Genomic DNA, 56,963 nt, shown 5'->3' with positions numbered 1-56,963 from the left:
CGCTCCGCCGGCGGGCCCTCCCAGATGCTGTTGACCCATACCTCCCCTCCCTGCCGCTGATAGGTGACGACGACCCCGCTCGGCTCCCGTACCGGGGTGGCGCTGACGGGCAGGTCGTCGTTGTCGGCCACGACGGCCACGCTCACCATTGTGGACATCGCGGACACCGTGACCCTGGCCCGCGATCTCGCCCCGTCCAGCGCCCGTACGGGTGCTCTGAGCAGATCCTCCCGTACGCCGTCCGGCAGCGCGGGCATGCGCTCCCCGAACGGCGGCGCCGTCACCAGGACCTGGCGCCGCTCGGCCGCGTCGATGCGCTCGCGCAGCACCGAAACCAGCTCGTCCGGTACGTCCTCCCGCTCCGTGATGAGCCGCCGCAGCCGCATGGCCCCGGCCGTGCAGTCCTCGCGTACGCGGGGATCACCCGGGTCGGCCCCGTCGGCGAGCTGGTCGAGCAGCGACTCCGCCACGTCACGGATAGCGGCGTAGCGGCGGATCCGGTCGGCGTGGATGCGCTGGGCGGACTCCCGCCAGGCGTCGTCGGCGACCAGCCGGCGGGCCAGCAGCGCGGCGTCCTCGGCGCGGACGCGCAGCGTGTGGCAGCCCGCCGCGTAGCCGAGCTGGAGCGTGATGCTCCCCACCATGACCATGAGGTATTTGGCGATGGAGACCCGGTCGTCGGTCCCCGTCACGATCATCGCCGTCAGCATGATCCCGGCGTTGAGCGCGAGGAACGCGATCAGCTCGCGCCGCCAGGCCGGCCGGTTCCACAGGAGCAGGACGCCGACCCAGCCCACCGAACCCCACCCCCAGTCGCTGGGGCCGAGCAGGTCCTCGGGGCGGCAGGACACGATCACCGCGATGTCCGCGGCCAGCACGACGGCGGCCAGCACGCGGGCCCTGGCCGGCCCCTCGAACGCCGTGACCAGCGATCGCGCGGCGATCACGACGACCGCCGTGTAGGCGATCCAGGCCACCGCCACCAGCCACGGCCAGCGGAAGGCCGGCCAGCCCGAGACGGTGACGGTGAGGTCGTAGCCGGTGTGCCAGACCGCGGTGATCACGACCGCGCCGATCGCGGTGTAGCGGGCGTACCGCTGCGCCACCTCTTCGATGTCATCGGTCATGGCCGCCCCCGACGCCGCGAGATGTCGTCGGTCGTGGCCACGCCGCGAGATTCCGCTGGTCGTGGCCGCCACCGCGCCGCAAGATGCCGCCGGTCATGGCCGCCACCACAGGCTCACCCGGGTGCCCTGGTCGCCGGACCGGATGTCGGCGCCCGCGTTCGGGAGCGAGCGCATCGTGTCGAGGATCGACCCGCGCACGCCGAACCGGTCGGACGGCACCCGTTCCATGTCGAAGCCGCCTCCCGCGTCCGCGACCTCCACCCTGATCTCGCCGTCGGACCGGCTGGAGACCAGCTCGGCCTCGCGCACCCCGGCGTGCAGCGCCACGTTCGCCAGCGCCTCGGTGACCGCGCGGGCGAACCGCTCCGCGACCTCCCCCGGCACCGTCTCCGGCGTCAGCCGCCTGCGGACGTCCAGCCCCGTCACCCGGCCGGCCACCTCGTCGAGCAGGGCGTCCAGGGCGATGGGCGCGGACTCGGCGCTCGGCCGGTCGCGCAGCTTCTCCAGCGCCGCCAGGTCGGCCACCGCCTGCCGGCGCAGGGTGGGCGAGGGCTTGTCGTACGTGCCCAGCCCGACCATCGTCAGCGTGTGCAGCGACGTCTCGTGGACGCTGCCGACCTGGCGCAGCTCGTCCTCGCGGCGCAGCCGCTCGACGATGAGCGCGATCTCGGCGCGCGCGCTCTCCCGCAGGAACGCGTCCGCCGAGGCGGCGGAGCGGCGCAGCAGCGTCATCAGCAGCGCGATGCAGAGGATCTGCACGAGGTGGATCCCCAGCGTCCCGGCCACCTCCTGGTCCGGGGCCGCCAGCCGCATCCCGGCCAGGTACGCCCCCGCCACGACGAGCCCGACGGACACGGCCACCCACGGCCGCCACGTGACCCCCGATACGACGATGGTCATCGTCACCAGCCCCGCGATCCAGCTCGACCCGCCCTCGAGCGCGGCCCCGCCGACGAGATGGCCCTGCGCGAGGCAGAGGGCGACGGTGATGACCGCGTCACCGGCCACCAGCCAGGCCGGAAGCCGCCGGCCGCGCCAGGCCACCCACAGGAACAGCCCTGTCCACACCAGGTCGACCACGAGCGCGGGCGCCAGCCAGGCGACGGACACCGGTGGAACGGCGCCGAGGGTCGCGGCGACGATCGCCACGAACCCCACCACACCCCGTGCCCCCGCACCGGTGCGCGCGATGGTCCGCTCCATGTGCCTGGTCGCGGAGTCGTATCTCGTGGAACCGGGGAGAGACATGAGCCGCCCGCTCGCGATGACAGCACAAGACGGGCTTCACAATAACGTAAGAGCGTCTCTGTGGCGCCGGGTGGAGACATGGATCGCATCGTCATTTCCCTCGTGCCGGCTCTGCTCGCGGTGTTGACCGCCTCTCCGCACCCTCGCTCCCCGCGCGTCCCGCGGCACGACGGCTGATCGGCCGTCATTCGCTACGACGGCCGATCAGCCGTCAGTCGCGTCCGCTCGGCAGCGCGTGTACTGGGCTGCGGGTCGCGACGATGCGACGAGAGGGGACCTCATGACCTTGCTGGTGATCTCGATCCTGGTCGGCTGCCTGTCGGTGATGACGGCCCGCGGCCGCCGGGGGAACTGGCCGCCCGGCATGCCGGTGGCCCGGCCGCGCCTGGTGGCGGTGGGGGGCACGTACGAGGGCTCGCGCGGGCGGCCGTCGGACGCGTACGTCATCCAGGAGCGGCTGGTCGCGGCGGCCCGCGGCGCGGCCGGCGGCGGGGCGGCCCACACGGCCGCGGCCCTGGCCCTGGGCGCCGTGGTCGGCGCCAGGCCGAAGTACCAGGAGAACCTGGACGAGTGCGCGCAGGCGGCGCATCGCGCCGTGCGGACCGCGTCCCTGCGCGGCGGCGCGGGGTCCGCCCTGGTCACCAGCCTGGACGTGATCGTCCTCGAACCGGGCGAGAGCCCGCGCCTGCGCTTCGCGCACGTCGGCGACGGCGCGATCTGGCACTGCCCGAAGGGCGGGCGACCCCAGCAGCTCACCACGTCGCACTCCTTCGGCGACGGCCCGCCGTTACGCGGGATCGGCTTACCCTCAGAGCTCAACCCCGAGGTCGGCGCCGTTCCGCTCCGTCCTGGCGACCGCGTCGTGGTCGTCACGAGCGGCGCGATCAGGGCGCTGGGGGCGGCGCGCATGAAGGAGCTGTTCACCGGGGGGATGTCGCCGAGCGCGTGCCTGGACCGGCTGTACGACGAGATGGCCGCGGCCGACCCCAAGGACGACGCCACGGTGATCATCGCCGACTACGCCACCGCCTGAGACGCCCGCGCGGGCCGGGATCCGGCTAGGCAGAGGTCCCGGAGGCTTCTACGCTCCGGTTGTGGCGGACATCAGCTACTTCGACGCGTGGCAGCTGTGGCTCCAGGGCAGGCCCACCATCGGCTCCGACCTGTTCGGCGTCCCAATGCTGTGGTGGGGACGCACAGGAAAGATCCTCTCGTTCGTCGCCGGCACCGTGGTCATCATCGACCTGGTCGGGGTGGAGAAGCTCGCCCGGTACGGTGAACGCCTGGTGGGGTTCATGGCCGCCCGGATCACCGTGCGCCCGTTCGTCGTCGGCCTTTTCGCAGGGATGATCGCGGCGGCGTTCACGGTCATCGTCACCGGGCCGATGGGCAATGACTCCCAGCTGCGGTACGGGCTCGTGCTGGCGGTCGGCAGCGTGAGCGGCGGGCTGGCGGGCGTCATCGGCTACGCGCTTCAGCATCCCAAGTTCGCTCCGGCGGCGCGGTGGATGTCCCTGGGGCTGTTCTTGATCGGTTTCCACTTCGACCTGCTGGCCTCATAGCCGCGCTCATGGGCCGATGATCCTGGTCGGAAGCGCCGGTCTCGCGTCCGTCCAGCCGGACGCGGTCAGGGCCGTCCACGAGGTCAGTGCACGCGCGTCCCGTTCCTCCGCGGCCAGCAGCCGGCCCGAGGTCTCGTCGATGACGATCCGCCGGCCGCTGCCCGACAACTCGATGCCCGTCCCGGCGCGTCCGATCGGGTCGGTGGTCGCCCCGGTGTTCCGCATTCGCGGCACGTCCGCCAGCACGCGGTAGAGCGCGGCCCGCAGCCGGGGAGTCGTCGGAAGTTGCGAGAGCAGGCTGGTGGCCTGCGTGTACAGGGACTCGTCGTCGGCCCGCTGACCACTTCTCCGGGTCCACCCCTGGAGCACCTGCCGGAGCTTCGCCACGTCGGTCGGCAGGTTCATGACCTCCTTCGTGGTGACGTGGGTGGATCCCACCTGGGGATAGGAGACTTCAGGAGCGAGCTCGTCGTCGAGCCGTACGGCGAACGGCGGCGACGGCACCACACCTCCCACGCCGGGAACGCCGGGCCCCTCGCAACCGCCGAGCCGGTACGCTCCCTGCCGCCGCCAGGTCTCCTCGTCGGCCTCGGTGAGCGGCTTCCCTGACTGGGCGGTGACCACGAGCCAGCTGGGATCCCGACCCGACTTCGCCATCCAGACCTCGTGGGTGCACGTGACCCGGTAGTTGACCAATCGAGGCTCCATGCCGGCGGGCGCCTGTCCTTCCGCACCGACAGCCATGCTCTGACCGATGGTGTGCCAGTAGCGGCCGGTCGCCGGGTTCGCGGTCTCGATCCGAGCCGCGGCGGCGAGCAGCACCGTACGGGCGGGCTCCAGGGAAGGCGTAGCGCCCTCGCTCCGGACCAGGACGACGGCCGCGACCGCGACGGCCGTCGCGACGGAGGCGAGCCGGAAGGCGGTCAAGAGGCGCGGCCGCCTGCGGCCGGGCTCTGCCGGCGCCTCGGCGGCCGCCTTGACCAGCAGGTCGTCGGCGGACACGCTCGATCCGCGGTCCAGCGAGGCCGGTCGCGCCATGGTGAGCAGGCGCATCGGGTCGGGCTTACGGCTCATCGGGGTCCCCTCCCTGGAACGGTCACGGGCTTTCGGGATGTGGCGGTGTCCGCGGCGTCGATCGCCGACCGCAGCCGGCGGCGCGCCCGATGCAGCCGGACGAAGAAGGCGGCTCTGGTGCAGCCCAGCACCTGGGCCGCTTCGGCGGTGGACAGGCCGTGCCAGGTGGTCAGGGTCAGGATCTCCTTGTCGTCGTCGGACAGGGTGGCCAGCGCGCGGAGCACGGTGAGCCGCTCGGTGGCGTGTTCGCCCACGTCGGCGACGGCCTCCGTGATCCACGTGCGCAGCTCGGCCTCCAGGGATTCGCGGCGGGCGGCCTGCCGGAAGTTGTCGCGCAGGATGTTGCGGGCGACGCGGAAGAGCCATTGCAGCTGTGCCTGGTCGGGGATGTCGTCGAGACGCCGCCAGGCGACCAGGAAGGTCTCGCTGACCACTTCCTCCGCGAGTTGGTGCCCGGCTCGGCCGGCCGCATAGCCGTACACCCGCGCTTGGTAGGTGTTGTAGAGCACGGTGAAGCGCTCATGTCGGTTGGGCAAGCCCGTTCCTTCGGTCGGGATCACGTCTTTCATGGCGTATGTGGTCCGAAGGAAGGGTTTCTTACATCCCCGGCTCAAGATCGTGAGCGTGACCGTACCGCACGGCATCAACCCCGATGTCCCGCATTCGGCCCGCGACTCCTGGCTGGGCGGCAAGGACGACTTCGAGGCCGACCGCCGGACCTCGGCACGGGCATCCCGACCCAGGGCGACACCCACGAGGTCGCGCAGGCGCAGGCGCCGGACGCCCAGGACGCGCGAGCAGAACGGGGCTCGTGGCGGTCTCGGAGTGGCACCGCACGCCGCTCTTCGCCGACCCGGCGACCTGGAGGTACGCCGGGGTGGGCCACAAGCGCTGACCTCCGCCGACGCCGAACCTGAGAGCGAGCTGTGGACCCGGCGCGAGCCGCCGCAAGGCGGTTTAAGGTTCAAGCAGCGGAACGACGCGCGGACGGGACGGCGGAGTGTGAGCACAACGGTGGAGACCGGGCGGGCCACGGCGGGCGGCTCCCCTGCTCCCGGGAAGCGGCGCAGGCGGTGGCTCGCGTGGACGGTCGTCGCGCTGCTGGCCCTGTGGGCCGTCATCAGGGTCGCCGGCATGGAGGGCGGCTCGTTCGTGACCCAGCTCATGACCGTGACCCCCATCGGGGCCGGGCTGGCGGCGCTGACCGCGATCCTGTCCCTGTTCAGGCGCAACCGCCCGGCCGCGCTCGCCGCGGCGCTCGTCTGCGCGGTGCTGGTGTCGGTCGTGACGCCGCGGGCCTTCAGCGCCGAGCAGCCGCCCGCGAAGGGCGCGCCGCTGCGGGTGCTGTCGGTCAACCTGTTCGGCCGCGGTGACGCGCAGACCGTCGTCGACCTGGTACGCAGGTTCGACGTCGAGGTGTTCAGCGCCCTGGAGCTCACCCCGGCCGAGGTCGAGCGCCTGGACGCGGCCGGGCTGAAGGAGCTCCTGCCTTACCGGGTGCTGCAGGCCGACTTCGGCGCCACCGGCAGCGGCATCTTCTCCAAGCATCCGGTGACGGAGCTGACCGGCCTGTTCACCCCGATCGGCCACAACATGCCCGCCGCCACCGTGGCGCTGCCCGGCGGCGGCAAGGTCGAGTTCGTGGCCATCCACCCCAATCCGCCGCTCGGGCGCATGGAGGCGGAGTGGAAGGCCTCCCTGCGCGCGCTCCCCCCGGCCTCGCCGTCGGCGATCCGGGTGCTGGCCGGCGACTTCAACGCCAGCCTCGACCACCGCGCCTTCCGCGACCTGCTCGACCGCGGTTACGTGGACGCGGCCGACCAGGTGGGCAAGGGCCTGATCCCGACCTGGCCGAACGGCCGGGCCGTGCCGCCCGTCATCTCCATCGACCACGTGCTGGCCGACCGGCGGGTGGCCGTGAACCGGGTCGAGATCGTGGACGTGCCCAGGACCGACCACCGCGGCGTCTTCGCCGAGCTGCGCCTGCCCTAACCGGCTCGGCGGGCCGGCGTCTCGTGGGTGGTGAGCCGCCGTTTCGAGCCGAGCACGACGGTCTCGCCGGTGAGCCGGACGGCGGCCCGCAGCGGCAGGTCCTCGGCGGAGGGCCCGGCGGACAGCACGATCGTCCCAGGCTCGACGATGCGCCGCAGGTCGGGACCGGTGTACGAGAACGCGTCCGCGGGCACGCCGAACGCCACCGCCCGCTCCTCCCCCGGCTCCAGCGCCACCCTCGCGAACCCGATGAGCTGCACGACGGGCCTGGCGACCTGCGCGACCGGGTCGGAGGCGTAGAGCTGCACGACCTCCTCCGCCGGCCTGGCACCGGTGTTGCGCACCTTCACCAGGGCCTCGACCGAGCCGTCGGTGGGGCACTCGGCCGCGTCCGTCGTCATGGCCACGTACTCGACGGCCGAGTACGACAGGCCGTGCCCGAACGCGTACGCCGGAGTGGGGTCCAGCACCGTGATGCCTTCCGCCCTCCTCCCCAGGGGCGGCTGGAGGTAGGTGGACGGGCTGATCGGCGGCGTGCCGGGGATCTGCACCGGCAGCCGCCCCGACGGGTTGACCCGCCCGCTCAGCACGCCCGCCACCGCGGCCGCGCCCTCCACGCCGGGGAAGAACGCCTGGACCAGCGCGACCACCCGATCCTTGTAGGCGCCGAGCGCGTACGGCCGGCCGGAGACCACGACGAGCACGGTCGGCGTGCCGGTCGCGAGGACCGCCTCGACCAGGTCGGGCTGGAGTCCGGGAAGCCGCAGGTCGGCCACGTCGCAGCCCTCGCCCGACGTGCCGCCGCCGAACAGCCCGGCCCGGTCGCCGACGAACACGAGCGCGAGATCCGCCTCGGCCGCGACCTCGGCGGCCCCGGGGATCCCCGACGCGTCGTCGCCCGACACCTCGGCGCCGAGGCAGTGGCGCACCTCGGCGTAGGGGAACTCCAGCGCGAGGCTCTCCCTGATGGACGGGATGGGCAGGCCCATGCCGTGCTCCGGGTAGCGGTCGAGCACGTGGTTGGGGAAGGCGTAGCAGCCCATGAGGGTGCGCGGGTCGTCGGCGCACGGCCCGATGACGGCGAGCCGGGCGGTTGTGCCGGGGCCGATCGGCAGCAGGCCGTCGGGGTTGCTCAGGAGCACGATGGAACGTTCCGCGATCTCGGCGGCTATCCCGCGGTTGCGCGGGCTGTCCAGATCGACGTCGTCCGCGCCGTCCGGGACGAGCGGGCCGCCGTCCAGCAGGCCGAGCTCGATCTTCTGGCGCAGGACCCGGCGTACCGACTCGTCGACCAGCGCCTCCTCGACGTGGCCCGCGCGGACCTTCGCGACCAGGTGCGCGCCGTACGACACCGTCTCGGGCAGCTCCACGTCGACGCCCGCCCGCAGCGCCACCTCCCCGGCCGCGGCGTCGTCCTCGGCCACCCGGTGCGTGGAGGCGAGGAACGGGACGGACCAGTAGTCGGACACCACGGTCCCGTCGAACCCCAGCTCATCCCGCAGCAGCCGCCGCAGCAGGTCCGCGCTCGCCCCGACCGGCACGCCGTCGAGGTCGGTGTAGGAGCACATCACCGAACGCGCGCCGCCCTCGTGCAGCGCGACCTCGAACGGCGGGAGGATCACGTCGGCGAGCTCGCGCGGCCCGATGCTGACGGGGGCGTGGTTGCGGGCCGCCCGCGAGGCCCCGTACCCGGCGAAGTGCTTCAGGGTGGCGATGATCCCGGCGCCTTCGAGGCCGCGCACGTAGGCCGTGCCGATCCGGCCCACCAGGTACGGGTCCTCGCCCAGGGACTCCTCGACCCGCCCCCAGCGGTAGTCGCGTACGACGTCGAGCACCGGCGACAGGCCCTGGTGCACGCCCGCGGCCCGCAGGTCGGCGCCGATGGCCGCGGCCATGCGCTCGACGAGCTCCGGGTCGAACGTGGCCGCCCAGGCCAGCGGGGTCGGGTACGCGGTCGCCCCGAACGTCGCGAACCCGGTCAGGCACTCCTCGTGGGCGATGGCCGGGATGCCGAGCCGGTTCGACGTGACCACCAGCTCCTGGAGCTTGCGCAGCCGGGCCGCGCCTTCGGCGGCGGACAGCGGCGCGGTGCCGTACACGCGGGTGAGGTGCCCGAGCCCGTGGGCCAGCTGCTCGTCCAGCCCTTCGGCCTTGTCGAAGCGGTCCTGCATGGGCGCCACGTTGCCGTGTTCGGGCCCGTTCTGCAGCCAGACGGAGCCGAGCTGCGCGACCTTTTCCTCCAGCGTCATCTCCGCGAGGAGGGACTCGACTCGTTCGCCGACCGTCCGCGCGCTGTCCCGCCAGGGTGCCAGACCCGGCGCGTTCACTGATGTCATGGCCTTCCTTCTGAAACCTTCGAAAGCTCATTCCGATCATTGAATTCGGACTCTAGGTGCCCACCGCAAAAGCCGTCAAGAATATTTCGATGGCTCGCCGAAACTTTCGGACTGCGGCGTTATCAAGGAAAATTGCGAGAAATCCGGCCACGCTCCCGCGCAGGCACACTGGCCAGGTCAGCACCCCAGGACGCGCTCGGAAAAGATCGAGCGGGGGTCACCGCAACGGCAGGCGACTGTCACCGGAAGGCTAGCCCGAAAATGTGTTCGAGCGTGGAATCGTCGTCATGCCCCGGGACACCCCCGGGGCCGCCGACAGCGAGGGGAATGCCTTGCCCGTTCTGAGATCCTTACGCGTGGCCGCGCTCGCGCTGGTGAGCGCCGCCGCGCTCGTCCTGCCCGCCATACCCGCCCAGGCCACGGGTCCCGACGTGGTAGTCCGGTGGAACCAGACGCTGCTCACCGCGGTGCGCGCCGGCACGCTGGGGCCGCCGCTCGTGGCCAGGGCGCTGGCGATCGTGCACACCTGCGCCTACGACGCGTGGGCCGCCTACGACGCGGTCGCCGTCGGCACCCGGCTGGGCGGCTCGCTGCGGCGGCCCGCGGCGGAGCGCACCGATGCGAACAAGGCCAAGGCCGTCAGCTTCGCCGCCCACCTGGCGGCGGTCGACCTCTATCCGGCGCAGCGGGCCACGTTCGACGCGCTGATGACCGACCTGGGCTACGACCCGGCCGACACGTCGAGCGTCCCGGCGCAGACCGGCGTCACCGCGTGCCAGGCGGTGCTCGACTACCGCCACACCGACGGCTCCAACCAGCTCGGCGGCTACGCCGACACCACCGGCTACGCGCCCGTCAACGCCCCCGTGGTGGTGGCCGACCCGCTGACCTCGCTCAACGATCCCGGCCGGTGGGCGCCCCTGACGTTCGTCAACCGGGCCGGGGCGACGGTCACGCCGCCGTTCCTCGCGCCGCACTGGGGCCGGGTGGCCTCCTTCAGCGGCACCGCCCGCGGCCTCGCCGACGCCGTGCCCCCGCCGTACGCCTACGGCTCGTCCGGCTTCCGCACGCAGGCCGCCGAGATCGTGTCCATCACGGCCGCGCTGACCGACCGGCAGAAGTCGATCGCCGAATACTGGGCCGACGGCCCCAGCAGCGAGACGCCGCCCGGCCACTGGAGCCTGTTCGCGCAGCAGATCTCGGCGCGCGACCACTACGGCCTCGACCAGGACGTGAAGCTGTTCTTCGCGCTGGCCAACTCGGTCATGGACGCCGGGATCGCCTCGTGGGAGGTCAAGCGCGACCACGACTCGGGCCGCCCGATCACCGCGATCCGGTTCCTGTACAAGGGGCAGCAGATCCCGACGTGGGGCGGCCGGACGATCGACGGGGCCACGTGGGTGCCGTTCCAGGTGCCGACGTTCCCGACGCCGCCGTTCGCCGAGTACGTCTCGGGGCACAGCACGTTCAGCGGGGCGGCGGCCGAGGTGCTCAAGCGCTTCACCGGCGGCGACGCGTTCGGCGGGCAGGCCGTGGTGGCGAAGGGCTCGTCGCTGGTGGAGCCCGGGGTGACACCGGCGCAGGACGTGACGTTGCGCTGGAACACGTTCACCGACGCGGCCGACGAGGCCGGGATGTCGCGCCGGTACGGCGGTATCCACTTCCGCCTGGGTGACCTGCAGGGCCGCGCGCTCGGCCGCGCGGTCGGGACGGCGGCCTGGGACCGCGCCAAGGCGTACTGGACCGGCCGCGGCTGACGTCCGCCCCATGGCAGGACGCGGCACCACGGAGGCGCCCGCTCCACTGCGCTGAGAGCGGGCGCCTCTTCGTGCGGCGTGGCGTCAGGCCACGTTCTCCTGGGCCAACCGGTTGAGCGTCTCGAGGTCGAACGAGCCCGCCTTGACCGCCGTGGTGAACGACTCCCAGTCGCGGCGCGGTACTTCCAGCACCGCGTCCGGGTTGTCGACGTGAATGAGCTCCACGTGGTCGTTGATCCGCTTGGCCTCGACGCGGCCGGCGACTTGACTCATACGCACTCCTTCCAGTGCCCTGCGGGGATTCCACCCCGGCCACCCGTTCGCAGGAGGACCGGGGCGGATGCGGGAAGCCTTGCACCCCGAGGGGTGACCCGGCCACTGGGCCGGGGACGAGGGAGGTTGGAAAAACCCACTCACAGGAGGCGATCTCTTGACCCGGGACGCAAGATTGCCGACCCTCAGGGCGCACCAGTGGCCAGTGATGGACAAGTGTCTGTTAGAGCCTTTTAAGCGAGAAGTTAGTGGAGGGGCGTAAGTTCTCGATAAATCACAGCACAGCACCACAAAGAGGACACATCATGAACGTGACCCCAGAGCGGCGGACGCGCGTCCCGGAAAGCCGGAGCGTTCGCATCACGTAGAAGTTGATCATCCCGCTTACGGACGTTTCGAGCATTCTCGAAGCATTCCTCCGGAGATGTCTTCCCTGTCTACAGTCCTACCTGTGGGGGCCCAAGTAACACGCACCAAGGTGTGGAGCGAGCTGCGCGTGAGCTCCACTCCTCAGCTCTATATCTCCGTCTCGCCCAACCTGACCGTCCTCGCAATGATCGCCGACGCCCTCGCCGGCCGCCGCCGCGGCCTGCCCGAGCTCTGGCGGCGGGCGATCAGCTCGCGCGTCGGCCCGCTGGGCCACGAGGCCGTACGCCCGCTGGCCGCACCCGGCCACTCCGTCGCGCCGGACATCCTGGTGCCGCACACGCCCATCGGCCAGGACGTCTCCATGCAGGCCCAGATCAGCGCCCTGCACGACACGCCCCCTGACCACCTGATCAGGGACCTCGAGCAGGCGTTCGGCCCGGGGCCGCTGCCCCCGCACTGGCGGGCGGCGGCCGAGCGGCCGGCCCGCTGGCTGCTCGGCTACGCCGGCGCGTTAGCCGACGTCTGGAACACCACCGAGCCCCTGTGGAAGCGCGGCCGCCCGCTGCTGGACAGGGAGATCGAACGGGTGGGCGTCGCCACCGTGCGCGGCGGTCCCGAGCTGCTGCTCGGCGCGCTCAGCGACCGCCTCGTGTACGGCGAGCACGGCCTGCTCGTCCCGGACCTCGAACCCGGCACGTTCGAGCTGGGCGACCGCAAGATCGTCCTGGTGCCGATGCTGGCCGGCAAGGATGCCCTGATCCTCAGCATGGACAGCCCGGAGGCCGTGTGGATCGCCTACCCCGTGCGCGGGGCGGACTCGTTGTGGCGCAAGCCCCTCGCGCCGGCGGTGGACGAGCTGTCGGCGCTCGTGGGGCCGGTCCGCGCGGACCTGCTGTGCGCGCTCGACCAGCCCATGACCATGTCGATGCTGGCCACGGACATGAAGATCGCGCCCAGCGGCCTCACGTACCACTGCGACCGGCTGCGGGCCGGGCGGCTGATCACGCGCGAGCGCCGCGGGCGCGAGGTGTGGATCGCCCGCACCCATCGGGCGGACGAACTGCTGGAGCTGTTCCGGCGTTGACGGGAAGGAGCGGAATGCTCAAGTTCCAGCGCGACGCGCTGGCCACGTGCGCCGAGGCGGCCGGTGCGGCGTCCGGCGCGTTCTCGGGGATCAAGGGCCAGGCGCCGGGCGCGGCGGCGTTCGGGAACGTGTCCGGATCCGCGGCCATGGCCACGGCGGCGGCCGACCTGGCACGGGTCTCCGAGCTGGCGGCGAGGACCCTGGGCGGCCGGCTGGAGGCGGTCGAGCGCACGCTCGACGCCGTCCGGAGCACGGTCATCGAGGCCGATGGCGGCGCGGTTCGAGCATGAGCCCGCTCGACGAGGTCAGAGCCGCGCCGGGTGGCGCGGAGCTGGCCGAGCTGGCCGCCAAGGTGATCGGCGACCCGGGCGGGATCGCCGCGTCGGCGAACGCCTGGCGCACCTCCGCCGGCACCGGCCAGCGGCACACCGAGGCGATCCGCACCGCGACCGCCGGCGTGGGCGGCGCGTGGCAGGGCGGCAGCGCGGAGGCGTTCACCGGCTACATGGGCCAGGTGGTGCGCTGCGGCGACGGGCTGCGGCAGGCGCTGCAGGAGTGCGCGGGCCACCTCGACGCCGCCGCGAGCACCCTGCGCTCGGCAGAGTCGCGGGCGCTGGAGACCTGCCACGCCTACGCCGCCGCCGCGCAGGAGGTGCGGGGCCGCGAGCCGCGGCCCACCGAGGAGCAGGTCACCCAGAGCCTGAAACCCGCGCTCGACCAGGCCCGCGGCACGCTGCAGCAGCTCGTCGCCGACACCGGCACGGTCCTGTCCGACACGGCGGGAAAGATCCAGAAGGCGCTCGGCACGATCCCGGACGTCGCCGCCGAGCTGGGCGAGCCGGACGCGCAACCCTTCGCCCCCCGCGCGGGCAAGCCGCTCGGCTGGTCACCCGCGCAGCAGGGCCCGGGCACGACCGCGCTGGCCGCGACCACGGGCTCCTCGGGCGCCGGGTTCAGCGGGTACGGCCCCAGCGGCCCGCCCCCGCCCGGCGGCGGACCCGCCCCTCCAGCGGAGATCGCCGGCTGGATCAGCCAGGCCATCGAGATCCTCAAGGCCAACGGCTACCCGGTCGAGAAGATGAACGTCAACGACATCTACACGATCATCCGGCACGAGTCCGGCGGCAATCCGAACAGCATCAACACCTGGGACTCCAACGCGGCCAGAGGCACGCCGTCCAAGGGGCTGATGCAGACCATCGACCCCACCTTCCAGCGGTGGAAGCTGCCGGGGCACGACAACGTCTGGAACCCGGTGGACAACATCATCGCGGGCGTCCGGTACGCCATCGAGCGCTACGGCTCGGTCTCGAACGTGCCCGGCGTGGTCGGGATGAAGACCGGCGGCGGCTACCGCGGCTACTGACCCGCGGCCTGCTGCCCCCTCCCTTCGAGCACGGGCTTGGCGGCCCTGGCCGGGTCGAGCACCGGCCCTTCGGGAATGAGCTGGAGCACGTTGGCGGGCACCGGGGTGGCCTGGCCGGGGGCGTAGCCGAGCTTGGCCAGCACGTCGGTGCCGGGCACGGCGTAGCGGCGCCCCTCGGCGGTGACCAGGTAGTAGGACTGGACCGCGTTCAGCTGCCCGTCGCCGGGCAGGACGCCGGCCAGCACCGCCCTGCCGGGCGGCAGGCGTACCAGGTCGGTGGCGTCGCCGCGCGGCTCGGGCAGCTTGGCGCCGGTGGTGAGCCGGACGCGGGTGGATCCGGTGCCCGTGTCGGCGTAGACGACGCAGATGGCACTGGCCGGGTCGTAGGCGGTCATGCGCGGCATGACCGCGGGCAGGCCGTCGGCGGGGACGGCGGTCCGCGAGTGGGGGGCGGCGTTGGCGGAGGCCGCGTCGACGGCGATCTCCCTGACCGCGCCGCCGCCGTAGGCCGCCCTGCTGTCGGGGTCGCTCAGCAGCAGCGTGGCCTGGGTCTGCGTGATGGGGGCCAGTCCGTCGTCCAGCAGCACGTACCAGCGGTCCTCGCCGCCGGCCACGCCGCCCGCGCGGAAGACCTGCCCGACGGCCGCCGTCCTGCCCCCGGGCCCCGCCACCGGCCGGCCGCGCCCGCGGACGTCCGGCGCGGCCAGGTCGGGCCCTTCGGGCAGCGCGTTCAGCCAGGCCACGGGCACGGCGGCGGGGACGGCCGAGGTGAGCCCGCGGGCGATGCCGGTGGAGACGCGCATGCGGGCACCCCGCCAGATCGCCCACCGCTGGCCGCCCACGTCGACGAGCAGCGCGTTCCCCTCCGCGAGCGGCGTGCCGCCGAGGTCGCGCCCGGCGACCAGCGTCACGTACGGCTTGCGCCCGGTCGGTTCGGCGCGCTCCTGGACGCAGGCCGCCCAGGGGCCGCGGGCCAGGTTCGCGGGGCCGGGCAGCGAGTCGGGGGCCTCGGGGATGCCGATGAGTGCGCCGCGCTCGTACTTGGCCAGCGCCTCCCGCGCGACGACGCGCTCCTTGACGTCCTGGGAGGCGAGCACGAGGCGGGCGGAGGCGTAGTTGGCGACGGGGATGAGCCGGCGCTGCTCCTGGCTGTAGACGAACCTGGCGCCGGTCTCGCGCTCGATGATCAGCGTGCCGGGCTCCTCCAGCGCCTTCGTGCCGCCCGGGCGCAGCAGGCCGAAGACCGCGAAGCCGACGCAGAGCAGGACCGCGACCATGATGCCGGCGAGGAAGCCGATGTTCTGGCGGCGGAGCGGCCATTCGGGCTGGTTCGGCTGGGCCCGCAGGAGCGCCAGGCCGATGCGCTGAACGGTGAGGCGGTACGCCTGATAAAGGTCGCGCTGGCTGTGCAACTCCCGCCCCTTGGATCACATGACTCCCCTACTTAACCCAATTTATCGGGATAAATAGGGAGAAGCCGTCTGGTTTCGTAATTGAGAATGATCAATGACCAGTGAATGACGTACCTGTCCCGCGCGCCCGGCACGTTACAGGCTGATGATCGTGAATCCGGATACGCGTTATATCACCCCCGACGCGATCGGCGAGGTCCGGCGGGGCATCAGGGACGACCTCCTGCCGGTTTTCGACGAGGTGCGCCAGATCTTCGAGCAGAACCGGGCGGTCGGCTTCCCCGGCTGGGGGCCGCTGGGCGAGTGGACGGTCGGGGCACTGTACCGGTCGCTGATCGACTCGTTCGTCCGCGACACCGAGACCGCGCTCGCGGTGATGCGGAAGTGGGAGGGCGAGGACCTGGCCTTCGCCGAGCGCAACTGGCGCGCCGCCGAGGACCTGATCGTCCAGCGGGTGAAGAAGCCGTGAGGCCCAGGGTGGCCGGGCGCGCCCGGGACGGCTCTCCCCTGCGCCTGTCGAAGAACCCGGCCGACCCCGAGGCCGTGCAGGGCATCCTGCGCAAGGCGGCCAGGATGGAGCCGTCGGTCGTCGTCGGCATGCTGGCCACCGTTCCCGCGGTCGCGAACGTGCCCGGCATCTGGGAGGCGGCCGCCAACCTCCAGGCGGGCGCGGGCGGCCGGCTCGACAAGGGCGCGAACAACTCGATGACCATGGTGATCAACAACTCGGGGCAGAACTGGGTCGCCGGGGACCAGAAGGAGTTCGCGAGCGCGGCCAACCGGCTGCGGGCCGAGCTCGACGCCTTCCGCACCAACGTGCAGTGGGTGGCCGGGCACGTGGACAGCATCGGTGACGGGTTCATGGTCTATTGGGGGGCTGCGGCCAAGATCGCGCAGGAGACGTACCTGCGGCTGGCCGCGCTGCAGGTCCTCGCGCTGGCGCCGCAGACCAGGCTGGCCGCCAGGATCGCCATGCGCAGGACGGGGGTCCAGGCGAGCGCGTCGCTGGCCGCCTCGACCGGCGCGCTGAAGCGGTTCCTCGGCTCGCTCGGGCTCAAGGACGTGCTGGGCGGCGTCGCGGCGGGCGTCGGCGGGACGGCGGCCGTGCAGCTGGCCTTCATGCGCCCGACCGGCGCCGCGGCGATCGACTTCGGCACGGGGGCCGTCGACCCCGCGAAGGCGGGGACGTTCGCCGCTCCTCCGCAGGGGCAGCCGCTCCCGCCCGGCACGGGGTCCTTCCAGTGGACGGTCAAGGCGCCGGGCGGCGACATGAGCCTCGAGGACGTGGTCAAGAGCCGTAGCTAGCTCACCAGCCCGCGGATGGTCTCGTACAGGTCCATCACGGCCAGCGCCAGCGGGATCAGGGCGATCATCAGCAGGATGTCGAAGATGTCGCCCACCCGGCCCCAGAAGGGGGACGGCCGCGCGGACGTCAGCCACAGCGCCGTCCCCGCCACGGCCAGGGCCAGCACGACCAGCCCGGGGACGATCCCGTAGAGCACCACCCCGTCGGCCGCCGTGACCACCGCGGCCGCGGCGGGCAGGGCCACCCCCAGCAGGGCCGCGGTCAGCAGCCAGGCCCGCTGGCCGCGGCCCTCGAACACGCGGGCCCGCATGAGCAGCGACAGCGACAGCACGGCGCTCATCGCGAACGCGGCCCAGGTGCCCGCCACCGTCAGCAGCACCTGGGCGGCGAGCACGATCACCGCCACGCCGGCGACCAGCCCCGTGCAGAAGCGGTCGGCCACCACGGTCTTGTCGATCACCAGCTCGCCGTCCAGGTCGCCGCTCTCGCGGCGCAGCTCCTCCGCCGTCGTCGGCAGCGCGGGCAGCGGCATGCCCGCCAGCCGGAACGACAGCGAGGGGATCGCCGTGGTCAGCCCCACCGCGAGGGCCGCGAGCACCGCCACCACCCCGGCCGCGGGCAGGTCGAAGGCCATGACCAGCCCGGACGCCAGCAGCCCGGACAGCGCGGCGGCGGCCACGCCGAGGAACGTGGGCAGCCCCTGGGCGACCGCGAACCCGGTCGCCGTGGCCAGCATCAGCACCACGCCGCAGGCCGACAGCAGGGTGTCCGGCTGGACGACGGCCGCCGAGGCCGGTCCGGTCAGGCCCGCGACGAACCCGTACGGCAGGGCCGCGTACCCGATCACCGCGCCCGCCCGCGCGTCGCCGAGGGCCCGCGACAGCGCCACGGCCACCAGCAGCAGGACCAGCGCGACGGCGCCCGCGACGAGGGCCGTGGGCAGCCAGGGCGGGCCGGTCGCCGGCAGCGCGGCGGCGCCCGCGCCGAGCAGGGTGGCGGCGGCGCGCAACCCGTAGGCCCTGGTCGTGGCGGGCTGCCAGCGGCCGGTGCGCTCCAGCACGCCGGTCGCCACCGCGTCGGCGACGTCGTCGAAGACGACCTCAGGCAGCTCGTGGCCGCGCGGCCGCAGGTGCAGCATCTCGCCGTCGTGCACGGCCAGCTCCGACAGGGTCGCGTTCACGTCGAACGGCGGGCCGCCCAGGCGCTGGAGCACCCAGCCGCCGTGGGCCAGGCCCGCCTCCGCGAGCCCTTCGCCGGCGACGCGCAGCAGGGTAGGCAGCAGGTTGCCGAGCGGGATGTCCGGCGGCAGGCCCAGGTCCAGGAACCCACGCGGGGTCACGACGGTGACCCGGCACAGGTCGGTTCCGGTGGCGCTCACCCGGACGAGTGTATGGATCGGACACCGAACGCGACGGGCTTAATACGTACAGGAAATTTGAAATATCGCCTGTTTCGCTACGTCAGCGACTTGTATGGCGTCGTGAGCGGCAGCCTGATCGTGGTCCGCAGGCCCGAGCGGCGCCGGCCACCCGAACCTCCCGGCGGCGAGGTCCTGCTGGAGTCCCCGCCCGAGATCCCCGAGACGGTGACGGGCGGCGGGCTGACCCAGCTCCTGACGTACCTGCCGATGCTGGCGGGCGCGGGCGCGATGGCGCTGATGTTCACCGGCGGGTCCACGAACAACCCGATCATGCTGGTCTCCAGCGGCCTGTTCGCGGTCTCGATGATCGGCATGACCGTGGGCCAGATGATGCGCGGCGCGGGCGAGCGCAAGAGCCAGCTCAACGGCCAGCGCCGCGACTACTACCGCTACCTGGAGCAGGTCAGGAAGCGGGTCCGGGCCGCCGCCGCGCAGCAGCACAAGGTCATGACCTGGAGCCATCCGGACCCGGCCGCCCTGTGGTCGCTGGTGATGACCACCCGGCTGTGGGAGCGGCGGCCCCGCGACGACGACTTCGCCCAGATCAGGATCGCCACCTCGGCGCAGCGGCTGGCGCTGCCGCTGATCCCGCCGGAGACCAAGCCGATCGAGGACCTCGACCCGGTGACGGCGGGAGCGCTGCGGCGGTTCGTGCGCACGCACGCCACCGTTCCCGGGCTGCCGGTGGCGCTGGCGCTGCACTCGTTCGCCAGGATCGTGATCACGGGCGATCCGGCGGCGGCGCGCGGGCTCGTACGGGCCCTGCTGGCCCAGGCGGCGGCGCTGCACTCGCCGGAGGACCTGCGGATCTCGGTCTGCGCGGGCGCCGAGAGGGCCCGCGAGTGGGAGCCGGTCAAGTGGCTGCCGCACGCCCTGCACCCCACCGAGGAGGACGGCGCCGGCCCCGTGCGGCTGGTCTCGGGGGATCTGGGCGAGCTGGACGACCTGCTGGGGTTCGAGCTGAAGGACCGGCCGCGCTTCAGCAAGGGGCTCTCGCCGGACGCGCTGCCGTACCACGTGGTCGTCATGGACGGCGGCACCGTGCCCGCGGGCAGCCAGCTCGGCCTGGACGTCATCGAGGGCGTGACCGTGATCGACGTCGGCGGCAGCACCGCGCAGGTGCCCGCGCAGCTCACGCTGCGGCTGGAGGTCGGCGCGGACGAGGTGGTCCGGGTCGCCGAGGACGAGCTCGGCAAGGAGGTCAGGTCGGGGCTGGGGCGGCCGGACCGGCTCGACCCGCCCGCGTTCGCCGCCCTGGTCAGGCAGCTCGCGCCGATGCGGACCGGCTCGGGGGCGGGCGCGGAGGAGGTACGGGACGTCTTCGCCACGAACACGACGCTCACCGAGCTGCTGCGGATCGGCGACGCGCGGCGGCTCGCGCCCGCCCAGACGTGGCAGCCCCGCCCGGTCAGGAACCGGCTGCGCGTCCCGATCGGCCTGGGCGCCGACGGGCGGCCCGTCGAGCTGGACATCAAGGAGGCCGCCCAGGGCGGCATGGGACCGCACGGGCTCGTGGTCGGCGCGACCGGCTCCGGGAAGTCGGAGCTGCTGCGCACGCTCGTGCTCTCGCTGGCGATCACGCACTCCTCCGAGACCCTGAACTTCGTGCTCGTCGACTTCAAGGGCGGCGCCACCTTCCTCGGGCTGGACACGCTGCCGCACGTCTCGGCGGTCATCACGAACCTGGAGGACGAGCTGCCGCTGGTGGACCGCATGCACGACGCGCTCCACGGCGAGCTGGTACGCCGCCAGGAGCTGCTGCGGGCGGCCGGCAACCACGCCTCGCTGCGGGACTACGAGCAGGCCCGCGAGCAGGGGGCGAACCTGCGGCCGCTGCCGACGCTGTTCATCGTGCTGGACGAGTTCAGCGAGCTGCTGTCGGCCAAGCCGGAGTTCATCGAGCTGTTCGTGATGATCGGGCGGCTCGGCCGGTCGCTGGGCGTGCACCTGCTGCTGGCCTCGCAGCGGCTGGAGTCGGGGCGGCTGCGCGGGCTCGACACGCACCTGTCGTACCGGATCGGCCTGCGGACGTTCTCGGCGGCCGAGAGCCGGGCCGTGCTGGGGGTGGCGGACGCGTACTCGCTGCCGCCCGAGCCGGGCAACGCCTACCTGATGTTCGAGACCACGGGCATGACGCGGTTCAAGGCGGCATACGTGTCGGGGCCGTACCAGCTCGCCTCGGCGCAGGGGCCGGCGGTGACGGCGCGCGCCGGGCACCGCGGGAAGATCGTCTGGTACGGGCCGGAGCGGGTGCCGATGCCGCCCGTCGAGCAGGCCCCGCCGGTGGTGGCGGAGCCCGGAAAGCAGGGCAAGAAGGACAGCCTGCTGGAGATCGTGGTGGGCCGGCTGGCCGGGCAGGGGCCCGCGGCGCACCGGATCTGGCTGCCGCCGCTCAAGGAGGCCGCCTCGCTCGACCAGCTGCTGCCGCCCGTCGAGGTCTCGCCGGAGCACGGGCTGACGGCCGCGGGCACCGCCCAGGACCGGCCGGGGCGGCTGCACGCCGTGGCGGGGATCGTGGACAGCCCGTTCGACCAGCGGCGGGACCCGTACTGGCTGGACCTGTCGGGGGCGGCGGGCAACGTCGCGATCGTCGGCGCGCCGCAGACCGGCAAGAGCACGCTGCTGCGCACGCTGATCGCCTCGCTCGCGCTCACGCACACCCCCAAGGAGGTGCAGTTCTACTGCCTGGACTTCGGCGGGGGCACGCTGTCCTCGCTGACCGGGCTGCCGCACGTCGGCGGGGTGGCCAACCGGCTGGACGCCGACGCGGTACGCAGGACGGTCGCCGAGGTCAAGACGCTGCTCGACCGGCGTGAACGGCTGTTCGTCGAGCGCGGGATCGACTCCATGGCCACCTACCGGAGGATGGTCGCCTCGGGCGCCTTCGAAGGTGACGGCTGGGGCGACGTGTTCATCGTGGTGGACGGCTGGGCGATCCTGCGCCAGGAGTACGAGCTGCTCGAACCCGACCTCGGCGACCTGGTGACCCGGGGCCTGGGTTTCGGCATCCACGTGATCGGCACCGCGAACCGGTGGATGGAGTTCAGGGCCGGGGTGCGCGACCTGCTCGGCACCCGGCTGGAGCTGCGGCTCGGCGATTCCTTCGACTCCGAGATCGACCGCAAGGCGGCCTCGAACGTGCCCGAGCGGGCCCCCGGGCGCGGGCTCACCCGCGAGGCCCTGCACTTCCTGGCCGCGCTGCCGCGCATCGACGGCCGCTCCACCGTGGACGACCTCGCCGACGGGGTCGCCGCCCTGGTCGAGGCCGCGGCGGCGGCCTGGCGCGGGCACCCGGCGCCGCCCGTACGGCTGCTGCCCGCCCTGCTGCCCGCGCACACCCTGCCCGCTCCCCCGCAGGGCGGCACGCGCGTCCCGATCGGGATCGACGAGGCCGCGCTGGCGCCCGTCCTGCTGGACTTCGACGCCGACCCGCACTTCGTGGTGTTCGGCGACACGGAGAGCGGCAAGACCAACCTGCTGCGGGTGCTCGCCCGGGGTATCGCGGCCGGGAAGACGCCGCTGGAGGCGCGGTTCATCGTCATCGACTACCGGCGCTCGCTGCTGGACGCGACCGACACCGAGCACCGGATCGGGTACGCGGCCTCCAGCGCCGCCGCGGCGGAGCTGCTCAAGGGCGTCCAGGAGGTGATGCAGACGCGGCTGCCGCCGCCGGACCTCACCTCGGAGCAGCTGCGGACGCGGAGCTGGTGGACCGGCCAGGACCTGTACGTCATCGTGGACGACTACGACCTCGTGGCGACCTCGGCCAACCCGCTGTCCGTGCTCGGCGAGCTGCTGCCGCAGGCCAGGGACATCGGGCTGCACCTGGTCCTGGCGCGCGCCATGGGCGGGGCCGGGCGGAGCATGCTGGACCCGATCGTGCGGCGCCTGAAGGAGATGAACTCGCCCGCCGTGATGCTGTCGGGCCCCCGGGACGAGGGCCAGCTGTTCGGGAACGTGCGCCCGCGCCAGCTCCCGCCGGGACGCGGGCTCTACGTGGACCGGCGGTCGGGCGAGAAGCTCGTGCAGACCGCCTACCTCGACCCTGGCCTCTAACGGTCCAGGTCGCGCTCGATGCGGCCCAGCTCGGCCACCGCCTGGTCCATGGCCTGCTCGTACGCCTCCCGTGCCTCCCGCATGCGCAGGTCGGCAGGGTTGTTCTCGGCGGCCAGGTCCAGCGGGCCCTCTCCCAGGACGTCCCCGAGGAGCTCGGTCGATTTGGCCTGCATGTCGGACAGGGCGTCGGCGATCAGCACCAGGATCGTCTCGGCGAGGCGCTGCGAGCCCCAGCGCATGGCTCTCGGGTCGATGTCCAGCCCGGTGACGCCCTGCGCCGAGCACTCGACCCGAACCAGCTTGTCCGGGTCCTGCGCGGACCCCTTGACGGCGAGAACCTGATCGTAGAGGTCGTCCAGCCCGCCCGCGGGCCGCTGGGCCTCGGCGATCAGCCGGTCCATGGCACTCTCGTCGAACGCCGTCATGCCTTCACCCCCGGAGTCGGAGCCTCGAGTTTCGTACCGTTGAACTGGTCGGCGACCGCCGACTGTCCGATCATCCCGGCCGTGACGGCCGCGGCGCCGCCCACGAGCGCCTGCTTGGCGGGCGACATCTGCACCAGCTTCTGCGCCACCTTGCCCAGCACGCCCTTGCCGCCCTCCGCGAACGCCCGCGCCCTGGCGGCGATCGCGCCGGCCTGGTGGTCCGCCCGGCGGCCGAAGCCGGTGGCGGCCACCTCCGAGGCGACCCTCGTGAACGCGTTCATCTGGGCGACCTTGTGCATCACCCCGGCGGTGAGGATGCTCGCGCCGGTGAGGAAGACGGCCTTGCCGAGGACGTCGTACACGCCGGCCGTGAGGCGCAGGGTGTCGGCCGAGGCCTTGGGCGAGGCGGACTTGTCGGCGGCGTCGTCGGAGTAGTGCTGCACGGTGCCCTTGTAGAGCTCGGCGCTGGGGGCGGTCCACTCGACGTTCCTGACGGAGCCGTCCACGAGGTTCGGGTGCGCCCGCAGGGCTCCGGCCAGCTCCTCCCACACCTCGGCCGCCGCCCGCTGCTGGGCGGTGTCGCCGTACATGAGGGGCAGGACCAGGGTGGCGTAACGGGCGCGGTTCCAGCCGAGGAGCAGGGAGCCGGTCACGGCCATCGCCGAGCCCTCGATGACGGACCACGGTTGTTCGATCATGTTCACGTCCTGGTGATGTCGGCGGCCGTCCGGCCGGCGGTGCCGTCGCCGTCCACGTAGGTGTTGGCCGTGCCGTATGCCTTGTCATGGATGCCGGACACCTCGGCCCGCTTGGCCGTCAGATACGTCAGCGCGGCCCGCTTGACGTCGTCGAACGCCTGCCCCAGCGAGCCGCCGAGCAGGCCGAACGCGCCGTAGGCGCCGGAGGGGAGATCGACGTGCCCGATGGCCGAGGACATCCGTTCCAGGTCCCGCATGGGGGCGGCGGCCATGTTGCGGCCCATCTCGCGGATGGAGTCGACCTGCGTCGCCACGAAGTCGCCGGACATGGCCTCACCCCACCACCGGCGGGCCGTGCACGACCTCGGGGCGGAAGAAGTCCTCGTCGGCGTCCTTCGCCGCTGTCGACCTGCGGGCGTTCTGCCCGCCGTCCGCGGGCCCGCCCATGGGCAGGTACGGCATGCCGCCGGAGGCCGCCGCGCCGGGCTCGGCCCCTGCCACGGGCGACCTGGCCGGGGGCCATGAGCCGTCCACGACCGGCACGCTGCCCGGCCGCACGGACGGCCCGGACGGCCCCGGCTCCTGAGCGGCGCTCGTGCCCGGATCGGCAGGGCGGACCTGGTACGGGTCCACCGGGCGATTCGTCCCCGGGCGGCCCGGGTTTCCCTGGCTGCTCGGTGGCCTCGTGGTCCCGGCCGGGGTGGTCCCTGTCGTGCGGGGGTCGCGTCCGGCCGGGGTGGGAACCGTGCCGGGCGGTGGCAGCGGCCCGGCGGGCGGCACTGTCCCGGGCGGGGCGGGTTGCCCGCCTCCCACGGCGGGCGGCACGCCCGGCCAGTTCGCCAGGGAGGTGGGCGGTGACGCCCCCGCGGGCGCACCCGGTACCGCAGCTTGACCGGGTAGCGGGCCCGCGGGAGTCAGTGGCTGGCCGGGCGTGCCGGCCAGATCGGTGTGGGACCGCACCGGCACCGTGCTCTCGAACGGCAGGTCGCCGCTCTGCGCCGGCACCGAGGCGGGGCCGACCGGCGGCGGCAGGTAGGGGGCCGGCGAGGCCAGCTCCGGGTCCCACGCCAGGGCGTCCGGCATGGCCGTGTACGCCCGCTGGTAGACGCCGTTGAGCTGCTGCATGAAGGCCCGCGCGTCCGCGTCCGGATCGTTGAGCGGCTCCATCGACCCGGCGCCCATGCCGCTCGCCTCCACCCAGTACTCCTGCTGTTCCGTGGCCTTGTCGAAGCGCTCCTTGGCCGAGGCCAGCTCGCCGCCCACCGTCTCCAGCCCGGGCGGGACGCCGTCCACGCCGTTGCGCAGCGACTGCAGGTACGCCTGGAGCCGGTTCATGCGCGTGAGCATGGCCCTGGCGGACTCCCCACCCCAGTTCCCGTCGGCCACCAGCCGCGCCGCGCTGTCACCCAGCGCCGCGATCGTGTCGGTGAGCAGCTGGGACGTCTTCTTGTACGCGTCCACGACCGGCGCGAACTCCTCCGGCCCGGTCCCCATCACCAGCCGCCGGATCTCCTCGCGCCCGCCGTACGCGTTGACGTTCCCGCCCTGCAGGCAGCCGTGCTTGATCGGTTGTGGTTGCGGCAACGGGTCCCCTCACATCACGTACGCGGCACCGCGCCCGCGGCCCGCTGGTCGGCGTCCCGCACGGTGTTCGCGGTGGCGGCCAGGTCGTCGACGATCCGCTGGACCTGCTCCATGACGAACTGCAGCGAATCGCCCGTCGCCACCCGGGCCCTGCGCACGGTCTCGCCGTACCCCTGGGCGATGTCCCAGCTCCCCGGGGCGGCCGGCGACAGGTCGGGCACCTGGTACACAGCCGCGCGCAACCGGGGCAGCAGGCTGTCGCCGAGCTTGCCCGCCACGTCGATGAGGGCCTCCGGCTTGCACATCGCCGTGTCGCCCGCGGTGGCCGGGTCGATGAGAGGCTGATCCACCGGCCTCAGGTGCCCCAGCGGCGGATGTTCATGGCCTCCGCGTCGCGCATGATCTCCGTGGCGTCGTGCAGGGCGGGGCCGAAGCGCTGCATGGTGTCACCCATGGCCACGACCGCGTTGTTCCACTGCTCCTTGGCCGTCCGGTAGACCTCCTTGGCGGAGCCGTCCCAGGTCTCCAGGACCTTGAGGTCGTCTTCGAGGTCGGCCAGTTCGCCGACCAGATTGGCGTAGGCCCGGCCCAGTTCCGACGCGATCTCGTCCATCTCGTCGAAATTGGCGAGGATGATGTCTCCGCCACCCGTCATGGTGATTCTCCGTTCGTCAGAGCTGGCCGCCGCCGAGCGCCGCCTTGAGCCTGGTGGCGACCTCGCTGGCCTGGGTGTTCGCCTCGGTGTACGTGATGCCCGAGCTCTTGAGGTTCTCCGCGATCGTGTGCAGCGCGTCGATGACCTTCTTGAACTGCGGGTTCCATTCGTCGAGGACCTGGCGGTAGACGTTCGCGGACTCGCCTTGCCAGGCGGCGCCGAGCGTCGCGGGAATCTGGGTGAGCCTGTTGTGAATCTGCGTGATGTTCTGGTGTGCGATGAGCGCGCGTTCTGCCGCGCTGTGCTGGCTGCCCTCTTGATAACGTGTCGGCTCTGCCACGTGCACCTCTCGGATCTCGTGAACCCGAATTCGACCGGGTTTTCCGTACTGTGGATCAAAGTAAATGGGTCAAAGCGGGCAGGGCTACGATTTCAACTTTCCTGTAAATGTCGTGGGCCCTCCGGCCCGCCAGCCCCTGCGACGGGCCCTGGGCAGCGTCAACGCCAGGAACACCACCAGCGCGGTGGCCCCCACCGCCCCCGACGTGATCGCCACCGCGAGGCCGCGCGTGCGCGGGTCCGGCACCGGGGCCCTGGCCAGCACGATCGGCGGCGCGACGGGCGCGCGCTCCTCGGCGTCGGGCTGCACCGAGGTGACCGCGAGCAGCGGGTTGACCAGCCCGGCCCCGGTGCCGGCCGCGCCGCCGCCGTCCGCCGTGCGCTCCAGCCGGCGCTTGACCTGCCAGTGGTCGAGTTCGGGGTGCCGGGCCCTGACCAGGGCGGCGACGCCCGCCACGAAGGGGGCGGCGAAGCTGGTGCCGTCCAGTTCCGTACGGTAGCCGCCGCCGGTCCACGCGCTCGTGATCCCGGCCCCGGGGGCGGTCACAGAGATGCGGGTCACGCTGTTGGAGAACTCCGACTTGCCGCCGTCCGGCGAGGCCGAGCCGACCGCGATCACTCCGGGATACTCGGCCGGGTACGCGGGCGTGACCACGCCGTCGTCCTGCCGCACGTTGCCCGCGGCCGCCACGATCACCGCGTCCTTGGCCTGCGCGTACGCCACCGCGGCCTTCAGCGCGGGATGGTCGTGGGCCTGCACGGACACGTTGATCACGTCCGCGCCCAGCTCCGCGGCCCGCCTGATGCCCTGGGCCAGCCGGGACACGTCGCCCGAGCTCCCCTCGGTCTGCTTGATCGACAGGATCCGGGCGGCCGGCGCGACGCCCATGACGGGCACGCCGCGCGCGGTGAGGTCCCGGCCCGCGATGATCCCGGCCACCGCCGTGCCGTGCCCGACGCAGTCGCGCAGGTCCGTGCCCGTGAGATCGACCTGGGTGATGACGGCGGCGGCGAGCTGGGGATGCGTGGCGTCCACGCCGCTGTCCACGACGGCGACGGTCACCCCTTCGCCCTTGGTGAAGCGCCACACCCGCTCGAACCTCAGCCTCTCCTGCGGCCACGGCTTCCCGGTGACCTCCGCCACGCCGGGCTGGGGATCACACGTGACCGCGCGCGAGGGTGCGGGGGTGGGGGTGAGCGTCAGCACCAGGCCGATGGCCGCGGCGCCGTACCAGGAGAAAGGCACGGTAAGGCAGTCTGCCGACATTTCCGATTTGGGGCTTGTCTCTTAGAAATATCTTGAAATGACGCGCCGCCGGGTGGAGCGCGAGATAGGCAGGTGCCGGTACGTCCTTCGACCGCGGAGAGGAAGCATGTCGACACCTGAGGCCGAGGGAGGCGACGCGCACGGCACCCCCAGGCCGGGCCTCGGCCTGTCGGTATACCAGCGGCCGCAGATCAACCAGACCTACGAAGGCGGTTTCAGCGGCACCGAGTACGACTTCGATCCGGACAACATCGAGGAGTCGTACGCCGACCACATCCACTTCCACCGCAACGGCGACTATCCCCCCGAGGCGCCCCGGACGCCGACGGACGCCGACCGCGAGGCCCTGCTCGCCCGCAACCCGGTCGACCCGGGGACGGCGAAGAAGGAGATGTTCATCAAGGTCGGCGAGTACGAGGACCCGGCCACCGGCAGGCCGCTCCCGTCGTCGCCCGTGGAGCAGCTCCGCCAGGACCTCAAGCGCCTGCAGGGCGAGGTGGGCGGCCAGAGCCTCAAGGTCCGGCTCACCCTCGCCGGGCTGTCGGACCGCGACCTCGGCAGCTGGCAGGCCGCCGCCGACATGAAGGCGACCACCGACAAGGCGCAGAGCACGCTGGACGCCGCCATCAACCGGGTCTACTCGGTGTACGCGGCCGTGGTGCAGGCGCTCGACGACACCGTCAAGACCGCCAAGAGCGCCGACCAGTCCATCGCGGGCGGCCTGCGCACGCGTACCTGACGGGGGACGAATGACCGACTACTGGACGGACGCGCTCAAGGACACCCGGGCGCCGCAGATCGACGACATCGCGCCGACCGGCAACGGCGACTCCGACAGCAGCGACGGCGTCGCCGCCCTGATCCAGGGCACCAACCCGGGCCGCGTCGCCGACGCGGGCAAGCGGTACAAGGAGATCGCCGAGATGTGCGCCGAGTCCGTGGAGCTCCTGCACAACCAGGCCGGGCGCATCGCGGAGACGCTGGGCGGCGAGTCCCTGCAGAAGATCTTCGAGACCGTCGGCGAGCTGCAACGCGACCTCGCGCGCATCAGCATCGCCGCCGATTCGGTCGGCACGCCCCTGGAGTGGTACGGCGCCCAGGTGCTCCCCTGGTTCCACAACAACGTGCCGCGGACGGGCAGCGTCGGCCTCGACGACGACATCGGCGACGCCTTCGGCAGCGACACCAACGGCCACGCGCTCGCCCGCCATCACCTGCGCCAGCTCAACAGGTTCATGGGGGACGTGTACGGGGCCATCGCGGGCTACGTGGAGCAGCGGTCCTCGGCCCCGCAGGCGGGGATGACCGACCCGTCCCTCCCGCTCGGTCCCGGGATGCCGAGCGGCCTGACCGGCGACCCGTACAAGGGCTCCAGCCTGGGCTCCCCGTACGGGACCCCCGGTCTCGGCCTGCCGGGCACCCCGTCCGGCCTCGACACCCCCGGCCTCCAGAACCCGTCACTCCAGGACCCGTCGCTGAAGGACCCTTCCCTCCAGGACCCGTCCCTGAAGGATCCGTCGCTCAAGGACCCGTCACTGCAGAACCCTTCGCTGAAGGACCCCTCGCTCCAGACCCCCCAGACCCCGGACCTGAAGAACCCCGAGCTCAACACCCCCCAACTCCCCCAGACGCCCAGGACGGACCTGGCGGCCGTACCGCCCCAGACGGCCCCGCCGCAGACGAACCTGCCGCCCGGCGCACCCACCAGCGGCGGCCCCAGCACTTTGCCCGGCAGCGTCCCGGCCACGCAGCTCAGCGGCTCGGGATCGCCCGCGGGCGGCGCGGGCCGGCTGGGCCCCACCGGCATGGGGATGGGCATGATGCCGCCGATGATGGGCGGCGGCCAGAACGGGACCGAGCGGGACCGCGACCGGGCCAGGTTCCCGCTGGTGGAGGACGAGGCGTTCGAGACCGATGACATGGGCGGCCCGTCCGTGATCGCATGACGGTGACGACCGAGCGGGTCCGCGGCTACCGGCTGCTGGAACGGGCCGGCCAGGACGGCCCGTGGACCGCGCACCTCGCGCAATCCGCGGCCACGGGGGCCGAGACGCTGGTCAAGACGCTCGCGTGCCACCGGGCCGACCGTCGGGCGCTGAAGCGGATCGTCCGCGGCTTCGGCTTCCCGGAGGCGCTGGCGGCCCACGAGGGCGTGATCCCGGTGCTGGAGGTGGGGGCCACCGGTGACGGGCGGCCGTACCTGGTGACGCCGCCCCACGGCGGTCTCACGCTCGCCGAGCGGCCGGGGCGGAGCCTGCCGATGCCGCTCGACGAGGCGCTGGGGCTGCTGCGGGCGGTGGCGGACGCGCTCGCCGCCACGCACGCGGCCGGAGGCGTGCACGGCCGGGTCACGCCCGAGAACGTGATCGTGGCCGGTCGCGGGGTGGCGCTCACGGGGTTCGGCATGTCCGCGCTGATGTCGATCGTGGAGCTGCCCGACGGCACGCTCCCGCCGGCGCACGCGGCGCCGGAGGAGCTGGAGGGCCACCCGCCCGTGCCCGCCTCCGACGTGTACGCGCTCGGGTCGATGGTGTACGAGCTGCTGGCGGGCCGGCCCGCGTTCCCGCTGGACGGGACGGGGGGCACGGCCAAGTTCGTGCTCGGGGTGCTGACGGAGGCGCCGCCGCCGCTCCCGCCGGGGGTGCCGCCGGACCTGGCCGAGACCCTGCTGAAGGCGATGGCCAAGACCCCGGCCGCCCGCCCGGCCGCCACCGACCTGGCCACCGTCGCCTCCCGGCTCCTGACGACCCACCCGCCCGCCGCAGGCCCGGCCCAACCACCGACCGCCCACCTCCCCCTCGGGACCGCGGGACAGCCCCTCACCGCGCGTCTCCCCTCCCCCTCGCCATCGCTCGAGGACTCGGGAGCGGCGGCGCGGTCAGGTCCCCGTGAGCTGGTCTGGACGGTGGATCCCGACCGTTCCCAGGTCAGGCCGCCCGCCGGCCCCCAGCCCTTCTCCCAGCCTCCCCCCGAGGTCTCCGCACCCCACGCCCCCGCCGCCGCTCCGGACCGCCGCAGCCGGGTCCCGCTGCTGGTCACCACCGCCTCGGCGCTGGCCGTGCTGGTGGGCGCGGGCAGCGTGGCACTGGCCATGAACGGCCGGCCCGGCGCGCCGCAACCCGCCGGCGCGACGGCCGCCGCCCTCGACCCCACGACCCCCGGCACCCCACCCCAGGCCGACCAGCAACCAAAGGACCAGCCGACCGGCCGGCGGACGCCACCGAGCGAGCCGCAACCGCAGACGAGCAGGCCGTCCGAGCCGCCCGCGCGCCGCCAGACCGTCGATCCCGCCGCGGTGGCCGCGTACCGTCCCAAAAGCCTCAAGGTCGTGTCCGACAACGGCGCCACCGTGACGCTCGCCTGGAAGGCGGTGCGCAGGAGCGGCTATCCCGTGGTGATCCAGCAGGCCCCCGGCAACCGGCTGGTGCCGGCGGCGAGCGGCAGCAACACCTACACCCTGGGCGGCCTCGACCCGGTCACGGGCTACTGCTTCAAGGTCGGCACCGTGGTCGCCATCGGCCAGCCCTCGTCCGTGGCGTGGTCGTCGGCCCTGTGCATCCGCGGCGCCGCGGAGACGAACCAGGACGACCAGGTCCAGCCCCCGATCGTGCTCCCCCTGGCCACCCCGCCACCCTCCTGAGACCGGCTACCCCACCAGGGATCGCGGCGACAGGCGGTGCGCGAGCCTGCTCGCGAGGCCGACCTTCCGCCGCACCAGCGCGTCCACGCCGCCGAAGTGGCGCCAGGCGAGGTCGGCGTCCGCCTGGTCCACGGGCGCTCCCCCGAACGTCGCCAGGTTGGCCAGGTCGGCGAGCGTCGTGAGCGGCTCGCGCGCGGCAGGACCCAGGACGGACTCGGCCAGAGACGCCACCTCGCCGGCCGTCAGCGCGTCCGAGCGCACAGGGATCCCGGCCACGCGCAGCCTGGCCACCGTCTGCCGCCACGCCCCCACCACCCGGGCGGCGGGTGCGGCGGCCCGGCGGCGGCGCATCCGCCTCAGCGGCGGCACGACGAGCACGGCCAGGAGATACACCAGGAGCGCGGCGGCGGGCACGGCCGCCCAGACGAGCGGGCCCGCGGAGCCGCCGGGACGCGGCACCGGGGTCGGGGTGGCCCGGTTGGCGGCCGTGGGGGTCGGCTTGGGCTCGGAGGAGTCGCTGTTGATCGCCTGCTCGATCTCCCGCGCCTGCTTCGGCGCGCCCTCGGCCACGTCACCGCCCCCTCCCGAGCGCGTACGCGACGGCGTCGGGTAGAACGGCACCCACCCGATCCCCTCGAACTCGACCTCGGCCCAGGCCAGCACGTCCCCACCCCGCACCTGCCGCACCCCGCCGGAGCCGGAGCCAGGGCCGGAGCCGGTTCCCGGGCGGAAGCCCACGACGATCCGGCTCGGCAGCCCGATCGCGCGGGCCAGCAGCGCGAACGAGGCGGCGAACTGCTCCGTCGTCCCCCTGCGCGACTCCGTCAGGAAGAACTCGATGCTGCGGTAGCCGTGCCCGGGCGGCGCGTTGACGTCGTTCACCGCGTGCTTGCGCAGGTAGGCCGCCAGCCGGGCGGCCCGCTGCGTCGGGCTCTGCGCCCCGGCCGTGGCGCGGCGGGCGATGGCGAGGAGGCGGGCCCGCTGCGGCGGCGTGCGGCCGTCCGGCCCGTCCGGCAGCCGCAGCGCGGCCGGGTCGGCGGCGGGGACGGCCGCGCGCAGGTCCTCCGCCGTGTAGCGGCGGATCCCCGAGGTCACCTCGTACGTCATGCCCTCGCGCGCCTGCGTGCCGGCCAGCATGCCCGTCGCGGGATCGACCACGATGCCCGCGCCCTTCACCAGCAGCGGCCGGTCGGCGGCGGGCAGCCACGGACCCGGGAGCTTCCGCAGGGTGAACCGCTGCGTGACCGGGTCCCCGCCGCTCTCCTGCCCCGGCACCCGCCCGCCGGTGGGGACGAACCCCGCGCCCGACGTCCACGTGACCCCGTCGAAGGTGTCCAGGACGGCCAGGCGCAGGTTCGCCTCGGAGGCGGTGCCGACCGTGAACAGCTCGCGCTGCGGGTTCTGCAGCCACGCCGAGACCTGGTCGAGCGCGCTCACGCCGTTGATCGGCCGCGGCGGGGGCTGCTCGACGAGCCGGCGCACGTCGTACGGGCGCTCGGCCATGGGCAGGGCGGGCGCGGTGACGACGGCGGCCAGGACCAGGCAGGCCAGCAGCGGCACGCCCACCGCGATCGTCCCCGCCGACCTGGCCGCCCTGACCAGGCCGAGCAGCAGGGTGAGCCCGGCGAACACCGCCGCGTACGGCACCACGGACCCGGCCCCGGCGACCCCCAGCACGACCGCGACGGCGAGCACCGGGAGCGCGGCCAGGGCGGGCAGCATGACGGACCTGGACCGCAGTGCGATCTCCGCCCCGGCCAGGGCGGCGGCCCAGACCAGGAAGCTGACCAGCACGACGGCCGTGCTGTCGGGCGCCGCCGGGAGGATCGTGGTCAGGAGCCGGCCGCCCGCGTCGCGCACGCCGAGCAGCGCCGCGCGCACGGCGGCCGGGCCGGGCAGGAACCCGAGCCAGGCCTGCGACCTGAACAGGGTCGCCGAGACCGCCACCAGCCAGCCCAGCACGCTGACCGGGATCGTTCCCCAGAGCGGCAACCGGCCGTACAGCGCCACCGACAGCACGCACGGCACCCCGGCCGCCAGGCCGACCACGGGGAGCAGGGCGGCGAACGGGAACACCCCGTCGAACGCGAGCCCGGCCGTCGCGGCCAGCAACGCCACGACCCCCACGGACACCAGCCCCCGCACCGGCCCCGGTCCCGGCGCCCCCACCGGCTCGCCACCCGCCGACCCGCCACCCGACACGGACCCGACGCCCGACGCCGATCCGACACCCGACGCTGGTCCGACGCCCGACGCTGGTCCGACGCCCGACGCGCCTGCCGGCTCCGGGGCGGGGTCCGCTGGGGTCGCGGTGCGCCCCTGCGGCACCGCGACGTCGTGAGGCGGCGGACCGGCTAGCGAGGCCATGCCGCCGCCAGTTCCGCCAGGTCGCTGACCTCGATGACCGTCACCCCGGCCGCCGCGGGCCGCCCGCCCTCCACCGGCTCTCCCACCCGCACGAACAGCACCTCGTCGAAGCGCCGCCGCACGGCCGCCGCGTCCGCGAGGCCGTCGAACGAGCCGCTGACCAGCACCAGCGCCCCGCCCGAGCCCGCCCGCCGCAGCGCGTGGAGCGGCGCGTCCGCCTGCTCGGAGCGCTCCACCACGGCGAGCCGGTCCAGGACCTCCTCGGTCTCGCCCGGCCCGCCCCTGGAGTGCAGCAGCTCCCCCGCCCCCGTGAGCAGCCGCACGGGAAAGCGGTCGCGCGCCACTGCGCAGGCCACCGACGCCGCCACGTCCACGGCCAGCTCGAACTCGTCGTCCCCTTCGTACGACGAGTGCCGGGTGTCCAGGACCGTGACGGTGCTCGGCAGGTTGACGTCGGTCAGCTCCTTGACCATGAGGACGCCGGTGCGGGCCGTGGAGCGCCAGTGGACGTGCCGCAGGTCGTCCCCGATCACGTAGTCGCGCAGCCCGTTGAAGCTGATCGCCCCGTTCGGCGCGGATCGCGAGTCGAGCCCGTCGAGGTGCCTGCGGCGGCCGGCGTGCGGGGGCGCGAGCGGCACCGTACGCGGCCGGACCAGGAGCAGGTCGGTGCGCCCGTACGCGATCGAGCGCCGCGCCAGCCCGAACGGGTCGGTGCGGTCGAGCAGCAGCGGCCCGACGGGCGTCTCCCCGCGCCGCCGGGTGGGCAGCCGGTACGACACCGTCCGCGCGGTGTCGCGCGCCAGCGCCGGCACCTCGACCGTGACGGACGTGCCCCGGCAGGTGTCGCGGGCCACCAGCCCCGCGTGGCGCCGGCGGCCGGTGTTGCGCACGTGCAGGAGGGCCACCGCGGGGTCGCCCCTGGCCACCTTCACCGGCGTCAGCTCCCGGCGCACGTCCAGCCCGGCGCCGCGCAGGGTCCACAGCGCGCCCGCGCCCACGGCGGCCAGCCCCGCCACCGCGAGGACAGCCGCCTGGGCGTACCCGAACGGCGCCCCCACGGCGTAGACCAGCACCGAGGCCGCCGCCAGGCCCCACCCCGCCCTGGTGATCATTCGCACTCCCAGAGCGGGGCCGCGGGGAAGCCCCCCTTCGGGGTGTCCATCAGCACGTCGTTGAGCCACCCGTTGCCGCGGCCGGACTCCACCTTGTTCCAGACGTCGCTGCTCATGCCCGTGTCCGTGTCGGTGTAGGCGGCGCCCTTCTGCTGGCAGAGCACGGTCATCGTGATGTACTCGCCCTTGGGGATGCGCCCCGCCTCGGCGCCGGCGCTGGGCCCGGAGCGGATCAGGGTGTCCCTGTTGTTGTTGTTGGCGTTCCTGAACTGGGCGGACGGCGGACGCAGGTCGGCCGTGGCCTCCGCGCGCTCCTCGCTCTCGCCCGCCGCGTTCTTGGCCCGCAGCGTCCAGGTGTAGGACTGGCCGTTCTTGAGCCCGGTGACCTCCGCGCTGGTGCCGTCGGGCGATCCCGGGTGGTTGCCGGGCCCGTCCAGCGTGTACGTGACGCCGCCGTCCCGCGCGTTCTCGGGGGCGGACCAGGTCAGGTCGGCGCCGTGGTTCTTGCCCTTGGCGGCGAAGCCGGACGGCTGCCCCGGCGCGACGCACGGGCGCACGGGCACGGACGGCTGGGACTCCACCTCGCCGCCGGACCATTCGGCGACCACCCGGAACGTGTACTCCTGGTCGCACCGGCCGCCGTTCACCCGGAACTGGTACGGCCCGTCTGGCTGCACGCGGGACGGCGTGACGTCGGACGCGCCCTTGAGCGTGTACGCCTTGACCGTGCCCTGGCGGGACGGCGTGAAGGTGACCTCCATCCAGCCGGGCCCGGACTTGGCCGTCACGGATCCCGGCGGATCGGGGGTCTGGGTCGGCGTCGGAGTGGGCGTCGGGGTCGGAGTCGGCGTGTCCGTAGGAGTGGGGGTCGGGGTGGGGGTCTTCGTCACGGTCACGGTCGGCACGGCCGTCTTCGTCTTCGTCGGAACGGACGTCGGCTTCCCGGTGGGCTGCCTGGTCGACCGGGTGGGCACCAGGGTCGGCTGCACCACCGAGGGTGTGTAGGTCGGGATCGGCAGCGGCGTCGGCGTGTCCTTCTGGCCGAGCGCCTCGTCGTACTTGCCGACCCGGTGTCCCCTGCCGTCCTGCTCGATGACCAGGGCGGTCTCGCTGAACTGGTCGTTCACCCAGAGCAGCCCGTCCTTGACGAACACCTCCAGCGGTCCCGCCTTGCCCGTGACGACCTTCTCGGGCTCGAACGCCTTGGCCACCGTGTCGTACACGATGAGCCGGCCCTTGCTCTCGTCGGCGATGTAGACGCGCCGCCCGAGCGCCTGCGGCGCCCCCAGCTTGCCGCCCTTCACCGAGACCGTGGTCAGCCCGCCGCCGGCGGTGTCGACCAGGACGAGCGCGCCCTTCCTGGGCTCCAGGATCGGCACGATCTGGCTCTCGGCCACCGCCGGGACCAGCAGCCCGCCGCCGCCCGCGCCCGTGACCGTGCTGGGCAGGGACACCTGGAGCCGGGTGCCCGCCGGGCCGATCAGCATGGCGGAGGCGGCGGCGGAGTTCGTGACCAGCGGGGCGCCGTTCGCGAGCGTCAGGGTGAGCGGGTCGCCGGGCTCGCCGACCGTCACGGCCTTGACCTGCCGGCCGTCCTTCACCTGGACCAGCGTGCCCTCCTCGGGCACCGGCACCCACAGCGTGCCGTCCTTGCCGAGGCCGGCCTGGCCGAGCGGCGCCTTGAGGGTGAGCGGGGAGCCGATCGTGCTCACCGTCAGCGGGTCGAGCTGCTGCACGGTGCCGGCCCGCGGGTCGACCCCGTACGCCTTCCCGCCGCCCATCACGATCTGCATGCCGCCCGCGCCGAGCGTGTTGGTCTGGGCGACCTCGAGCTGGGTGGGGTCGATGCGGCCGACCTTGCCGGTGGGGTCCATGACGAGCACGTTGTTGCCGTCCTGCACCACCTTGAGCGGCTCCCCCTCGGCGGAGGCCAGGTCCACGCGGCCGTCCAGCTGCCCGGACAGGCCGTTGGCGTGCACCACCTCACCGTTGAGCGCGCTGCCGAGCCACGCCCCGACGTCGGAGAGCTTGGGGCGGGCGCTGGAGACGCCCTGGCCCAGGAACAGGCCGACGCCGACCAGCACGGCGACGAGGGCGCCCGCGACGATTCCCGCCGCCCGCCGTCCCGCCGCATTCCGCCACCGAATGGCCACCGACTCACATCCCGTACGTGTACGTGCCCGCGGAAACCCTAGGGGGGCGTCCGCGGATCGCGAGGTTCCTTCAAATAACCTGGAAGTGTCCGATCACCGGCTGTCACGCGTCCGATCGTCGATGGCCCGCAACTGCTCGTCCATGGACGACTCGAACGACTCCAGCACGCTGCCGAACTGCTCGTCGAGCAGCTCCCTGCCGGGCAGCGCGCCGCCCAGCGTCTCCGCCATGACGGCGTCGACCTTGGCGGCGACGTCGTCCTGGGCCTCCTGCGCGGCCCGCAACACGGCCTCGGCCAGCTTCTGGCTGTCCAGCCGCATGGCCCTGGGCGCGAGGACGACGTCCATGAGCCGGCCCGAGGCGCCGGCGGTCACGCGTACCTGACCGTCCGCCGCCTCGCCGTGGCCGACGACCACGTCGATCTCGCTCCTGAGCTCCTCGACGCGGGCCAGCATGTCCTCCGCCCGCGCGGTGATCCGTTCCAGCTCTTCGGGGTCGAAGTCGTTCACCGTACCTCCCGGGTCTCTGCGACGGGAGAGTACGGGGGAGGCCCGCCATTTCGGAAAAAGTTGAAGCATGCGAAGTTTCATTGCTCTGACTAATGGATTAATGGCAGATTTCTCAGCGGCTAATCCGTGGGAAAGGTGCCATTTCATGAGCGGTGGAATCCGGATCGATCCGGGCGCGCTCCTGGCCGCGGGAAAGCGGTGCGAGGACGCGCGGGACGCGCTGAAGCCGTTGCTGCCCGACTTCGAGCGGAATGCCGCGCCGGCCGACGGCTGCTTCGGCCTTCTGGAGCGCGGCGGCAAGGAGCTGGAGGAGTCGTACCGGGAGTACCACCAGGAGTTGCTCGGCTTCGCCAAGGACCTGGTGGCCAAGCTCGACGACACCGCCACCGGGCTGCGGGAGAGCGCTGAGCGGCTGGGGGGCGGCTGATGTCCGGGCCCTTCGCCCCCGTCGTCGACCTCGTCAACACGCTGAAGAACACCGTCGCCTCGATCGGCGACGACGAGCAGGAGCAGCGCCTGCTGGCCATGGCCGCGGCCTGCCGCCGGCTCAAGAGCGGCATCGAGGGCCTGGAGCCGGCGCTCTCCCCCATCCCCGGCTCGCTCCAGGGGTGGATCGGCGGCGACGCGGACGTGTTCCGGCAGAAGTGGCGCGGCTACCTGGCCCCCGAGTTCCGGGCCACGGCGGCCGAGCGGCTCGGCGACGCCGCCGACGTGCTCGACCAGGCCGTGGAGGCGTCCAGGAAGACCAGGGAGGCGCTCAACCAGCTGATCACCTCGCTGATCGCGTCGGTGTCCGCGGGTGTCGTCGCGTCGCTGGCGGCGGCGGGCCTGAGCACGTTCGCGGTGTGGGCGTCCAGCGCCGCGACCGCCGCCCGCGGGGCGGCGACGGCCACCGGCATTCTGAGCCGCTTCGCCGCGGTGCGCGCCGCCGCGGCGGCGGCCATGCGCGGGTTCACGACGATGATGGGCAGGTCGGGCCTGGTACGCGGCCTCAGCATGTACGCCGGCGGCGGCTTCCGCCAGACGGCCCTGGCCGCCCTGGGGAAGTACGGCCAGATCCACGGCTGGTCGTTCGGCGGCAACCTGCTGGCGGGCGGCGTGGCCAGGGGTGTCTTCGGCCAGAACCCCCTCGACATCTCCATCCTCTCCCTCGCCCAGACCGCCAACGCCTCCACCGTCGCCGGCTTCACCGGGCCCCTCGGCCAGACGAAGTACTTCACCGGGCTCGCCGCCAGCCGCCCGCTCGTGAACAACGTGGCCATGGGCGCCCTCGCGGGCGGCGTGCCGGCCTTCTGGAACGCCAGGGTGGAGGGCAAGTCGTGGAGTGCCACGCTCGGGGACGTGGCGCTGTTCAGCGGCATCGCGGGCGGCTTCAACGGTGCGGTCGGGCGGCTGTTCAACCCGGCGCGGGGCCAGTGGGGCGTGCCGTCGCCCGCCTGGTTCAAGAAGCTGCCGCCGATGGCGCAGAGCTCGCTGCTGGGCTTCGCGCCCAGCGTGGGGCTCCGGCTCGCGGTGCCCTTCGCCCCCTCCTCGCCGCCGCCGCAGCTTGACCGTTAACGGTTCCGGGCCGTCAGGGCGAAACGGCGGGCGGTCGCTTCGAGTGGCATGTCAGCGTGCAGGGCGCGGAGGCGGTCCTCGTACGCGCCGGCGTCGAAGCCCGGGACCTGCCAGGAGACGACCCGCAGGTAGAGCACGAGCGCTCCGACGTCGTGGAACACGACGGGGTAGCCGGCTTCCGCGCTCCAGGTGACCTCGAGTCCGGCGGCGTCGAGCGCGGCGGCCGCGCCGGCGAGGTCCCAGGCGTGGTCCTCGTGCGGCGGGCCGCCCAGCGCCGCGTTGAGCTCCTCCAGGTCGCACCCGGCCACCTGCTGGGTGACGAACGTGCCGCCCCCGGCCAGGAGGCGGCGGATCTCGTGCGGTTCGTACGACTCGTGCCGGTCGACGATCAGCTCGAACGAGCCGTCGGGGAAGTGCCCGGTCGACTCGGTCACCTCGACACCCAGCGGCTCCAGGCGGTCGCGGGCGATCGGGAGGTTCGGCGGGTAGCCCTCGGTGGCGGCGGTGCGCGGCGGGAGCGGCGCCAGGGACGCCAGCAGCTCGCCCCCTCCGGTGCCGAGGTCGAGCAGCGACGGCGTGCGCGGGAGCCGGTCGCGCACCAGCCGCTCGTAGTCCCAGGGCAGGTCGCCGGCCGTGGTCATCCGGCCGCGGAACACCGCCCAGTCCCACCCCTCGAACGGCGTGGCCAGCGCGTCGCGGATCAGCTCCTCATACTCCATGGGCATGATCGTGCCCCGGGGACCGGCCGTTCCGCACGTCCTTTTCGCCCGGTCACTCGGGCGGGGGCGGCCCGTCCGGCGCGGGCATCCGGGAGAGCGCGACGATCCGCTCCAGCGCCGCCGCGTGCCGCTGGAACGCCAGCCGCCCCGCGGGGGTCAGCCGCACGTACGTGCGCCGCGCCCGCTTGTCCTGCCCCTTGTGGACCTCCACGTACCCGGCGCCGGCCAGTGCGGAGACCTGCTTGGACAGCGCCGAGTCGCTGGTGCCGATCGTGTCCCTGACGAACCCGAAGTCGACCCAGTCGGCCGGCGCCAGCACCGCGACCACCGACAGCCGCGCGGGCACGTGCAGGAACTCATCGAACTGCGGGTCCATGAGCCTGCAGCGCAATCGACGTGATGATCCTTCGGACCACGGGCATGACCGCGATGTACACCACGGCCGCCAGGGCACCGCCGACCATGGCCTGCGACAGGAATCCCTGCGCCGGCAGACCGAACAAGGCGAAGCCGGCGATCCGGCCGATGACGAAGAACACGAAGAGAATGGGCGTCATGCCGATGAAGACCCCGATCATCGGAGCCGTGGGCCTCGGCTGGACAGTGACCCGGAACGAGTGCAGGAGTCCGGAGCCGATGAACACCGCGAGCCCCAGCCCGCGAGCGAGGGAGTCCCAAGGCTGCCCGAGATCGATCGACGTGAACACGGCGAAGAGCCCGAGCGCCGAGACGATCACAAAAGACCAGGGGAAGATCTTGCGGACCATCTCCTCTCGAGTCCTGTCCTGGAAGTCCCGGATCTGGTTGAGCGAAGCCTGGGCATCCTGCGGATTCATACGCCACCCCCGTGGTCGACTACTTTCCTATGAGGAAAGTAGCATCTACTTTCCCCTCAGGAAAGTCGTGGAGCCCCAGGTGTGCTCTCGCGCAGGACGACCCGGGCCGGGAGCCGCACATCGCCCGCGCTCTCCTCGTCCGACAGCGCGAGCCGCATCGCGCTCAGGCCCGCCTCCCGCAGCGGCACCGCCACGGAGGTGAGGGCGGGCACCACGTCCAGCGCCGAGGCGATGTCGTCGAAGCCCGCCACCCCGATGTCCGCGCCCGGGACCACCCCGGCGTCGCGGAAGGCCGTCATGGCGCCGATCGCCATCACGTCGTTGACCGCGAACACCGCCTCCACGTCCGCCAACCCCCGCTCCACCAGCCGGCGCGCCGCGTCGTAGCCGCCCGCGTGCGTGAAGGCCGTCTCGATCGCCAGCGGCTCGGGCACGCCGGGGCCCAGCCCCGCGCGGAAGCCCTCGTGGCGGTCGCGGGACGTGCGCAGCTCGTCGGGGGCGTGGAAGACGGCGAAGCGCCGGTATCCCGCCTCCACCAGCGCCCGGGCGAGGTCGCGGGCGCCGCCGTGGTTGTCGATCGTGACGGTGCCGAACGGCAGGTCCCGCTGGCTGATCATGACGACCCGCCCGCCCGCCGTCCGGTACTCCTCCAGCTCCTCGATGAGCGCGTCCCGGGTCGCGGAGCCCGCGACCCGGCTGCCCGCGACGATGATCACGCGCGGCCGCTGGCCCCGCAGCGTCCTGACGATCTCCAGCTCGCGCTCGGGCGAGCCGTCGGCCACCGCCATGGTGACGATGAGCTGAGCGGCCTCGGCCGCCTGGGTGACCCCGGCGGCGATGGAGGAGAAGTAGGGGTCGGCCACGTCGCGCACCACCAGCGCGACGGTCCTGGTCGAACCCTTCGCGATGGCCTGCGCCGACAGGTGCGGCTCGTAGTTGAGCTTGGCCGCCGCCGCGCGCACCCTGGAGACGTTCTCGGACCTGACGTTGCGCGTGCTGCCGTTGAGCGCGCGCGACGCCGTCGCGATGGACACGCCCGCCTCGCGGGCGACGTCGTGCAGGGTGGGCGGGGCCGTGGACCCCTCCTCCATACCGGTCATTCTGTCACCAGAGTCAGCGGGTCGCTCCTGGTCACCCCCGCCGCGTTCGCCAGCTCGGCCACGTACGTGCGCGTCCCCGCCGGCCGTCCGGACAGGACGGTGGCGGCGCTCTGCGCGGCCGGGGTGGCGGCGTCGAGCTGCCGGCTGTCGACGAGGACCCCGTCCTCGTAGAGGCGGTAGGAGGTGGCGTTGGTGCCCCACCACATGTTCATGCGGATGGTGTACTCGCCGTCGCCGTCCCAGTTGTCCGAACTGAGCACGGGTTCGCCGGGGTTCGCGTCGGTCACGACGACCCGTACGGACGTGGTGGCGGTCCGGCCCGCCTGGTTCAGCAGCTCGCCGGTGTAGACGTAGGCGCCGTTGGGGCGGCCGGTGACGGGGACGGTGGCCTTCTGGGCCGACGGCGTCCTCGGGGCGAGGTCGCGCCTGGCGATCTCCTTGCCGTTCTCGTACAGGACGAACACCCTGGCGTTGACGCCGTACCAGAGGTTCATGGTCACGTCGTAGGTGCCGTCGTGGAGGCCGTTCCGCCACCCGCTCGTGGTCGAGAGCGCCGCCCGCGCGGGCGGCGCGGTGGCGCCGTCCTGCGGCAGCTGGGGCTCGGGGCGGGTGACCTTGATCCGGTACGTGGCGTCGGCCGTGCCGTCCTCGGCGACCACCTTGACCGCGACCTCGGTGTCGCCGACCGGGAGCGACACGGGCGGGGCGGCGGCACCGCTCGCGACCGGCTGCCCCTGGACCGTGATGGCGGACTTCGGGTTGAGCGCGGTCGGCGTGAACACGACCCGGTCCCCGGGAACGGTCAGGGCGTAGGCGAGGACGTCGGGGTCGAAGGCCGGCTCCAGCGTGCCCGCGTCCGGGACGAGGCCGGACAGGGTGGTGTCCTGGGCGAGCGGGCGGCGCCTGATCTGGAGGGTGTGGGTGGCCTCGGTGCCGTCCTCGGCGGTGACCACGACGGGCACCTCGGCCCCGGTCGCGCCCAGCGTGACCTTCCGCGTCGCCTGCGCGCCGGCGGTGCGCTCGCCGGAGATGCTCACCGACCTGGCGAACGGGCTGCGGGCCACGGCGGTCACCTCCACCTCGGTGACCCGGGCGGGCACGTCCAGCACGTCGCCGTCGGGCGCGCCCTGGCTGGTGTCGACGCTGAGCAGGCCCGTGTCGTCGCGGGCGAGGCCGACCCCCTGGGCGACCCGGAGGTCGTCGAGGTGGATGCCGCCGTAGTTGGTGCTGTTGGCGTAGTAGTCGATCTGCGCCACGGTGTCCATCGCGGTCCTGAACGCGGCCCCTTCGAGCGCCTTCCGGCCGTCGATCAGCAGGTCGAAGCGCTGGTTGACGGTGTCGATCACGGCCTTGACGTGGTACCAGCGGCCCGGCTCGTACGCGCCCACCGTGCGCGTGGTCGTGCCCGCGTAGGCGACGATCGTGTTCTTGGTGAAGGCGAGGCTGACGGCGTTCTGACCGCTCGCGTTCCTGACATAGGGGACGGACCACCAGTGGTTGCCCGAGGTGTAGGGCTGCTCGCTCATGACGCGGGCCTCGACGGTCACGACGCCCTTGAGCGCGAACATCCGGGAGACGCCGGTGCTGCCGCTGTTCGCGGTGCGGGTGAGCTTCAGGCTCTTGCCGCCCGGCGTCTCGACGACCTCGACGCTCCCACCCGTGGAGCTCACGGTGAGCCCGTCACCGCTGGTCAGCGGCCCGGTCGGCAGGTCGTCGAAGTCGTGCACGGCCACGTAGTCCGGGATCGGGCGGACGAGGAGCAGCGCGCCCGCGTCGGTCGCCGTGGCCGCCTCCACGGTCAGCCCGGACCGGCTGGCCGTCACGTATCCGCCGGACGCGGCCTGGACCAGATAGCCCTCCCCCACCGGGACGTTCTCCACGGTGAAGGCGCCGTCGGGGCCGCTGGTCGCGGTGGCGAGCGCCTGGCCGCCGTCCTTGACGGTGACCGTGGCGCCGGGCAGCGGGCGGGCGGCCTGGTCGAGCACGCGTCCGGTGACCGAGCCGACCGTGCCGGCCGAGGCCATGGTCAGGCGGACGGTGACGGTGTTGCCGGGGCGCACGTTCACGGTCTCGGTGGCGCTCGCGTAGCCGTTCCTGGCGGCGGTCACCTCGACGCCGTCGGCGAAGGGGAGGTCCCTGATCGCGAAGCGGCCGTCGGCGCCGGTGGTCGCCGTCCTGCCCGCCGCCGTCACGGTCGCGCCCGCGACGGGGGCGCCCGAGGGGGTGCGGGCGGTGCCGGTGACGGACTCGGTGGTGGCGTCCTCGGCGGTGGTGTACTCGAAGGCGCCGATGTCCGCGCCGCCGTTGTAGAGCGGGGTCCCGGCGTAGTCGCGGCCGCCGTTCCCGGTGATCTCGGCGCCCGCGTCGATCGCGTACGAGCCGGAGGAGACGCGCAGGCCGTACGCGGTGTCGAGCCGGGGGCCCGACTCCGGGGTGCCGTACGGGCCGGTCGGCGGCGCCTTCGCGAACAGCGGGTCGGCCACCACGGCGCCGGTGTCGCCGTCCGGGACCGCGAGGTCGGCGCCGCCGTACAGGTTGTGGCTGTAGGCGATGGTCGGGCTGGTCGTCAGCGTCGCCGGGCGCGTGGAGTACAGGAGGTTGTCGGAGATGTCGTAGCGGGCCTCGATGTAGGAGCCGTACCCGTAGATGAGGTAGTCGCTCTTGTCGTTGTAGATCGTGTTGTTGTGGACCTTGGCGGTCGCGGCCCGGTCGGAGTGCAGGTAGATCTGGTAGCGGGTGTTGCTCGCGATCACGTTGTTCCTGACCACGGCGTCACCGAACGCGAACTGGCACAGCAGCACGCCGTCGCCGTTGCCGTGCAGGTAGTTGTACTGCACGACCTGGCGGGTGGTGCCCTTGTCCGGGTCGATCCCGTTGGAGTCGGCGCCGCCGGCCTTCTGCTGCGTCTCGTACACCTCGTTGAACTGGAACGTCACGTCGTCGGCGTAGTACGACTCGATGCCCGAGGTGCCCGCCCGGTAGACGACGTTGCGCTCGACCAGCGCGCCCCGGACGTTCGTGAGGTACATGCCGTTGCAGCCGTAGGCCGTGTCGGCCTGGGTTACGTGGTTGTTCCTGATGACGATGTTCGTGTGCGGGGTGAACTTGGGGTCGTCGGCGTTCTGCCGCGTGCCCCAGCCGGTGGCCGTGGCGATCGTCTCGCCCGCGTCGTTCTTGCCGTCCCCGGTGTACTGCTTGAACACGATCCCGGCGAACGAGGTGTTGGCGACCGTGGAGTTCTGGATGACCACGTCGTTCAGCACGGTCGCCCTGTCCGGCGGCGTGTGGATGTCCGGCACCGTCGTGTCGAACACGATGCCGCCCGTCTTCTTCGAGCCGTCCCACCCGGTCTTGAAGCGCACGCCGGGCGCGTTGTTGTCGGTGCTGCCGCTGATCCAGTTGACCTGGCCGGTGACGTCGTGCACGGCCACGCCGTCGATGACGAAGCCGTCGAGGGTCTGGCTGTTGTCGCCGGAGACGTGGATGCCGCGCAGGTCGCGCAGGTTCTCGCCGGGGGTGCCCGTCGGCGGAACCTCGTTCGTGACCTCCAGGTTGCGGATGGTCCAGAACTCCTGGTTGAACAGCCGGACGGCGTCGCCGACCTGGCCCGCGCCGTCGATGCGGGGCTTGCCGCCCTCGCCGTACCTGTCGACGGTGATCGGCGCGCCGCTCTCGCCCGAGCCCTTGGGCCAGAGCTGGCCGGTCCACCGCTGTCCGGCGCGCAGCAGGATGCGGTCGCCCGGGCGGAACGTGGTGTCGTTCACCTTGCCCAGGCTCCTCCAGGGGTGTGCCTGGTCGAGGCCCGAGGCCGAGTCATCGCCCGTCGCGGCGTCTACGTAGTACGTGGTGCCCGCCGTGGCCGTGACTGTGGCCGTGGGCGGGGTGGATATCAGGATCATGGCAGCGGTCAGCAGTTGGGGGAACATCGCCGGGCTCCTGGGGGGTGATTTCGGCGCGCCCCTCGCAGGGCGCGCCGGTGGGCGATCAGCTCGGTTCTGGGGTGTGGATGATCGGGTGGGCCACGTCGTGCGCGCGGAGGTTGCCGCACATGCCCCACCGGTCGTGCGGCGGGCTCTCCATCAGGGCGGAGCGCCGCAGGTGCGCGCCGTCGCCGCGCTCCAGGGCGTCGAGGATCCCGGCGGTGCGGCGGGTCTCCTCGGCGACCGTGCCCTCCCAGATCGTGCGCCAGGCCGCGGCCTTGGGGCGTACGAGCGCGATGGCGTGGTCGTAGAACCGGTGCAGCGGGGCCAGGTCGCCGTCGGCTGCGGCGTCGGCCAGGCGCAGGAAACCCTCGACGGCCAGCTCGCGCCGGCGCTGTACGGCCTCCTCGATGTCACGGAGCGCGCCCGCCGCACCGGGCGCGAGTCCTTCGGGGGGTGTGGAGGACGCGGGAGGCCCGCCGGTCGGGAGCGGGCCGCCGGACGGGGGCGACGGGGGCAGGGTGGCGGCCTGGCGGTAGCGCTCGGGGTCGGCCACGATCTCCGGGGGGAACGTCATGACCGCGTCCCCGGCCTCGGGCAGGCCCGCGTTCGACATCACGACCACCACCTCCAGGCCGCCCCCATTTTCGGCGCGGTTGACCGCGCGGTGGATGGTGCCGGGCGTGAACCACACGGTCGTCCCGGCGCTCAGCGCGGTCTCGCGCAGCCCGTTCACGTCGAGCGTCTGCAGCGTGCCGTGCCCGCCGATGACCACGTACGCCTCCGTCGAGGCCGTGTGCAGGTGCGGCGTGCCGCCCTCCAGGCCGTCGGCGCACGGGCTGCCCGAGTAGACCGACAGGCGGCTGACGGACGTGCCTCCGGGGAACGTCATGCCAGTGCCGCCCTCCCCTGCTTGGCCAGCAGCTCCGTGCCCTCCTCGCCCCGGTCGCCGTCGGCGATCACGACCGCGTACCGGAACCGCAGCGACTGCCCGTCCGGCAGCTCGACCTCCTCGCTGAAGAACGGCGCCGGGCACAGGCAGGCGAAGTCCTCGCTGCGCGCGAACCACTGCGGCGGGTGCTGCGGGTTGTCGGCGGCGTCCACCATGACGACCGTCGACTGGTCGCCGCTCTCGTCGTGCCGGCCGCGGAAGCCGAACCACTCGGCGCGCGTGCCGCGCAGCTCGTCCCCGCCCGCGCCGGCGGGCGACTGGATGATCCCGCCGGTGAACGACCGGGGCCCGCGCCAGAAGAGCCCGCCGTACCCGGCGTTCTCGCGGCCCTTCGTGGTCGGGGAGCCGAACGCGAGCGTGCCGCCCGACACGTTGGTCATCTCCGTGTCGAACACCAGCGCCCACGTGGCCTCGTCCACGACGTGCGCGGCCAGCGAGCGCCGCTCCTCGATGACCGGGTCGCCGGCCTGCGCGGCCCAGTCGAGCGTGTGCCCGAGCTCGACCCGCTCGCCGGTGGCCGCCAGGGTGGTCATCTCGCGGTGCGTGGCGCTGCCGTTGTTCTCGAGCTGCACGTAGAACCGGCCGTGCACGTACGTCGGCCCGCCCCAGAAGTTGTGCTCCCCGACGTGCGGCAGCGACCAGGCGATGCCCTTGTGCCAGACGTGGTCGTGCGGCCTGAACAGCGACACGAGCCGGCCGCCGAGGGTGCGGATCGGGTGCAGGTACGGCTTGGGCGACTCCAGCACCGGCGTGTCGGGGCTGTAGACGTACGTGAACAGCTCGACGTCGCCGGCCGCGACGGTCACCGACCGGCCGAGCGCGTGCGTGGCCTGCAGGGTCACGGGTTCCTCACCTTTTCCCAGGGGGCGCCCGTGCCGTCCATGCGCCGGGCGAACGGGCTGTCAGCAGTGATCTGTCCGGCCTGTACGCGTTCGCCGGTGAAGGCGGAGGTGTACAGCGCGGCGATGAACTCCATCGTCCGGCGGGTGTCCTCGGCGGTGACCGGAGGCGCCTCACCCCGGTCGAGCGCGTCGAAGACGGCGGCGAGCCAGCCGTCGTGGCCGCTCGACGTGGTCGTGCGCCCCTGCGCCCACAGCTCCGACACGCTCTCCTGGCCCGGCGCCGGGGTCACGGTCCAGTCGTCGTCGGTGTAGCCGTACAGGTGCTCCACCTCCACGGTGGCGCGCTCGTAGTCGAAACGGAGCTGGGAGGTCTGCCTCGGGGACACGACGGAGTTGACGATCGTGGCCACGGCGCCGTTCTCGAACGTCACCAGCGCCAGCGACACGTCCTCGGTGTCCACCGGGCGCGCCTGGCGGGCGGCCACGGCCGTGACCTCGCGCCACGGGCCGAGCACCGAGAACAGCAGGTCGAACTGGTGGATGCCGTGCCCCATCGTCGGGCCGCCGCCCTCCGACTCCCACGTGCCGCGCCACGGCACCGCGTAGTACTCCTCGTCTCGGTACCACTGGGTGTTGCAGGTGGCCAGCAGCGGGCGGCCCAGCTCGCCGGCCTCCTGCAGCCGGCGCAGCCGGAGCGCGCCCGCCCCGAAGCGGTGCTGCAGGACGGTCGCCACGTGCGCCATCGAGCGGCGCTCCGCCTCGATCACCGCGTCGAACTCCGCGAGTGAGAGCGTCGGCGGCTTCTCCACCAGCGCCGTGACCCCGGCCTCCAGGCACGCGATGGCCAGCGGGGCGTGCAGCTGGGGCGGCGTGCACAGGTGGACGAGGTCCACCTGCTCCTCCCGCAGCAGGTCGTCCAGGCTCGCGTGGGTGCTCGGCCCGCCGTACTTCCCGGCGAACTCGCCCGCCCGGCCGGCGTCCACGTCCGCCACCGCCACGAGTTCGGCCCGCCCCGACCCGAGCAGGGCCTGCGCGTGCGCGTGGGCGATCGCGCCGGTCCCGACGATCGCGGCCCGGTAGTTCCGTTGACTCAAGATGTTGCTCCTATGTGGGGGTCTGTCAGGCGCCGTCGATCTCGGCCTGCAGTTCCGTGATGAACGACTTGGCCGCCTGCTCCGGCGTCTCCCGGTCGAACAGCACCTCTTCCGTGTGCCGTTTGATGATGGCTTCGAGATCGCTGGCGCCGTTCGGGGTCACTCTAGGGGCTTGCCCTGCTTTGGCGGCGTCCAGATACTCCGCAGCGGCTTTGTCCGTTTCGGTGAGCTTCGGGGTGATGGCCGCGCGGATCTTCTTGTTCGCGGGGACGCCGCGGTCGGTCAGCAGGACGTCGGCCGCCTCCTGGCTGTTGGCCAGGAAGTCCACGAACAGCGCGGCCTCGGCCGGGTGCTTGCTGCGCGCCGAGATCGACCAGTACATCGAGGACTTGAAGTACGCGCCGGGTGACTTGGCCTGCGTCTCGCCGGGGAGCCTGAGCAGCTTCAGCTTGGCGCCGCTCGCCGTGGTCAGCGAGCTGAGCTGGGTGTTCCACCAGGTGGCGAAGACCGAGGCGTTCGTGGCCGTGCCCGACTGGTCGAGCGAGCCGCCGGCCCGCTCGATGGTGACCGACGGCGACGGCGTGACGCCCTGCTTGGCCAGGTCCTTGACGTAGGTCCAGTACGAGGCCAGCACCTCCGGCGGGACGGCGACCTTGCCGTTCGCGTCGAACAGGGCCGCGCCCGCCTGCCTGGCCCAGATGTTGAGCCCGCCCGCGTCGAAGCCCGGCGACTGCAGGCCGGTGACCTTGCCGCCGCCCGCCTTCGACACCTCGTCGCCGACCTTCTTCAGGTCCTCCCACGACCAGGTGTCGTCGTCCGGCAGCTTGATCTTGAGCTGGTCGAGGAGGTCGGTGTTGGCGACGATCGCGTACGTGGACAGGCCGACGGGGAGCGCGTACTGCTTGCCCTTGACCACGCCCGTGTCCAGGGCGGACTTGTCGAAGTCGGCGGTCTTGAGGTGTTTGCTCGCGGTGCCGAGGTCGAGCAGGGCGCCGCGCTCGGCGTACGAGGAGAGGTAGAGCTCGTCCATCTGGATGACGTCCGGCGCGTCGTTGGCCGCCACCGTGGTCGCGAGGCTCTCCCAGTAGCCGTTCCAGTCCTTGAACTCGCCCTTGACCGTGATGTTCGGGTACTTCTTCTGGAAGAGGTCGATGACCTGCTGGGTGCGCTTGTGCCGTTCGTCCGCGCCCCACCAGGTGAAACGGAGGGTGACCGGATCCTTCGACAGCTCCTGACCGGCGCTGCCGCCACTGCCGCACGCGCTGAGCATGAGCACCGACGCCATGGCGAGGGCTATTCGTCGCATGATGATTCCTCTTCGCGGGGGGTTACTTGCCGCCGGTCGTGGCGATGCCTCGGATGAGGTAGCGCTGGCCGACGAGGAAGGCGATGAAGACCGGGGCCAGGGACACCACGCTCATGGCGAACATGGATCCCCATGAGGTCGAGACCGTGGCGTCCACGAACGAGCGCAGCGCCACCGGCACCGTGTACATCTCCGGGTCCGTCAGGTAGATGAGCTGGCTGAAGAAGTCGTTCCAGGTCCAGATGAACGTGAAGATCACCGTGGTGGCGAGCGCCGGGAGCATCAGCGGCAGGATGATCCGCAGGAAGATCCTCGGGTGGCCGCAGCCGTCGATCCTGGCCGCCTCGTCCAGCTCGCGCGGCAGGCCGCGGATGAACTGCACCATGAGGAAGACGAAGAACGCGTCCGTGGCCAGGAACTTCGGCACCACCAGCGGCAGGAACGTGTTCACCCAGTCGAGCTGGGAGAACAGGATGTACTGCGGCACGATGATCACGTGGATCGGCAGCATGATGGTGCCGAGCATGATCGCGAACCACAGGCGCTTGCCGGTGAACTCCAGCCTGGCGAACGCGTACGCGGCCATCGAGCAGGACACCAGGTTCCCGATGATGCAGGCCAGCACGAGGATGGCCGAGTTGGCCAGGTAGTGGCCGAACGGGGAGGCCAGCGCGGTCCAGCCGGCGCCGTAGTTCTGGGTCTGGAGCCCGTCGAGGATCAGGCCGGGGCGGCGGAAGATCTCGTTGTCGGGCCTCAGGGAGCTGACCACCATCCACAGCACCGGGTAGAGCATGACCAGGGCGAGGAGGATGAGGGCGGCGTGCTTGATCAGCTTTCGGAGTTCAGTCATCGTAAACGACCCAGAATTTGGCGGCCCAGAAGTTGACGGCGGTGAAGCCGGCGATGATCACCAGGAGCAGCCAGGCGAGCGCCGAGGCGTACCCCATGTCGAAGTTGTGGAACCCGCGTTGATACAGGTAGAGCGTGTAGAACAGGGTCGAGTCGGACGGCCCGCCGGTGCCGCCCGAGACCACGAACGCCTGCGTGAACGACTGGAACGCATGGATGATCTGCAGGACCAGGTTGAAGAAGACGATCGGTGACAGGAGCGGGATCGTGATGCTCCTGAACTGCGTCCACTTCCCCGCCCCGTCCGTGGCCGCCGCCTCGTAGTACATCCTCGGGATCTGGCGCAGCCCGGCCAGGAAGATCACCATCGGGGCGCCGAACGTCCAGACGTTCAGAATGATCAGCGTCGACAGCGCGGTGTCCGGGTCGGAGATCCAGCCGCGGCCCTCGATGCCGAACAGCTGGTTGACCAGGCCGTCGGCACCGAAGATCTGCCGCCACAGCACCGCGATGGCCACGCTGGAGCCGAGCAGCGACGGCAGGTAGAACGCCGACCGGTAGAACGCCAGCCCGCGCAGCCCCTTGTCGAGCAGCAGCGCCAGCCCCAGGGCGGCGGCCAGCTGCAGCGGGACGGAGACGACGACGTAGATCAGCGTGACGCCGAGCGCCCGGTGGAGGCGGACGTCGGTGAGCATGCGGGCGAAGTTGTCCAGGCCGTTGAAGGTCGGGGGCTGGATGAGGTTGTAGTCGGTGAAGCCCAGCACGAAGGAGGCCACGATCGGGCCGGCCGTGATGAGCAGCAGGCCGACGAACCAGGGGGCGAGGAACGCGAAGGCGGCCTTGTTGTCCCGATTGCCGCCGCCGAGGGGTCCGCGGCTGCCCTTGCGCATGCGCTGGAGCTCGCCGAGAGCACTCACACGTGACCTCCTGGGGTTGCTGGAAAACGTATTCCGTTGGAAAACGTATTCCGCAGTTTGCACGCGCGTTACCTACGCGTCAAGGGTGTTACCGACCGACTACAGCGCCCGAGCGCGCCCGGTGCGGCGACCCGTTCGCCACCGCCATGGGCGGCACTCACGGCCCCGGCACCACCACCATCGACCGGCGCCCCCGGGACCGAGCCCCACTCGCGAATCCGCCAGCGGATCACAACTCGGCGGGCCCGGTGCCGCCACCACCACCCCCGGAAGCGGGCATAAGCGCAGGGGTTATTTCCTCGGGCGGGTGCTTTCGCGCACGATCAGCCGCCCTTCCAGGGTGAGCCGCCGCCCCGCACCCACATTTCCCAGTGCGAAACGGATCGCCTCCACCCCCGCCTGCGCCAGCGGAAGCGCGACGGTCGTCAATCGCGGCGTCACATCCCCGGCGAGCGGAATATCGTCGATGCCCGTCACGGAAACGTCCTCGGGAACCGCCAGCCCGGCGGCGCGAAATCCCGACATCGCGCCGATGGCGACGGTGTCGTTGACCGCGAGAACCGCGTCCGTGCCGGACATCCCCTCCCCCGCCAGCCGCCGCGCCGCGTCGAATCCGCCCTGGCGGCTGACTTCGCAATAAACGATCCGGATATCCCGATCGTCAAGGCCCCCGGCGCGAAGTCCGGCCATGAAACCGGCCGTACGCGAGCCCATGTTGCGAAGCTCGCGAGCGCCGCCGAATATCGCCACCCGCCGGTGCCCGGTTTCCGCCACGAATGCGCCCGCCGAGTGCCCGGCCGCGAAATCGTCGAATCCGATCGCGTCGAAAGTCATGTCCGTCTCGCCGACGATGACGACCCGGCCGCCCTCCCGTTCGTACGAACCGAGCTCCTTCAGCAGTCGCCCGCCGAGCGCGTTCGCCATGAACCGGCTGGAGGTCAGCACCAGCGCGCGCGGCCGCAGCGAGCGCAGCACCCGGACCGTCTCGAGCTGCCGCTCGACCGCTCCCATGGTGGACGAGACAGTGACGAACGCGCCGGCTGTACGGGCTTCCCGTTCCATCGCGGCCACGACCACGGCCATGGACGGCGTCGTGAGGTCGTCGGCGACGAGCGCGATCGAGTCGCTGGCCCGGCGCATCGCCCTGGCCGAGGCGTCCACCGTGTACCGCAGGGCCGCCGCGGCGGCCAGCACGCGGGCCTCGTTCTCGGGCGCCACCTTACGCGTGCTGCCGCCCAGGACCCTGGACGCGGTGGAGATCGAGACTCCGGCCGCCGCGGCCACGTCGTGCAGCGTGACCGTGGGCCTCGCCGCATGGGGCATCCGCAGTGTCCTTTCCGACGGTGAACAGACCGGTTTAGAAGAGTACCCGTACCGGATCGGCGGGCCCGCTCACCCGCCGGGCGCATCGTCCGTAAGGCCGAGAGTGTCATGCGTTCGGGATGACCCGTGTCATGGGGACTCGGTGACACGGCTCATGGGGACCCGGTGACACAGCGGACTAACCTCGCGAGCCCGGCTCAATCATGCTGACGACCATGACATCCCTCCGATTCAGGACACTGCTATCGACCGTGGGCCGTGCCGGACGGCTGGCCCTCGCGACCGGGATGGGGGCCGTGCTCGCCGCGGCGACCCTCACCGCACCGGCCGCCGCGCAGACGACGAGCGCCACCGGGACGAGCCAGGACGGCGGGCTGGACCGGCAGGCGCTCCGGAAGTCCCTGGACGCCGTCCACGAGGCGGGCATGTACGGCATCTACTCGCAGGTTCGCGACCAGGGTCAGACCTGGCAGGGCGCGTCCGGCGTGGCCGATGTCGACACGCGCCGCCCCGTACGGCCCGACATGGTGCACCGGGTGGGCAGCATCACCAAGACGTTCGTCTCGGTGGCCATCCTCCAGCAGGTGGCGCGCGGCGCCATCGATCTGGACGCCCCGATCGGCCGCTACCTCCCCGACCTCGTCCCCGGCGACCGCGGCCAGCGGATCACCGTACGGATGCTGCTCAACCACACCAGCCACATCGGCGACTACATCGGCTCGGCGTTCCCGTCGCTGCTGGAGGGCTCGGGCAAGAGCCTGGACGACAATCGCTTCCGTACGTTCACCCCGAAGGAACTGGTCGGGATGGGCCTGGCAGCCGCCCCGACCGGCGAGCCCGGGGCGATCCCCGGGTCGTACTCGAACACCAACTACATCCTGGCCGGCCTGCTCCTGGAGAAGGTGACGGGCACGGACGCCGAGCGGTACATCACCCGCAACGTCATCCGCAAGGCGGGCCTGCGGCACACGTCCTTCCCGCGCACCCCGGTCATCCCGGGACCGCACTCCAAGGCGTACGAGTCGCTGTTCGGCCTGATCGACCCGCCGCGCGACTACAGCGTCTACAACATGTCGTGGGGCGGGACGGCAGGCGCGATCGTGTCCACGATGGACGACCTCAACCGCTTCTACCGCGCGTTGCTGCGCGGCGAGCTGGTCGGCGCCGCGCAGGTCGCCGAGATGCAGAAGACGGTGACGGTGCTGGCCGGCGGGGCCGCGATCAACTACGGCCTCGGCCTCTACTCCCTCGACCTGCCGTGCGGCCGCTTCTGGGGTCACGACGGGGGCGTGTTCGGGATGATCACGCAGTCACTGTCCAGCCCGGACGGCAGCCGCCAGCTGTCCTTCGGGATCAACCTCGCGAAGTACCAGCGGATCGACGAGAACGGCGAGATCGTACCGAGCCCGATCGACTTCGCCCTGGTCGACCACCTGTTCCTGGCCCTGTGCGGCACCACCGCGCCCCAGGCCAAGTCCTCCCGGCTCCCGCTCACCCCGTTCCCGGCGGACAGGCTCGCTGCCGCGGTCCGTTGATCGCCTGGCAGGTGTGTTGCCCATCACTCTCGGAGTGCGGATTTGTCCACAGTTGATCGCATGGAATCTCCGTAATGTCCCTGCTGCCGGATCAACCGGTGCACGACAAACGGGGAGGAACCCAATGCGTAAGACTCTTGCGATCGCGGCTCTGGCCGGTTCGATGGCCGTCACCGGCCTCGCCCTGAGCCCGGTCGCCGCCCAGGCCGCCACCGCCACCACTGCTGCCACCACCTCGACGGGGACGAGCTGGGGGAAGTTCTTCTCCAGCGACCGCAAGGCCTACACGTTCGGCAAGACGTGGAAGAGCGGCCACGTGGTCCACACGAAGTGGTACGGCGTGGACAAGGTCGGCGGTAAGAAGGGCTGGGTGTGGTTCGAGTTCTACCAGAACGGTAGCTGGCACAAGTTCAACCGCTCGTTCGACGGCAAGGTGGTCGGGAGCTGGAGCGGCAAGGGGATCAAGAAGGTCTACTCGTTCACCTGCTGGGCCGGCAAGTTCGACAACTGCGGCCGCAAGTACCGCATCTACTAATCCGCCTGATCTCCTGACCCACCTCCACACGCGGTCCCCAGGCCCGGCGCCCCGCGCGCCGGGCCTTTCCGCGCTTCAGCGGGCCCGCCGCTTCGTCGGTCAACGGGCGGGCGCTCGGTCGCCGCAGCTGCGTTGGGGACTTCGAGGACGGTCCCTGATCCAGACTTCGAGGGCGGTCCCTGACCCACCGCCGCTGGTCAGAGGGACCGTGCCAGCTCGGCCGCCCGTGCCAGGTGCCCGGCTTTGACGGCGGCCCAGTGATCGGGATCGCCGGCGCCCTCGCCATCGCGCAGCACCGAACCCCCGAACACGACGAGCTCGCTCGCCTTCGCCCGCTCGCCGATCCGGTCGGTGAGCATGGTGGTCCTCATCGCCTGGTGGCAACCCGACGCGTCGAGCTCGGCGACGCTGTACCCGGCCGTGCACAGGACGAGCGCCTGCCGAGCCACTCGCACGCTTAGGGGCTTGTACGCGAATCCCGTCGTCCACACGCGGTCGAACCAGCCCTTGAGCCGCGCCGGGCAGTCCGTCCACCACACCGGATAGACGAACACCCACACGTCGGCGGCATTGAGCCTGGCCTGCTCGGCGGCGACGTCATCGGGGACGCGCGCGTCAACGCGGCGGCCGGACTCGCGCTCGTACTCCTCCAATGTGAGTTCCGAGCGGAAGTCCATCGCGTAGAGGTCCGAGACCGTACGCGTGTGGCCGGCGTCGTCGAGCCCGCCCAGGAACGCGTCGAGAACTTCGCGCGTGAAGCTTCGCTCGCTCGGGTGCGCGTAGACGATGTGGACGTGAGTCACGCACCTATTCTCGTGCGCTCACGCAACTCCTGGATCCTCACCCGGTGAAGGCCTCTCCGAGGAACGCGGCGATCTCCGCCCGCGCGGCCTTCGCCTGCGGCACCACGCCCGGCATGCTGAGGAACGCGTGCGTCGCTCCGGGTTGTTCGGTGAGCCGCGCGGGCGTCCCGGCCGCCCGCAGCCGGTCGGCGTAACAGCGGCCGTGGTCGGCCACCGGATCGATGGTCGGCACCACCACGAGTGCCGGGGCCAGCCCGCCCAGGTCGCCGGCGTACAGCGGCGACACCGTACGGGGATCCGATCCGGGCGGAACGGCGAGCCGCTGGAACAGCCGCATCTGCGTCATGGTGAGGCCCGGGCCGTGGGCGTGCCGGCGCATGGAGGCGAGGTCGAACCCCGCCGAGGTCAGGTCGACAGCGGCATTGACCAGCACCTGCGCCCGCAGGGGCAGGCCGGACTCCCTGGCCCGGATCGCGGCCAGGGCCGTGACCAACGCGCCGGTGCTCTCACCGAAGACGGCGACCCGTGCCGGGTCGACTCCCCATTGCCCGGCGTGCCGCACCACGTGCCGGAGCACGTCCCAGCCGTCGTCGACGACCGCCGGCAGCGGGGTCTCCTGGTCGAGGAGGCGGTGCTCGACCGAGACGACGACCGCGGGCAGCCGCGCGGCGAGGTGGCTGTTGACCCAGTCGCTCTGCACCGCCGTGCCCACGAACCCGCCTCCGTGCACGTGGAGCACAAGAGGCAAGCCGGCCTGCCCGGCCGAGGGCCGGTACACCCGTACCCGGAGCCTGCGGTCGTGCAGCGCCACCTCCTGCCACCGGATCGTGGCGCCGCGGTCCGGAAATCCGGTGATCAGCCGGGCCAGGCGGGACGACCGCTTGCGGTTCACCGCCTCGCGCAAGACGACCAGCTCTTCGGCCGTCATCGCCAACCAGTCCGGCTCCTTTCCCAGGGCATGCATCAACCGGATGCCCAGCGGCGGCCGCTCCGTTGCGGTGACCTCGCCCATGTGTCCCCCCTAGTTCCGCTACCTCAAGTATCGATACCAAGGGTAGCGCAATAGGCTTTCGTGTGAGCAGGACCTGAGTGAGCGCATCCGCCGGCCCCGGTTCGCCTGGGCGGGGTGCCGCCTGCGCTTCACCGCCGCAGTTCGGGCACCACGTATTCGAAGGTGGGACCGGCGGTGGTGCCGTCTTCGTCGGGCATCCGCATCAGGGCCTGGGCCTGGCCCTTGAGCGCGTACATGGTGCCGGTGGCGGCCCCGAGCAGCTTCGGGCTGCCGTTGAAGGCCTGCTCGAGCTGGCTCAGCAGGGTGCAGTAGGTGTGGTTGAACTCTTCCTGCGCGGTCCTGATCGCGTTGCCCGGCTCGTGGTCGGACAGCCGCGGGTTGTGGCGCATCGGGGGTACGCCGGTCAGGTTCACCTGGATGGCCTCGCCGGTGGGCCCGCTCTGCGGGGTGTCGCCCCGCTGGTAGCGGCGGCCGAGCTTGAGCTCCTGGAAGCGGTAGTAGTGGCCGACTTCTTGGCGTTCGGGGTGGAAG

The 56,963-nt window shown here is 72.4% G+C and carries 51 protein-coding genes and 1 pseudogene (1 of these 52 running past the window's edge); 17 read left to right on the top strand and 35 right to left on the bottom strand.

Going from position 1 to position 56,963, the window contains the following annotated elements; genetic code table 11:
- Window positions 1-1,127, bottom strand: the 5' portion of a protein-coding gene (locus ACWEPL_RS15780; protein ID WP_452436535.1) for a hypothetical protein. The gene continues 13 nt to the left of window position 1, outside the view; only the first 1,127 of its 1,140 coding nucleotides appear in the window; it begins with the start codon at window positions 1,125-1,127; the stop codon falls past the left edge of the window.
- 93 nt (window positions 1,128-1,220) lie between these two features.
- Complete coding sequence (locus tag ACWEPL_RS15775) at window positions 1,221-2,330, bottom strand: sensor histidine kinase (RefSeq protein ID WP_452436534.1); 1,110 nt, start codon at window positions 2,328-2,330, stop codon at window positions 1,221-1,223.
- Between the two features lie 325 nt (window positions 2,331-2,655).
- Between ACWEPL_RS15775 and ACWEPL_RS15770 the strand changes: the two genes are divergently transcribed.
- Both ACWEPL_RS15770 and ACWEPL_RS15765 read left to right on the top strand, forming a co-directional pair.
- The gene (locus ACWEPL_RS15770) at window positions 2,656-3,408 is read left to right on the top strand and encodes a PP2C family protein-serine/threonine phosphatase (protein ID WP_452436533.1); all 753 of its coding nucleotides are present in this window, start codon (window positions 2,656-2,658) and stop codon (window positions 3,406-3,408) included.
- Window positions 3,409-3,469: 61 nt separating this feature from the next.
- Window positions 3,470-3,937 (top strand): hypothetical protein, encoded by a 468-nt coding sequence (locus tag ACWEPL_RS15765; RefSeq protein WP_452436532.1) that lies wholly within the window; start codon window positions 3,470-3,472, stop codon window positions 3,935-3,937.
- Between the two features lie 6 nt (window positions 3,938-3,943).
- Here ACWEPL_RS15765 and ACWEPL_RS15760 read toward each other — a convergent pair whose 3' ends face one another.
- Together ACWEPL_RS15760 and ACWEPL_RS15755 are read right to left on the bottom strand one after the other, a co-directional pair.
- The gene (locus ACWEPL_RS15760; RefSeq protein ID WP_452436531.1) at window positions 3,944-5,011 is read right to left on the bottom strand and encodes a CU044_5270 family protein; all 1,068 of its coding nucleotides are present in this window, start codon (window positions 5,009-5,011) and stop codon (window positions 3,944-3,946) included.
- Window positions 5,008-5,547, bottom strand: coding sequence for an RNA polymerase sigma factor (locus ACWEPL_RS15755; RefSeq protein ID WP_452436530.1), 540 nt, complete (start codon window positions 5,545-5,547; stop codon window positions 5,008-5,010). Before ACWEPL_RS15755 ends, ACWEPL_RS15760 begins: the two co-directional genes overlap by 4 nt.
- Before the next feature lie 466 nt (window positions 5,548-6,013).
- Here ACWEPL_RS15755 and ACWEPL_RS15750 point away from each other — a divergent pair, with 466 nt between their 5' ends.
- A complete protein-coding gene (locus ACWEPL_RS15750; protein ID WP_452436529.1) occupies window positions 6,014-7,003 on the top strand; it encodes an endonuclease/exonuclease/phosphatase family protein in 990 nt (329 codons plus the stop codon).
- Here the strand turns inward: ACWEPL_RS15750 and ACWEPL_RS15745 are convergent.
- Window positions 7,000-9,339, bottom strand: coding sequence for a beta-xylosidase/alpha-l-arabinosidase (locus ACWEPL_RS15745; protein ID WP_452436528.1), 2,340 nt, complete (start codon window positions 9,337-9,339; stop codon window positions 7,000-7,002). The genes ACWEPL_RS15750 and ACWEPL_RS15745 overlap by 4 nt on opposite strands.
- 332 nt (window positions 9,340-9,671) lie before the next feature.
- On the opposite strand from ACWEPL_RS15745, the gene ACWEPL_RS15740 reads away from it, so the two are divergent.
- Window positions 9,672-11,096 carry a vanadium-dependent haloperoxidase gene (locus ACWEPL_RS15740; protein WP_452436527.1) on the top strand — a complete coding sequence of 475 codons (1,425 nt, stop codon included), beginning with the start codon at window positions 9,672-9,674 and terminating at the stop codon, window positions 11,094-11,096.
- A gap of 84 nt (window positions 11,097-11,180) precedes the next feature.
- Here ACWEPL_RS15740 and ACWEPL_RS15735 read toward each other — a convergent pair whose 3' ends face one another.
- On the bottom strand, window positions 11,181-11,369 hold the full coding sequence (locus ACWEPL_RS15735) for a hypothetical protein (RefSeq protein WP_350733938.1): 189 nt from the start codon (window positions 11,367-11,369) through the stop codon (window positions 11,181-11,183).
- Window positions 11,370-11,820: 451 nt separating this feature from the next.
- Between ACWEPL_RS15735 and ACWEPL_RS15730 the strand changes: the two genes are divergently transcribed.
- The 3 genes from ACWEPL_RS15730 to ACWEPL_RS15720 are packed head-to-tail and all read left to right on the top strand — an operon-like array spanning window position 11,821 to window position 14,188.
- Window positions 11,821-12,822 (top strand): ArsR/SmtB family transcription factor, encoded by a 1,002-nt coding sequence (locus ACWEPL_RS15730; RefSeq protein ID WP_363966854.1) that lies wholly within the window; start codon window positions 11,821-11,823, stop codon window positions 12,820-12,822.
- A 14-nt stretch (window positions 12,823-12,836) separates the two neighbouring features.
- Window positions 12,837-13,112, top strand: coding sequence for a hypothetical protein (locus ACWEPL_RS15725; RefSeq protein WP_363966856.1), 276 nt, complete (start codon window positions 12,837-12,839; stop codon window positions 13,110-13,112).
- Window positions 13,109-14,188: a transglycosylase SLT domain-containing protein gene (locus tag ACWEPL_RS15720; RefSeq protein ID WP_452436526.1), complete on the top strand. Its 1,080-nt coding sequence runs from the start codon at window positions 13,109-13,111 to the stop codon at window positions 14,186-14,188. Before ACWEPL_RS15725 ends, ACWEPL_RS15720 begins: the two co-directional genes overlap by 4 nt.
- Here ACWEPL_RS15720 and eccB read toward each other — a convergent pair.
- Window positions 14,182-15,600, bottom strand: a complete 1,419-nt coding sequence (gene eccB, locus ACWEPL_RS15715) for a type VII secretion protein EccB (RefSeq protein WP_452436525.1) — start codon at window positions 15,598-15,600, stop codon at window positions 14,182-14,184. The genes ACWEPL_RS15720 and eccB overlap by 7 nt on opposite strands.
- 151 nt (window positions 15,601-15,751) lie before the next feature.
- Between eccB and ACWEPL_RS15710 the strand changes: the two genes are divergently transcribed.
- The gene (locus ACWEPL_RS15710; protein WP_452436524.1) at window positions 15,752-16,069 is read left to right on the top strand and encodes a hypothetical protein; all 318 of its coding nucleotides are present in this window, start codon (window positions 15,752-15,754) and stop codon (window positions 16,067-16,069) included.
- Window positions 16,066-16,905, top strand: a complete 840-nt coding sequence (locus ACWEPL_RS15705; protein WP_452436523.1) for a hypothetical protein — start codon at window positions 16,066-16,068, stop codon at window positions 16,903-16,905. Before ACWEPL_RS15710 ends, ACWEPL_RS15705 begins: the two co-directional genes overlap by 4 nt.
- Here ACWEPL_RS15705 and eccD read toward each other — a convergent pair.
- A complete protein-coding gene (gene eccD / locus ACWEPL_RS15700; protein WP_350733951.1) occupies window positions 16,902-18,284 on the bottom strand; it encodes a type VII secretion integral membrane protein EccD in 1,383 nt (460 codons plus the stop codon). The two genes, ACWEPL_RS15705 and eccD, sit on opposite strands and share 4 nt — an antisense overlap.
- Before the next feature lie 102 nt (window positions 18,285-18,386).
- Here eccD and eccCa point away from each other — a divergent pair, with 102 nt between their 5' ends.
- A complete protein-coding gene (gene eccCa, locus ACWEPL_RS15695) occupies window positions 18,387-22,382 on the top strand; it encodes a type VII secretion protein EccCa (RefSeq protein WP_452436522.1) in 3,996 nt (1,331 codons plus the stop codon).
- On the opposite strand, the gene ACWEPL_RS15690 is transcribed toward eccCa, so the two are convergent.
- The 8 genes from ACWEPL_RS15690 to mycP all read right to left on the bottom strand — a co-directional run bounded on the left by ACWEPL_RS15690 (window position 22,379) and on the right by mycP (window position 27,329).
- Window positions 22,379-22,807, bottom strand: coding sequence for a hypothetical protein (locus ACWEPL_RS15690; RefSeq protein WP_350733955.1), 429 nt, complete (start codon window positions 22,805-22,807; stop codon window positions 22,379-22,381). The two genes, eccCa and ACWEPL_RS15690, sit on opposite strands and share 4 nt — an antisense overlap.
- Window positions 22,804-23,505 carry a hypothetical protein gene (locus ACWEPL_RS15685; protein WP_452436521.1) on the bottom strand — a complete coding sequence of 234 codons (702 nt, stop codon included), beginning with the start codon at window positions 23,503-23,505 and terminating at the stop codon, window positions 22,804-22,806. The genes ACWEPL_RS15690 and ACWEPL_RS15685 overlap by 4 nt, the downstream gene beginning before the upstream one ends.
- A 2-nt stretch (window positions 23,506-23,507) precedes the next feature.
- On the bottom strand, window positions 23,508-23,834 hold the full coding sequence (locus tag ACWEPL_RS15680) for a hypothetical protein (protein ID WP_452436520.1): 327 nt from the start codon (window positions 23,832-23,834) through the stop codon (window positions 23,508-23,510).
- Window positions 23,835-23,838: 4 nt separating this feature from the next.
- Entirely contained in the window at window positions 23,839-25,089 is a 1,251-nt protein-coding gene (locus ACWEPL_RS15675; RefSeq protein WP_452436519.1) for a hypothetical protein, read from the bottom strand.
- Window positions 25,090-25,103: 14 nt separating this feature from the next.
- Window positions 25,104-25,439, bottom strand: coding sequence for a hypothetical protein (locus ACWEPL_RS15670; RefSeq protein ID WP_350733962.1), 336 nt, complete (start codon window positions 25,437-25,439; stop codon window positions 25,104-25,106).
- A gap of 5 nt (window positions 25,440-25,444) precedes the next feature.
- Complete coding sequence (locus ACWEPL_RS15665; protein WP_350733964.1) at window positions 25,445-25,744, bottom strand: WXG100 family type VII secretion target; 300 nt, start codon at window positions 25,742-25,744, stop codon at window positions 25,445-25,447.
- A 16-nt stretch (window positions 25,745-25,760) separates the two neighbouring features.
- Window positions 25,761-26,084, bottom strand: coding sequence for a WXG100 family type VII secretion target (locus ACWEPL_RS15660; protein WP_192791395.1), 324 nt, complete (start codon window positions 26,082-26,084; stop codon window positions 25,761-25,763).
- A gap of 84 nt (window positions 26,085-26,168) precedes the next feature.
- On the bottom strand, window positions 26,169-27,329 hold the full coding sequence (gene mycP, locus ACWEPL_RS15655; protein ID WP_452436518.1) for a type VII secretion-associated serine protease mycosin: 1,161 nt from the start codon (window positions 27,327-27,329) through the stop codon (window positions 26,169-26,171).
- Window positions 27,330-27,456: 127 nt separating this feature from the next.
- Here mycP and ACWEPL_RS15650 point away from each other — a divergent pair, with 127 nt between their 5' ends.
- The 3 genes from ACWEPL_RS15650 to ACWEPL_RS15640 are packed head-to-tail and all read left to right on the top strand — an operon-like array spanning window position 27,457 to window position 30,990.
- Complete coding sequence (locus tag ACWEPL_RS15650; RefSeq protein WP_452436517.1) at window positions 27,457-28,089, top strand: hypothetical protein; 633 nt, start codon at window positions 27,457-27,459, stop codon at window positions 28,087-28,089.
- Between the two features lie 10 nt (window positions 28,090-28,099).
- Window positions 28,100-29,296 carry a hypothetical protein gene (locus ACWEPL_RS15645; RefSeq protein ID WP_452436516.1) on the top strand — a complete coding sequence of 399 codons (1,197 nt, stop codon included), beginning with the start codon at window positions 28,100-28,102 and terminating at the stop codon, window positions 29,294-29,296.
- Window positions 29,293-30,990, top strand: a complete 1,698-nt coding sequence (locus tag ACWEPL_RS15640) for a protein kinase domain-containing protein (RefSeq protein WP_452436515.1) — start codon at window positions 29,293-29,295, stop codon at window positions 30,988-30,990. The genes ACWEPL_RS15645 and ACWEPL_RS15640 overlap by 4 nt, the downstream gene beginning before the upstream one ends.
- A gap of 6 nt (window positions 30,991-30,996) precedes the next feature.
- On the opposite strand, the gene ACWEPL_RS15635 is transcribed toward ACWEPL_RS15640, so the two are convergent.
- The 4 genes from ACWEPL_RS15635 to ACWEPL_RS15620 form a co-directional block, all read right to left on the bottom strand.
- Window positions 30,997-33,159, bottom strand: coding sequence for a DUF3488 and transglutaminase-like domain-containing protein (locus ACWEPL_RS15635; RefSeq protein ID WP_452436514.1), 2,163 nt, complete (start codon window positions 33,157-33,159; stop codon window positions 30,997-30,999).
- 185 nt (window positions 33,160-33,344) lie between these two features.
- Window positions 33,345-34,469 (bottom strand): DUF58 domain-containing protein, encoded by a 1,125-nt coding sequence (locus ACWEPL_RS15630; RefSeq protein WP_452436513.1) that lies wholly within the window; start codon window positions 34,467-34,469, stop codon window positions 33,345-33,347.
- Window positions 34,466-36,622 carry a hypothetical protein gene (locus ACWEPL_RS15625; RefSeq protein ID WP_452436512.1) on the bottom strand — a complete coding sequence of 719 codons (2,157 nt, stop codon included), beginning with the start codon at window positions 36,620-36,622 and terminating at the stop codon, window positions 34,466-34,468. The genes ACWEPL_RS15630 and ACWEPL_RS15625 overlap by 4 nt, the downstream gene beginning before the upstream one ends.
- 93 nt (window positions 36,623-36,715) lie before the next feature.
- On the bottom strand, window positions 36,716-37,132 hold the full coding sequence (locus tag ACWEPL_RS15620; RefSeq protein WP_350733978.1) for a YbaB/EbfC family nucleoid-associated protein: 417 nt from the start codon (window positions 37,130-37,132) through the stop codon (window positions 36,716-36,718).
- Between the two features lie 145 nt (window positions 37,133-37,277).
- On the opposite strand from ACWEPL_RS15620, the gene ACWEPL_RS15615 reads away from it, so the two are divergent.
- Both ACWEPL_RS15615 and ACWEPL_RS15610 read left to right on the top strand, forming a co-directional pair.
- A complete protein-coding gene (locus tag ACWEPL_RS15615; protein WP_355201210.1) occupies window positions 37,278-37,559 on the top strand; it encodes a hypothetical protein in 282 nt (93 codons plus the stop codon).
- Window positions 37,559-38,689 (top strand): hypothetical protein, encoded by a 1,131-nt coding sequence (locus ACWEPL_RS15610; protein WP_449903776.1) that lies wholly within the window; start codon window positions 37,559-37,561, stop codon window positions 38,687-38,689. Before ACWEPL_RS15615 ends, ACWEPL_RS15610 begins: the two co-directional genes overlap by 1 nt.
- On the opposite strand, the gene ACWEPL_RS15605 is transcribed toward ACWEPL_RS15610, so the two are convergent.
- The 12 genes from ACWEPL_RS15605 to ACWEPL_RS15550 form a co-directional block, all read right to left on the bottom strand.
- Window positions 38,686-39,408: a class I SAM-dependent methyltransferase gene (locus ACWEPL_RS15605; RefSeq protein WP_452436511.1), complete on the bottom strand. Its 723-nt coding sequence runs from the start codon at window positions 39,406-39,408 to the stop codon at window positions 38,686-38,688. The two genes, ACWEPL_RS15610 and ACWEPL_RS15605, sit on opposite strands and share 4 nt — an antisense overlap.
- Window positions 39,409-39,460: 52 nt before the next feature.
- On the bottom strand, window positions 39,461-39,784 hold the full coding sequence (locus tag ACWEPL_RS15600) for a winged helix-turn-helix domain-containing protein (protein ID WP_350733985.1): 324 nt from the start codon (window positions 39,782-39,784) through the stop codon (window positions 39,461-39,463).
- A complete protein-coding gene (locus ACWEPL_RS15595) occupies window positions 39,765-40,175 on the bottom strand; it encodes a hypothetical protein (protein ID WP_452436510.1) in 411 nt (136 codons plus the stop codon). Before ACWEPL_RS15595 ends, ACWEPL_RS15600 begins: the two co-directional genes overlap by 20 nt.
- 125 nt (window positions 40,176-40,300) lie before the next feature.
- Entirely contained in the window at window positions 40,301-41,335 is a 1,035-nt protein-coding gene (locus tag ACWEPL_RS15590; RefSeq protein ID WP_452436509.1) for a LacI family DNA-binding transcriptional regulator, read from the bottom strand.
- A 5-nt stretch (window positions 41,336-41,340) separates the two neighbouring features.
- Window positions 41,341-45,270 (bottom strand): carboxypeptidase regulatory-like domain-containing protein, encoded by a 3,930-nt coding sequence (locus ACWEPL_RS15585; protein WP_452436508.1) that lies wholly within the window; start codon window positions 45,268-45,270, stop codon window positions 41,341-41,343.
- Between the two features lie 58 nt (window positions 45,271-45,328).
- Entirely contained in the window at window positions 45,329-46,156 is an 828-nt protein-coding gene (locus tag ACWEPL_RS15580; protein ID WP_452436507.1) for a cupin domain-containing protein, read from the bottom strand.
- On the bottom strand, window positions 46,153-47,058 hold the full coding sequence (locus ACWEPL_RS15575; RefSeq protein WP_452436506.1) for a DUF6807 domain-containing protein: 906 nt from the start codon (window positions 47,056-47,058) through the stop codon (window positions 46,153-46,155). The genes ACWEPL_RS15580 and ACWEPL_RS15575 overlap by 4 nt, the downstream gene beginning before the upstream one ends.
- Window positions 47,055-48,152, bottom strand: coding sequence for a Gfo/Idh/MocA family protein (locus ACWEPL_RS15570; protein ID WP_452436505.1), 1,098 nt, complete (start codon window positions 48,150-48,152; stop codon window positions 47,055-47,057). Before ACWEPL_RS15570 ends, ACWEPL_RS15575 begins: the two co-directional genes overlap by 4 nt.
- Before the next feature lie 25 nt (window positions 48,153-48,177).
- A complete protein-coding gene (locus tag ACWEPL_RS15565) occupies window positions 48,178-49,458 on the bottom strand; it encodes an ABC transporter substrate-binding protein (RefSeq protein ID WP_452436504.1) in 1,281 nt (426 codons plus the stop codon).
- 22 nt (window positions 49,459-49,480) lie between these two features.
- Window positions 49,481-50,308, bottom strand: a complete 828-nt coding sequence (locus ACWEPL_RS15560) for a carbohydrate ABC transporter permease (RefSeq protein WP_350733998.1) — start codon at window positions 50,306-50,308, stop codon at window positions 49,481-49,483.
- Window positions 50,301-51,197: a carbohydrate ABC transporter permease gene (locus ACWEPL_RS15555; protein ID WP_350734011.1), complete on the bottom strand. Its 897-nt coding sequence runs from the start codon at window positions 51,195-51,197 to the stop codon at window positions 50,301-50,303. Before ACWEPL_RS15555 ends, ACWEPL_RS15560 begins: the two co-directional genes overlap by 8 nt.
- Before the next feature lie 318 nt (window positions 51,198-51,515).
- On the bottom strand, window positions 51,516-52,508 hold the full coding sequence (locus tag ACWEPL_RS15550; RefSeq protein ID WP_363966904.1) for a LacI family DNA-binding transcriptional regulator: 993 nt from the start codon (window positions 52,506-52,508) through the stop codon (window positions 51,516-51,518).
- A 254-nt stretch (window positions 52,509-52,762) separates the two neighbouring features.
- Between ACWEPL_RS15550 and ACWEPL_RS15545 the strand changes: the two genes are divergently transcribed.
- Complete coding sequence (locus ACWEPL_RS15545) at window positions 52,763-54,082, top strand: serine hydrolase domain-containing protein (protein WP_363966906.1); 1,320 nt, start codon at window positions 52,763-52,765, stop codon at window positions 54,080-54,082.
- 124 nt (window positions 54,083-54,206) lie between these two features.
- Window positions 54,207-54,617 (top strand): hypothetical protein, encoded by a 411-nt coding sequence (locus tag ACWEPL_RS15540; RefSeq protein ID WP_452436503.1) that lies wholly within the window; start codon window positions 54,207-54,209, stop codon window positions 54,615-54,617.
- A 197-nt stretch (window positions 54,618-54,814) separates the two neighbouring features.
- On the opposite strand, the gene ACWEPL_RS15535 is transcribed toward ACWEPL_RS15540, so the two are convergent.
- The 3 genes and pseudogenes from ACWEPL_RS15535 to ACWEPL_RS15525 form a co-directional block, all read right to left on the bottom strand.
- A complete protein-coding gene (locus ACWEPL_RS15535) occupies window positions 54,815-55,420 on the bottom strand; it encodes an NAD(P)H-dependent oxidoreductase (RefSeq protein WP_452436502.1) in 606 nt (201 codons plus the stop codon).
- 37 nt (window positions 55,421-55,457) lie between these two features.
- Window positions 55,458-56,432, bottom strand: coding sequence for an alpha/beta hydrolase (locus tag ACWEPL_RS15530; RefSeq protein WP_452436501.1), 975 nt, complete (start codon window positions 56,430-56,432; stop codon window positions 55,458-55,460).
- 128 nt (window positions 56,433-56,560) lie between these two features.
- Window positions 56,561-56,963 (bottom strand): annotated as a pseudogene (locus ACWEPL_RS15525) (hypothetical protein); the annotation flags it as partial.

The organism is Nonomuraea sp. NPDC004186 (assembly GCF_053603495.1).
This window is presented reverse-complemented; position numbering and strand designations above follow the sequence as displayed.

Coding starts and splice junctions, on each gene's coding strand:
- ACWEPL_RS15580 (WP_452436507.1), bottom strand. CDS start 46,156: ATGACGTTCCCCGGAGGCACGTCCGTCAGCCGCCTGTCGGTCTACTCG.
- ACWEPL_RS15565 (WP_452436504.1), bottom strand. CDS start 49,458: ATGCGACGAATAGCCCTCGCCATGGCGTCGGTGCTCATGCTCAGCGCG.
- ACWEPL_RS15560 (WP_350733998.1), bottom strand. CDS start 50,308: ATGACTGAACTCCGAAAGCTGATCAAGCACGCCGCCCTCATCCTCCTC.
- ACWEPL_RS15680 (WP_452436520.1), bottom strand. CDS start 23,834: ATGTCCGGCGACTTCGTGGCGACGCAGGTCGACTCCATCCGCGAGATG.
- ACWEPL_RS15615 (WP_355201210.1), top strand. CDS start 37,278: ATGAGCGGTGGAATCCGGATCGATCCGGGCGCGCTCCTGGCCGCGGGA.
- ACWEPL_RS15725 (WP_363966856.1), top strand. CDS start 12,837: ATGCTCAAGTTCCAGCGCGACGCGCTGGCCACGTGCGCCGAGGCGGCC.
- ACWEPL_RS15760 (WP_452436531.1), bottom strand. CDS start 5,011: ATGAGCCGTAAGCCCGACCCGATGCGCCTGCTCACCATGGCGCGACCG.
- ACWEPL_RS15555 (WP_350734011.1), bottom strand. CDS start 51,197: ATGCGCAAGGGCAGCCGCGGACCCCTCGGCGGCGGCAATCGGGACAAC.
- ACWEPL_RS15540 (WP_452436503.1), top strand. CDS start 54,207: ATGCGTAAGACTCTTGCGATCGCGGCTCTGGCCGGTTCGATGGCCGTC.
- ACWEPL_RS15745 (WP_452436528.1), bottom strand. CDS start 9,339: ATGACATCAGTGAACGCGCCGGGTCTGGCACCCTGGCGGGACAGCGCG.
- ACWEPL_RS15605 (WP_452436511.1), bottom strand. CDS start 39,408: ATGGAGTATGAGGAGCTGATCCGCGACGCGCTGGCCACGCCGTTCGAG.
- ACWEPL_RS15735 (WP_350733938.1), bottom strand. CDS start 11,369: ATGAGTCAAGTCGCCGGCCGCGTCGAGGCCAAGCGGATCAACGACCAC.
- ACWEPL_RS15690 (WP_350733955.1), bottom strand. CDS start 22,807: ATGACGGCGTTCGACGAGAGTGCCATGGACCGGCTGATCGCCGAGGCC.
- ACWEPL_RS15600 (WP_350733985.1), bottom strand. CDS start 39,784: ATGGACCCGCAGTTCGATGAGTTCCTGCACGTGCCCGCGCGGCTGTCG.
- ACWEPL_RS15685 (WP_452436521.1), bottom strand. CDS start 23,505: ATGATCGAACAACCGTGGTCCGTCATCGAGGGCTCGGCGATGGCCGTG.
- ACWEPL_RS15665 (WP_350733964.1), bottom strand. CDS start 25,744: ATGACGGGTGGCGGAGACATCATCCTCGCCAATTTCGACGAGATGGAC.
- ACWEPL_RS15640 (WP_452436515.1), top strand. CDS start 29,293: ATGACGGTGACGACCGAGCGGGTCCGCGGCTACCGGCTGCTGGAACGG.
- ACWEPL_RS15530 (WP_452436501.1), bottom strand. CDS start 56,432: ATGGGCGAGGTCACCGCAACGGAGCGGCCGCCGCTGGGCATCCGGTTG.
- ACWEPL_RS15720 (WP_452436526.1), top strand. CDS start 13,109: ATGAGCCCGCTCGACGAGGTCAGAGCCGCGCCGGGTGGCGCGGAGCTG.
- ACWEPL_RS15645 (WP_452436516.1), top strand. CDS start 28,100: ATGACCGACTACTGGACGGACGCGCTCAAGGACACCCGGGCGCCGCAG.
- ACWEPL_RS15610 (WP_449903776.1), top strand. CDS start 37,559: ATGTCCGGGCCCTTCGCCCCCGTCGTCGACCTCGTCAACACGCTGAAG.
- ACWEPL_RS15770 (WP_452436533.1), top strand. CDS start 2,656: ATGACCTTGCTGGTGATCTCGATCCTGGTCGGCTGCCTGTCGGTGATG.
- ACWEPL_RS15585 (WP_452436508.1), bottom strand. CDS start 45,270: ATGTTCCCCCAACTGCTGACCGCTGCCATGATCCTGATATCCACCCCG.
- ACWEPL_RS15545 (WP_363966906.1), top strand. CDS start 52,763: ATGACATCCCTCCGATTCAGGACACTGCTATCGACCGTGGGCCGTGCC.
- ACWEPL_RS15590 (WP_452436509.1), bottom strand. CDS start 41,335: ATGGAGGAGGGGTCCACGGCCCCGCCCACCCTGCACGACGTCGCCCGC.
- ACWEPL_RS15650 (WP_452436517.1), top strand. CDS start 27,457: ATGTCGACACCTGAGGCCGAGGGAGGCGACGCGCACGGCACCCCCAGG.
- ACWEPL_RS15775 (WP_452436534.1), bottom strand. CDS start 2,330: ATGGAGCGGACCATCGCGCGCACCGGTGCGGGGGCACGGGGTGTGGTG.
- ACWEPL_RS15595 (WP_452436510.1), bottom strand. CDS start 40,175: ATGGTCCGCAAGATCTTCCCCTGGTCTTTTGTGATCGTCTCGGCGCTC.
- ACWEPL_RS15630 (WP_452436513.1), bottom strand. CDS start 34,469: ATGATCACCAGGGCGGGGTGGGGCCTGGCGGCGGCCTCGGTGCTGGTC.